Below are 55,610 nucleotides of genomic sequence, written 5' to 3' on the forward strand. Positions count from 1 at the left end.
GTCTTGAGCGGGGAGAGTGATGTCAGTGAGCATGGCTTCAACGCAAAAAAATTTCGATGGAATGTCTAATTTTTATAGCGTTACGTCAAGGTGTGCAAAAAAAATGTCGTGTCTTGAGGGTGTGAAATGTGTGTCAATCCCAGCTTTCACCAGCGGCTGCCTTTAGAAGCTCATAGACGCTGCCTCGTGTCCCCGGGTGCTGACTCCTAAACGGCTGGTGTCTGGCGTAGCCTTTGAGTCAGACCCGCACCCCCGTCTTCTTCAATATCCGACTACTCACCAACATCTCATCCCCCCGGCACGCCTCGCCCAGCAATTCCCGAATCTGCGCCCGGTACGCCTCGATCTCTTCCGCGCTACGCCCATGCACCATGGCGAACAGGTTGTAGCGCCAGCCTTCGCGGCGGGGGCGGCGGTAGCAGTGGCTGACGAAGGCTTGCGCGCCGAGCAGGGGGCCGAGGCGGGGGAGATGGGTGTCGTCCACGTCCCATACGGTCATGCCGTTGTGGCGGTAGCCGAGGCGGTAGTGGTTGGGCACGGCGGCGATGCGGCGGATGGCGCCGTCGGCCTGCAGCTGGCGCAGCAGGTCGAGCACGGCCTGTTCATCGAGGCCCAGCTGTTCGCCGATCCAGGCCCAGGGGTTGTCCACCAGCGGCAGGCCGGCCTGGGTGAGTTCCATCAGGCGGCGGACCAGCGCCCCATCAAACCGGGAAGTGCAGGCCGACATGGTAGGTCTCCTCCTTGGGCAGGTTGAGCACCGGCAGGCCGGTCAGCGCCTCGATGCGCGCGATGGTCTCGGCGATGCCTTCGGGGGTGGCGCAGCCGAGCACGAACCACATGTTCCACTGGTGTTCGCGGCGGTAGTTGTGGGCGACCTCGGGCAGGCCGTCGAGGATGGCCGCCACGGCGTCGAAGCGTTCTTCCGGCACGGACAGGGCGGCCAGGGTAAAGGCGCCGCCCAGGCGGTCGATGTCGAACATGGGGCCGAAGCGGGTGAGGGTGCCGTCGTCCAGCAAGGCCTGCACGCGGGCGCGCAGGGTGGCGGCGTCGCTGTGCAGTTCCTCGGCCAGCGCGTCCCAGGGGCGGGGCACCAGCGGCAGGCCCAATTGCAGGCGGTTGATCAGGCGGCGGTCGAGGTCATCCATGGGCGCGGTCCAGGACCGGCGCGAAGCGCCCGCCGCATTGCTTGTAGGCGCGGGTGCTGAACAGCAACTTGTGCGGCCGCTCGCTCAGGCCCAGTTCGGCCAGCAGCGCGGCGATGTGCGCGGTGACGCTGGCCCGCTCGCGGCCGTGCACCATGCAGAACAGGTTGTAGGGCCAGTGCGGCAGGCGGCGCGGGCGGCGGTAGCAGAGGTTGACGCCCGGCGCGGCGGACAGCCGTTCGCCCACCGCGTCCACCTCGGCGTCGGGAATGTCCAGCACCAGCATGGCGTTGGCGTGGATGCCCAGCGCGCGGTGCTTGAGCACCAGGCCGACGCGGCGGAACAGCCCATCGCGCTGCCACTGCTGTACCTGTTCCAGCACCTGTTCCTCACTGGTGCCGATGCGTTCGGCCAGCAGCCGATACGGACTGGCTTCCAGCGGCAGGCCTTCTTCCAGCAGGCGGCGCAGGCGCACGGCCTGCAGGTCGTCGAGCGGCGTCATGGCAGGTTCTCCAGGGAAAAACCCAGGTCGATGCGGTAGGAGTGCTCCATCGGCAGGTCCAGCGGGACCAGGCCAGTGTCCGTCTCGATCTCGGCGAGCAGGCGATCCAGGCTGGGGCGATCCGGCCCGGTGAGCACGAACCACAGGTTGTAGACGTGTTCGCGCCGGTAGTTGTGGTTGACCTCGGGGTACTGGCTGATGCGCGCGGCCACCTGCTCCAGGCGTTCGGCCGGCACCGCCAGGGCGACCAGGGTGCTGGCGCCGGCGCGGCTGTGCTCGAACACCGGGCCGATGCGCGACAGGGCATCGCGCGCCTGCAGGCGGCGCAGGCTGTCGAGCAGCGCCGGTTCGCTGCAGCCCAGTTCCTCGGCCATCGCCCGGTAGGGCTCGGCGCACAGCGGCATGCCGTGCTGGAAGCGTTCGATCAGCCGGCGGTCCAGCGGCTCCAGGCGGTCCATGTCACAGCCCCGTCTCGTGGGCGCGGCTGGTGAAGAAGATGCCGCTGGGGCTGTCGGCCGGCAGGCGCTGGATCAGCTCCAGGCGGTACGGGTCCCAGACCTGCACCTCGTTGTTGTCGCGCACCGACAGCCACAGCTGGTCGCCGCGCGCGGTGAATTCCATGTGCAGCACGGCCGGGCCGGGTTCCAGGGTCTTGATGACCTTGCGCGTTTCGGTGTCGATCACCTGGATCAGGTGGTTGTCCGGGTGGGCGAAGTTCACCCAGATCTGCCGGCCGTCCGGGCGGGCCATGACGAACACCGGCTGGCCGGCCACGTCGATGGCGCCGACCTGTTTCCAACTGTGGCTGTCGACCACCAGCACGCGGTGCTGGCCGATGGCGGGCACGAAGGTCTGCTCGCCGGCCACGGTCCAGCCTTCCAGGTGCGGCATCTTGTAGACCGGCAGTTTCTGCTGGCCGCGGCCGTAGCCGTCGAGGATGCGCTCGATGCCGCGCTCGGGGTGCCAGAGGTCGAGCTTGGCCATGCCGTCCTCGCCGAACAGGCCGGCCACGTAGTAGCGGCCGTCCGGGGTGAGCAGCGCGTCGTAGGGCTGCTTGCCGATGTTCTCGAAGCGGGTGACCTTCGGCGTGCGGCCGGCGCTGAAGTCCAGCAGCCAGGTTTCGCCGGTGTCGAACAGGCTGTAGATGAAGCCGTTGTTGGGCACGTCGGTGACGCCGACCACCCGGGAGTTGCGGCTGCCGTCGGGCAGCGGGGTGGCGGGGATGTCGGCCACCGGTTCCAGGGTCACGGCGTCGAACACCTTCACGCCGCCCGGCTCGTAGTTGCCCACGGCGATCAGCGTGCCGTCCTGGCTGATGGCGCCACCGATGCTGTTGCCGCCCTGTACCACGCGCTTGACCAGCCGCTGTTCGAGCAGGTCCACCTTGCTCAGCCCGCCGTCGCGGCCGAACACGTAGGCGAAGCGCTGGTCGCGGGAAAACACCACCGAGGCGTGGGACAGGTCGCCCAGGCCCTCGATGCGGGCCAGGCGGGTCTGGCCGCTGGTTTCGATCAGTTGCAGGGTGCCGGTGGCGCGTTCGACCACCACGCCAAGATCACCGGTGCCGCGCAAGGTGGGCTGCGCACAGGCGCAGAGAACCAGGCTGGCCATGGCCAGCAGCAGGGAAGGGCGCTTCATGTCAGGGATTTCCTTGCAGGAGTCGGTCGACCAGCCAGGTGATTTCCCGCTCGTCGAGCAGGGCGTTCCAGCCGGGCATGGCGGTGCCGGGACGGCCGTGGGTAACGGTGGCAATGAGGGAATCGCGGGGTTTGCCGGCGAGGGCCTCGGGCGTGATGGCCGGGCCGAGTCCGCCGGTGAGGCGCAGGCCGTGGCAGGAGCCACAGTCCTGAAGGAGCAGATGCTCCAGTTGGCGGCGGTCGATGGACTCATCGGCCGACACCGGGGGAATCGACAGCAGGGACGTCATGCTCAGGGCGGTGATGAAACTCAGCAATCGCGATCTGTTCATGACGTCCCCCTGCGGTTTACTTCTTCAGCGACAGGACCCAGTTGGCCAGGGTCTTGGCTTCGGCGTCGGAGACGGCGTTCGGCGGCATCGGGATCGGACCCCAGACGCCCTGGCTGCCATTCTTGATGTGCAGGGCCAGGGTGTCGGCGGCACCGGCGACACCGGCGTACTTGGCGGCGACGTCCTTGAGGGCCGGGCCGACCATCTTCATGTCGGTGTTGTGGCAGGCGGCGCAGGGCTTGCTCTTGAACAGCGCTTCGCCATCGGAGGCCAGGGCCGGCTGCAGGCTCATGGCAGCGCCCAGGGCGAGCATCGGGAGCAGGACTTTCTTCATATAAAGACTTCCTTAAGGCTAATGGGACGGGGATGAACCCGTCCCGCGGGAGGTACCTCAGTAAACGTCGTACTGAGTGTTGTGCACGTTGAATTTACCCGTCGGGGTAATCAACCTTTTGTCCCGGATCACTGTTTTGAGCTTGAGGGTCTTGTCGTCGACCACCACGATGGCCGACTCCTCGTCCTGTCCGCTCCAAACCGAGAACCAGACTTCGTCGCCGGCCTTATTGTACTCAGGCTGCACGACGCGCTTGGCACCTTCCTTGATTCCGGACCAATCGCCAATAGGCAGAACGGTGTAGCCGGCCGCCAGATTGTCAATGTTGAACACCGTCACCGACTGGCTGATCGCCGCATCGGGGTGGAAGGTGGTGTCCAGGTACAGGTTGCGGGATTTCGGGTGCGTCTTGATGAACAGCGAACCGCCGCCCTGGCCCTTGAGGGTTTCCACCACCTTCCAGGCGTGCTGCGGGTTCTTCTCGGGATCGGTGCCGATCAGCGAGATGGTCTCGTCGCCCAGGTGGCTGGTGGCCCACACCGGACCGTATTTCGGGTGGTTGAAGTTGGCGCCACGACCCGGGTGCGGGATCTTGCCGACGTCCACCAGGGCCGCCATCTTGCGGTCCTTGGAGTCGATCACCGCGACCTTGTTGGAGTTGTTCGCCGCCGTCATGAAGTAGCGGTGGCTGACGTCCCAGCCGCCGTCATGCAGGAACGGCGCGGTGCCGATGGTGGTGATGGACAGGTTGTCGATGTCCTCGTAGTTCACCAGCATGACCTTGCCGGTTTCCTTGACGTTGACGATGAACTCCGGGTGCTCGTGGGAGGCGATGATCGCCGCCACGCGCGGTTCCGGGTGGTATTCCTGGGTACCGACGGTCATGCCCCGGGTGGAGACGATCTGCAGCGGTTCCAGGGTTTCGCCGTCCATGATGGTGAACTGCGGCGGCCAGTAGTCGCCGGCGATCACGTACTTGTCCTCGTAGCCCTTGAACTTCGAGGTTTCCACCGAGCGGGCCTCGATGCCCACCTTGATCTCGGCGACCTTGATCGGCTCCTTGCCCCACAGGTCGATCATGTCGATCTTGGCGTCGCGGCCGATCACCAGCAGGTAGCGGCCGGAGGCGGACATGCGCGAGATGTGCACGGCGTAGCCGGTGTCGATGGTCTTGACGATCTTCTTGGTCTTGCCGTCGATCAGCGCGATCTTGCCGTCGTCACGCAGGGTGACGGAGAACAGGTTGGGCAGATCCAGCTTGTTCAGCTGCTTCTTCGGACGGTTCTCGGGCTTGACCAGCACCTTCCAGGAATTCTTCATCTCGGCCAGGCCCCACTCCGGCGGAGTCGGCGGGGTGTGCTGGATGTACTTGGCCATCAGCGTGATTTCGTCCTTGGTCAGCGCGTTGGACGTGCCCCAGTTGGGCATGCCGGCGGGCGAACCATAGGTGATCAGCGCCTCCAGGAAGGCCTGGCCGCGTTGCTGGGTGATGTCCGGAGTCAGCGGCTTGCCGGTGGCGCCCTTGCGCAGCACGCCGTGGCAGCCGGCGCAGCGCTGGAAGTAGATTTCCTTGGCCTTCTCGAACTCGTTGGCGGTCAGGTCCGGTGCGCCGGGGCTGCGTACCACCTGGGCACTGGCCGGATCGACGGCCGAGGCCTGGCTGGTGTAGGCGGCATCAGGGCTGTCGGGGGTAGTGGTCTTGGCTTGCGCGACGGCGACGCCGAGCAGCGAAAGAGCGGCAATGAACCCTGTCACTAGCGGTTTGCTTGCGGTGCTCATGCGAATCTCCTTAGGGCCGGCCTGGGTCGTATCGCGGCGGGCCATTACAGCGGGTACGGGGGTACTCGGTGAGTACATTTTTCTTAGGATCGGTACTCTCTGTCTGGGGTCTCTGGTTCGATCTGGCCCTGGGTCTGGGTGGAAACTCCGCTCCGGGTCGATGCCCCTCACATCGAAGCCGGGCGCCGTGATGCGCGGCTAGGATCGCCGCGGGGGTGAGGGGGCGTCCTTGACGTCAATCAACCGGCAAGGAAACACAAAGCGTGCGCCGTCACAGGGATGCGGCATTGAACTGCCACCATGCGGAACCGAGAGCGGCTATGAAGGCTGGGTTATTGCGGGAATGCCGACAGTAATTTCAATGGGCTGAAGTCGTGCGGCTTGAACGCATTCGAGTTTGTCTGGAAGGCACTATGAAACATATAAAACTGAAACTTGCATGGTTTGTTCTCGTATCGCAGCTCGCTCCTTCCCTGGCTCAGGCTGCTTTCGAGCTTGAATCGCTCGAGTATGAAGAGGCGCTGCACAGTTATCGGGAGGCGGATCGTTACGAGAACTACCGCTGTGTTCATTATCCTGCGAACAAGCAGTACCAGCCCCTGGCCGAATCCAGGCCCATAGCCATCGAGATCGATGACGTCCTGTACCTGAAGGTGAGTGGAGTCCTGCATGAACTGCGCAGCGTGGAGCACGACGATCCGCTTCAGCTGATGTACCGGGCTCCGGAAGCCCAGCTTGAAGCGGAGTACGAAATAACCGGCAGGTTCAATCCTTCGGAGTACGGAGAATCGGAAGACCGCCAGGGCGAGCTGAAGGTCAGACAGCGTGACGGGAGCCTGGCGATAAGAACCTTCGGTGATCGCTGCGGCATTTGAGAGGCGGGGCGCTTTTTACCCGAGGGTGGATAAAAAAACCCGCAGCCGAGGTCCCGGTTCTGCTGCGGGAAAGAGTACCCCCCGTCTCTGAAGGGACGGGGGAGTGTCTGGTGGGCGGTTACAGGCGCTTGGCGGTGATCCCCGCCTCGGCGTCGATGCCCAGCTGGTAGCCCAGCGAAACGTGGTGGTAGCGACCATTGGCGTGGTCGTCGTGGATCGCGAAGCCGAAGTTGTAGACCTTGCCCGGTTCGAGCTTCACGTCGCCCTGGCCGCCAGCGAAGGCGCGGGTGAACACCACCGACCAGGTGCCGCCGTTCTGGCTGCCGCTGGCGCCCTTGAGGGCGCTGCCGCCTTCCATCACGCGCGCTTCGGCGATGTGGCCGTCGTAGGTCTTGTTCTCGCCGCTGCGCCACTGGTTGAGGTCGTAGTACACGCCGTTGGCCAGCGAGCCGTTCTTCACGTACTTGGTCTTGCTGTCGGCGGCGCCGGGCATGCTGCGCGCATCGCCGTGGCAGCTGGCCCAGCAGCCGCCCTGTTCGGCCAGTTCCACCTGGGAGCCGGCTTCGAGCATGTAGGCGAGCTTCACCGGGTTCTTGGCGTCCATCTTCGCCGCCCCGGAAGCCGCCGGCTGTTGCCAGCTGAAGCGCAGGTAGAGGTTCTGGCCGTCATGGGCGGCCTGTACCTTGGCATTGATGAACGGGGCCTTGCCGGCGATGGGGCTGGGCTCCAGCTTCTGGCCGCTGGCCATCTTCTGGCCCATGTCGCCGGCTTCCTCGGAGTGACAGTCGGCGCAGGCTTCGCCCTTGCGCAGGGCACGGGCGCCGCCGTGCTCGGTGCCCTTGGTGATCCATTCCACCGGCGAGACGCCGGGGTAGAACAGTGTGATGTCGGTGGCCGGCAGCGCGCTCCAGTCGGCGGGCGGCGCGGCAAGTACGGCCTGGGCGCTCAGCAGCAGGCCGCCGGCGATGGCGGTGTGCAGCAGTGAACTTTTCATGGTGGGGTTCTCCGTCAAGGCTAATGTGGTCCGCTGGAGCGGTCCTTATCCTTCGTCTTCTTCGGTCATGCCCTGCGGTTTGCTGTGGGCGATGCCCTTGTGGCAATCGATGCAGGTCATGTTGTCTTCGCGGGCCATCTCGTGCTGCTTGCGGGCGCGTTGCTTCTGGCTGGCGGCGTTCATGCTGTCCAGGCTGTGGCAGTTGCGACACTCGCGCGAGTCGACGGCCTTCATGCGCGCCCATTCGCTGCGCGCCAGTTGCAGGCGCTTGGCCTCGAACTTCTCGGGTGTGTCGATGGTGCCCACCAGCTTGCCCCACAGCTCCCGCGAGGCCTGGATCTTGCGGACCATCTTGTAGGTCCACTCCTTGGGCACGTGGCAGTCCGGGCAGGTGGCGCGCACACCGGTGCGGTTGCTGTAGTGAATGGTCTTCTGGTACTCCGGGTACACGTTGTCGCGCATCTCGTGGCAGGAGAGGCAGAAGGCTTCGGTGTTGGTGGCCTCCAGGACGGTGTTGAAACCGCCCCAGAAGATCACCCCGGCCGCGAAACCGGCCACCAGCAGGGCGCCGAGCGAATAGCGCGCGCTGGGCCGTTTCAGGAAGGCAAGCAGGCGCTTGAACGCTGACGTGCGAACTTCAGGGTCTTTCATGGTGTGGTCCTCGGCACACCCCCGCGCCGGGCGCGGGGGTGGCGGCAGGCGATCAGTACACGTCGTGCATCGTGTTGAAGACGTTGAACTTGCCGGTGGGCGTGACGATCTCCGGATCGGTGATCACGCGCTTCATCTTCAAGGTCTTGTCGTCGTACACGACGATGGCGGACTGGTCGGTCTTGCCTCCCCACAGGGAGATCCACACCTCGTCGCCAGCCACGTTGTACTCCGGCTGTACGGCGCGGCGGATCGCCTTGCTCTCCGGCAGGCCGGAGTCCTTGGCGACGTTGAGCTGCTTGGGTGCCTTGCTCAGGTCGTTCATGTCGAAGACGTACACCGACTCGGCCACTTCACGCTCCGGGTTCATCGGCGCGTCAGCCCAGAAGTGCTTGGACTTCGGGTGGGTCTTGACGAACAGGTTGCCGGCGCCCGGCATCTTCAGCTCCTGCACCACCTTCCAGTTGTGCTGCTTGTACTGGGCGTACTTCTTCTCCTCGGACGGCGTGGAGATCAGCGAGACCACGTCGTCGCCCAAGTGGCCGGTGGACCATACCGGACCGAACTTCGGGTGCACGAAGTTGGCGCCGCGACCCGGGTGCGGGATCTTCGCGGTATCCACCAGCGCGGCCAGCTTGCCGGTCTTGGTATCCACCGCGGCGACCTTGTTGGAGGCGTTGGCGGCCACCATGAAGTAGCGCTTGGAGGCGTCCCAGCCGCCGTCATGCAGGAACTTGGCGGACTCGATGGTGGTGGTCTTGAGGTTCTTCAGGTCGGTGTAGTCCACCAGCAGGATCTGCCCGGTTTCCTTCACGTTGACCACCCACTCGGGCTTGACCATCGAGGCGACGATCGAGGCCACGCGCGGTTCCGGGTGGTATTCGCCATCCACGGTCTGGCCGCGGGTGGAGACGACCTTGATCGGTTCCAGGGTCTCGCCGTCCATGATCGAGTACTGCGGCGGCCAGTAGGTGCCACCGATCAGGTACTTGTCCTCGTAGCCCTTGAACTTGGACACGTCCACCGAGCGGGCGTCGGAGCCCAGGCGCACGGTGGCGACCGTGGTGGGTTCCTCGAACCACAGGTCGATAACCGTGGTCAGGCCGTCGCGGCCCACGGTGTACACATAGCGCCCGGAGTGCGAGAAGCGCGAGATGTGCACCGCGTAACCGGTGTCGAGGACTTTCCAGATCTTGTGGGTGTCGCCGTCGACCAGCGCCAGCTTGCCCGCGTCGCGCAGGGTGATGGCGAAGACGTTCTTCAGGTTCACCTTGTTCATCTGCTTCTTCGGCCGCTTGTCCACCGGCACGATCAGCTTCCAGCTGTCCTTCATGTCCTGCAGCGAGAACTCCGGCGGTACGTCCGGGGCGTTCTGGATGTAGCGGGCCATGAGGTTGATTTCATCCTTGGTCAGGATGTCGTCGTAGTTCACCATGCCGCCTTCGGTGCCGTAGGCGATGATGTTTTCCAGACGCTTGGTACCCAGCTTCAGGGTGCCGCCTTCCTGCTTCTTGCCGTCGGCCTGCACCTTCTCCCAGTGCGGCTCCAGGTTCTTGCCGGTGGCGCCCTTGCGCAGCACGCCGTGACAGCCGGCGCAGCGCTCGAAGTAAATTTTCTTGGCGGCTTCCTTCTCGGCCGCGGTCATGGCAGGTGCCGAAGCCTGGGCGATACCCAGACTCAGGAGTGAAATGCTGGCGATCAGACCAGCCAGTAAGGGTCTTGCTACGGTGCTCGACATCGACATGTTCTTCTCCTTGTTGGAGCGCGTTGGCGGCTCCATGTAGAACGACTGCGTTTGCCACCGGGACCTTCTTGTTGGCAGGGCCGATCCTAGAGAGACCCATCTGACGAGGCGCTTGACGACAATCAAGAGGGGCCGGCGAAAGCCTTGAGCGTGACGCCTTGTCGCGGGTAGCTTGCGGCCATGACTGATCGCAACGCTGAGGTATTGCCGTGAATGCACTCGAGAAGCCAGGCCTGGACGCCGCGCCCTTCTACCAGGCGCTGGGCAACGAAGTGGGGCTGTTCGAGCAGGCCTGGAAGCACGGCCTGCCGGTGCTGATCAAGGGGCCGACCGGCTGCGGCAAGACCCGTTTCGTGCAGCACATGGCGCATCGCCTGGGGCTGCCGCTGTACACCGTGGCCTGCCACGACGACCTGTCCGCCACCGACCTGGTGGGTCGCCACCTGATCGGCGCCGAGGGCACTTGGTGGCAGGACGGCCCGCTGACCCGCGCGGTACGCGAAGGCGGCATCTGCTACCTGGACGAGGTGGTCGAGGCGCGTCAGGACACCGCCGTGGTCCTCCACCCGCTGGCCGATGATCGCCGCGAGCTGTACCTGGAGCGCACCGGGGAAACCCTCAAGGCGCCGCCCGGCTTCATGCTCGTGGTGTCCTACAACCCCGGCTACCAGAATCTGCTCAAGGGCATGAAGCCTTCCACCCGCCAGCGCTTCGTGGCCATGCGTTTCGACTACCCGAGCGAGGCCGAGGAAATCCGCATCGTGGCCAGCGAGGCCGGGGTGGACGAGCTGCTGGCGGCGCGCATCGTCAAGCTCGGCCAGGCCCTGCGCCGGCTGGAGCAGCACGATCTGGAAGAGGTGGCCTCGACCCGCCTGCTGATCTTCACCGCCAGCATGATCAAGGCCGGCCTGACGCCGCGCGAAGCCTGCCTGGCGTGCCTGGCCGAACCGCTGTCGGACGACGCGCAGACGGTTGCTGCGCTGATGGATGTGGTCGATGTCCATTTCGAATGACCCGGCCGTCCTGTCGACTGGGGTGGCCCGTCGGCTGCCCGGCGACCTGGCGATGTGGATCTTCATCCTCGCCGAGCTGGCGGTGTTCGGCATCCTGATCCTCGCCTTCGCGGTGACCCAGATGCTGCAGATCGAGCTGTTCCGCGAAAGCCGCCTGGCGCTGGACAGCTCCACCGGCCTGGCGCTGACCCTGGGCCTGCTGACCTCGGGGCTGTTCGCCGCCCTGGCGGTGGAGCAGGTGCGCGCCAACCGCCAGGACCGCGCCGGCTGGCTGCTGTTCGCCGCGCTGCTCTCGGCCGGCGTGTATGTGGTGCTGAAACTGCAGGAATACGGACACCTGGCCGGACTGGGTTACGGGCTGGAATACAACACCTTCTTCACCCTGTACTGGTTGCTCACCGGCTTCCACTTCCTGCATGTGCTGCTGGGCATGCTGATCCTCGGCTACATGGCCAACCGCTGCCGCACCGGCGCTTACGCGCCCGGGACTTCGCGCAGCGGGCTGGAATCCGGGGTGCTGTATTGGCACATGGTGGACCTGGTGTGGGTGCTGCTGTTTCCGCTGGTCTACCTGCTGGGTTGAGGAGGAATGGTGACCGCGTCGAAGACATTGCTGATCTGCTGGTTGGGACTGGTGCTGCTGTCGGTGGGCACCGTGGCGCTGGGCAACCTGGGCGCCAGCCTGGTACTGGCCGGCGGCATGCTGGCGGTGGCGCTGGGCAAGGCCTGGCTGATCACCGACGGCTTCATGGAGTTGCGTCACGCCCCGCTGTTCTGGCGGGTCCTGCTGTTCGGCTGGCCGCTGGCCATGGCCGGTGGGGTGTGGCTCACGTTGTTGTAAAGGGGGTTTCTTTGTAGGGGTTGGGCCGGCGCAAGCCGGCCTTTTTTTGTGTGGTGAAAACGTAGGCGGCATGCGTGGCGGCCCCTGGCCCCTCTCCCGCGAGGGGAGAGGGGATGCACACGCTGCCGCTGTGCTCACCCCACGCCAGGGCCCCGCACGAGTTCTCCCTCTCCCCTCGCGGGAGAGGGTCGGGGAGAGGGGAGCCCTCACACCCGCAAACCGAATGCCTGACCGTTTCATTTGGGCTTCTTGATTGACATCAAGCAGGTTGCCAAGGGGCGGTTCCTATCATGGCCATGCCAAGCCAACAGGAGGCGTCACGATGTCAGAGACCTTCACAAAGGGCATGGCCAGGAACATCTACTTTGGAGGAAGTCTTTTCTTCATCCTGGTGTTCCTCGGCCTGACCTACCACACAGAAAAGGAAATACCAGAGCGCACCAACGAGTCGGAAATGACCGAAGCGGTAGTGCGCGGAAAACTGGTCTGGGAGCAGAACAACTGCATTGGCTGCCACACGCTGCTGGGTGAAGGTGCGTACTTCGCGCCCGAGCTGGGTAACGTGTTCGTCCGTCGCGGTGGTGAAGAAGCCTTCAACAGCTTCCTGCATGCCTGGATGAAGGCCCAGCCGCTGGGCGTTCCGGGTCGCCGTGCGATGCCGCAGTTCAACCTCACCGAGCAGGAAGTTAACGATATGGCGGAGTTCCTCAAGTGGACTTCCAATATCGATACCTTCAGCTGGCCGCCGAACAGGGAGGGTTGATACATGAGCCTCTTGAACCCGCATTTGAAATTCCAGTCGCAGAAGGTTGCGCTGCCGTACTTCGTGTTCGCCATGATGTTGTTCGTGGGACAGGTGCTCTTCGGCCTGATCATGGCCACCCAGTACGTCGTCGGTGACTTCCTGTTCCCGGCCATTCCGTTCAACGTGGCGCGGATGGTGCACACCAACCTGCTGATCGTCTGGATCCTGTTTGGCTTCATGGGCGCCGCCTACTACCTGATTCCGGAAGAGTCCGACCGCGAGCTGTACAGCCCGAAGTTGGCCATGATCCTGTTCTGGGTGTTCGCCGTAGCCGGTACGCTGACCATCCTCGGCTACCTGTTCGTCCCCTATGCCGGCCTCGCCAAGATGACCGGCAACGAGCTGCTGCCGACCATGGGACGGGAATTCCTCGAGCAACCGACGATCACCAAGATCGGTATCGTCATCGTCGCCCTGGGCTTCCTGTTCAACATCGGCATGACCATGCTCAAGGGCCGTAAGACTGCCATCAACGTGGTCATGATGACCGGTCTGATCGGTCTGGCCGTGATGTTCCTGTTCTCCTTCTACAACCCGGAAAACCTCACCCGTGACAAGTTCTACTGGTGGTGGGTCGTGCACCTGTGGGTGGAAGGCGTGTGGGAACTGATCATGGGCTCGATGCTGGCTTTCGTGCTGATCAAGATCACCGGCGTGGACCGCGAAGTCATCGAGAAGTGGCTGTACGTGATCATCGCCATGGCCCTGATCACCGGCATCCTCGGTACAGGTCACCACTACTTCTGGATCGGCGCACCGGGTGTGTGGCTGTGGCTGGGCTCGATCTTCTCGGCCCTGGAACCGCTGCCGTTCTTCGCCATGGTGCTGTTCGCGTTCAACATGGTGAACCGCCGTCGTCGCCAGCACCCGAACAAGGCTGCCTCCTACTGGGCCATCGGCACCACGGTGACGGCGTTCCTCGGCGCGGGCGTGTGGGGCTTCATGCACACCCTGGCCCCGGTGAACTACTACACCCACGGCACCCAGCTCACCGCCGCGCACGGCCACCTGGCCTTCTACGGCGCCTACGCGATGATCGTCATGACCCTGATGTCCTACGCCATGCCGCGTCTGCGTGGCCTGGGCGAAGCACCCAGCGCCCGTGCGCAGAGTGTCGAGCTGTGGGGCTTCTGGCTGATGACCAGCTCCATGCTGCTGATCACCCTGCTGCTGACCGCCGCCGGTGTGGTGCAGGTCTGGCTGCAGCGTATCCCGGCAGACGGCGCCGCCATGTCGTTCATGAACACCATGGACCAACTGGCCGTGTTCTTCTGGCTGCGTCTGGTTGCTGGCTTCATGTTCCTGGCCGGTCTGACCTGCTACCTGCTGAGCTTCCGCCAGCGGGCCGAGGCCACGGTACAGGCTCCGGCTACCGCCTGAGTGACGCGTTGAGGTAAGGCAGGGCGGCCCGGCTGGAACAGCGGGCCGCCCTGTGTCGTTTCAGGGCGAACCGTTCGCCCCGTAGAGAAAAGAAGCACACGAGGATTCTTTCATGGCCTTCAGCGTTGAAGTCGAAGAGTGGGTCGGCGGCATCTGGCACCGTTTCATCACGCGGCGCGCCAGCCCCGAGTTCCCCGAAGCCCGGGTCGAACTGGCCGACATGCAGCGCTCGCTGGCCGTGCTGTTCCGCGCCCTGGGCGGCGCCAGCAGCGTCGAGCTGGCAGCCGCCAGCGCCCGCGAACTGCTGCTGCGGCGCAGCCTGCTGCAACAGGTGGCTGGCACCTGCCAGCAGGCCCCGGTGGCCTGGTGCGACCCCGGCAACCTGCGCCTGCCGGCCAGCCTGGCGGTGTACCCGGATGTCGCGCTGAACCGCGAGCTGTACCGCTGGCTGGCGCTGCTGGCCGCCCACGCCGAGCCGATGCGCCACTGGGGGCGCGACAACCAGCGCTGGACCGTCGAGCTGCTGGAACGCTACCCGGCCATGCGCCCGCGCTACCGGCGCCTGGTGGAAGCCCTGCTGCCGCTGCGCCCGGACCCCGAGCAGATGCCCGCCGAGGAGGCGGCGCTGGAGCGCGCCCTGCGCCAGGCGCTGCGCGAGCCCGGCAGCGTGCGCGCCTTCCCGCGCAGCGAGCGCTCGCCCTGGCCGCTGCCGCTGTGGCTGTATCCGCCGCAGCGCCTGGACGATCCGCAGTCGGCCAGCCTGAATGACGGTGAGGAAGAAGAGGGCGTTGGCCTGAAACCGCCGAGCGAAGAAGGCAAGGCGCCGCGCAAGCGCGCCGAGCGGGTCGAGGAAAACACCGGCAAGGGCGGCCTGCTGCTGTTCCGCCTGGAGAACCTGTTCAGCTGGTCCGAGCACGTGGACCTGGACCGCTGCGGCGACGACACCGAAGACCTCGACGCCGCGCGCGTGGCCGACGACCTGGATCACCTGTCGGTGTCGCGCAAGCGCTCCAGCAAGGGCGGCGGCCTGAAGCTCGACCTCGACCTGCCGTCCGCCGAAAACGATGACGTGCCGTTCGGCGAAGGCATCCGCCTACCCGAGTGGGATTACCGCAAGCAGGCGCTGATCGAGGATTACGTGCTGCTGCAGCCGATGCTGCCGCGCGACGCCGAGCCGAAGGGCCTGCCGCTGCACCTGGCGCCGCTGGCGCGCCGCCTGCGCCGGCAGTTCGAGCACCTGCGCAACGACCGCCAGTGGCTGCGTCAGCAACCCCAGGGCAGCGAGCTGGACCTGCAGGCCTGGCTGGATTTCCATGTCGAGCGCGTGCACGGCCAGTGCGTCGAGCGCGGGCTGTTCATGGACATGCGCCAGAGTCGCCGCGACCTGGCCTGCCTGCTGCTGGCCGACCTGTCGATGTCCACCGATGCGCACCTGGACGACGAGCACCGGGTGATCGACCTGATCGTCGACAGCCTGCTGCTGTTCGGCGAGGCGCTCAGCGCGGTGGGCGACCCGTTCGCGCTGTACGGCTTCTCCTCGCTGCGCCGCAACCAGGTGCGTCTGCAGGAGCTGAAGACCTTCCGCCAGCGCTACGACGACACCACCCGCGGGCGCATCCAGGCGCTGCGGCCTGGCTACTACACGCGCATGGGCGCGGCGATCCGCCAGGCCAGCCGCACGCTCGCCGCAAGGCCGCAAAAGCGCAAGCTGCTGTTGCTGGTGACGGATGGCAAGCCGAACGATCTGGATCTGTACGAGGGGCGCTACGGCGTGGAGGACACCCGCCAGGCGGTGATCGAAGCGCGGCGCATGGGCCTGCTGCCGTTCTGCATCACCATCGACCGCGAGGCCGGCGACTACCTGCCGTATATGTTCGGGGTGAACGGCTTCACGCTGATCCACGACCCGAAGCAGCTGCCGTTCCGCCTTCCGCAGCTGTATCGGCAGTTGACCCAGTCGTAGGGGGGTAGCGGCTTTTGACTTTTGTAGGAGCGACTTCAGTCGCGAGCTTTTGGGGGCGGCCCGCACGAAACGCATCGCGGCTGAAGCCGCTCCTACGGGATACCCGGGTCGTAGGCAGGGCAGGGCGCCAACCTGTAGGGCCGGCTTTACGCCGGCCGGCGGAGGTGAACTCTCCGCCTCGGTTTCGCTCCGCCCCCCCGTCGGCCGGGATAAATCCGGCCGGGTAGGTCCGGCCTCACAAGGAGCCGGCATTGCCCGGTAGGGTGGTCAACGCAACGCGTTGCCCACCGTGGAGCTACCGCGTCGCAATCCAGATCAACAGCCCCGCCTGGAACAGCGCAAACGCCACCAGGCAGGTGACGGTGAAACGCAGGCCGCTGTCTTCGCGCTTGAGCCAGGTGATGCGTTCCTCATGCTTGCGGATCAGCGCTTCCTGATCACGCAGCTGGGTGTCGGCCTGTTCCAGCATCGCGGCGCAGTCGAGCTCGTCGAGCACCTGGACCTTTTCCGGATTCCACTCGGACTCCAGCTCGCTGACCCGCTTCGCGCCGTAAGTCGCGCGCAGTTGGCCCTCGTCCGGGTACAGCACCTCGAAACCCTGATTGCGCAACGCATGGTCGCGACGCAGGCGGGCATCTTCGCTGAGCATGTTGCGATACGGCAGGTCGCCGGATACCACCGCGTAGTGCGACCACTTCTGCTGCGCCCACTCGATAGCCTGGGCCAGCAGAAAGCGTCCCAGGCCGCGGTTCGGCGGGTCGATCTGCAGCGGCTCGAAGCGTATTTCCTTCTGCTGGTGATCCAGCCAGACGTCCAGGCGGTTCTGGTCCTTCTTCAGCGACTGGCCGGGCAGCTCGACGCTCAGGCGCAGCAGGCTTTCCTTCTGGCTGTGGCGCTCGATGCGCGAATACTGCGCAAAGCGCAGCGGCCGCGCGCCGGTAGCCCGGTCGAAGGGCTGCGGATACAGGCGCAGCAGGCGATAGGGCTCGGGCGCCAGCAGTTCCCAGGGATGGCCCTGGGGAACCTGCGCCTCCGGCTCGGCCGGGGCGGCCGCCTGCTGCTCGGGTTGTTCGGGAGTGTGTGTGTCGGTCATTGCGATGCCCACAGACTGTCTGCCTGAGCGTTATCGGCCGCAGGCCGGCAATCTGCAGCGGCTTTTTGCAAAATCTGACCGAGTTGGCAGCCGGTGCGGGGCAGCGCCACCGGCGGGCTCTCGGGTATACTGCCGGCCTTTTCCAGAGGCTGATCGCGGAGCATCAGGATGTCCGGCAATACCTTCGGCAAGCTGTTTACCGTTACCACCGCCGGCGAGAGCCACGGCCCGGCCCTGGTGGCTATTGTCGATGGCTGCCCGCCGGGGCTGGAGCTGTCGCTGGAGGACCTGCAGCGCGACCTGGATCGCCGCAAGCCGGGCACCAGCCGCCACACCACCCAGCGTCAGGAAGCCGATGAGGTCGAGATCCTCTCCGGCGTGTTCGAAGGCAAGACCACCGGCTGCCCGATCGGCCTGCTGATCCGCAACACCGACCAGAAGTCCAAGGACTACTCGGCCATCCAGGACCTGTTCCGCCCGGCCCACGCCGACTACACCTACCACCACAAGTACGGCATCCGCGACTACCGTGGCGGCGGCCGCAGCTCGGCGCGCGAGACCGCCATGCGCGTGGCGGCCGGCGCCATCGCCAAGAAGTACCTGGCCAAACTGGGCATTCAGGTGCGTGGCTACATGAGCCAGCTCGGCCCGATCGAAATCCCCTTCAAGAGCTGGGCGTCGGTGGAGCAGAACGCCTTCTTCTGCCCGGACCCGGACAAGGTGCCGGAGCTGGAGGCCTACATGGACCAGCTGCGCCGCGACCAGGATTCCGTCGGCGCGAAGATCACCGTGGTCGCCGACGGCGTGCCGCCGGGCTGGGGCGAGCCGATCTTCGACCGCCTGGACGCTGAACTGGCCCACGCGCTGATGAGCATCAACGCGGTGAAGGGCGTGGAAATCGGCGACGGCTTCGCCGCCGTCGCCCAGCGCGGCACCGAGCACCGCGACGAACTGACCCCGGGTGGCTTCCTGTCCAACCACGCCGGCGGCATCCTCGGCGGCATCTCCAGTGGCCAGCCGATCGTCGCCCATCTGGCACTCAAGCCCACCTCCAGCATCACTACGCCGGGTCGCTCCATCGATGTCCACGGCAATCCGGTCGAGGTGATCACCAAGGGTCGCCACGATCCGTGCGTGGGCATTCGCGCCACGCCGATCGCCGAAGCCATGATGGCGCTGGTGCTCATCGATCACCTGCTGCGCCAGCGTGCCCAGAACGCCGATGTGAGCGTCTCCACCCCAGTGTTAGGACAACTCTGAACCCGAGTCCGCGAGCCTGAAGCCGGGCAAGCGGCTCCGGCTCGCTCTTACGGCTGAAGGCTATGGATTCCGCTCTCCCTTACTGGCGTCTCTCTGGTTTCTACTTCGCGTACTTCGCCCTGCTCGGGGCGACGGCGCCATTTCTCTCGCTGTACTTCGCCCACCTCGGCTTTTCGCCGGCGCGCATCGGCGAACTGGCGGCCATTCCGCTGCTGATGCGCTGCCTGTCGCCCTTCGTGTGGGGCTGGCTGGGCGACGTCACCGGACGGCGGCTGGCGATCGTGCGCCTCGGCGCCGTCTGCACGCTGCTGGCCTTCGCGCTGATCCTGTTCGACAAAAGCTTCATGTGGCTGGCCATGGTCATGGCCCTGCATGCGTTCTTCTGGCACGCCATCCTGCCGCAGTTCGAGGCCATCACCCTGGCCCACCTGCGCGAGCGCCCCACCTTCTACAGCCGCGTGCGCCTGTGGGGCAGCATCGGCTTCATCGTCGCGGTGGTCGGCCTTGGCTGGCTGTTCGACTGGCTGAGCCTGGACAGCTTCCCGGCCGCCATGCTGGTGATCATGCTGGCCATTGTCGCCACCGCCTGGCGCGTGCCGGACGCCGCACCGTCCCCCAGCAGCGACACCACCGTGCAACTGGGTTTCTGGAAACTGCTGTGGAAGCCCGGCGTGCCGGCGTTCTTCCTGTGCGTGGTGCTGATGCAGGCCTCCCACGGTCCTTACTACACCTTCCTGACCATCCACCTGGAGGCGCTCGGCTACCCGCGCGGCACCATCGGCCTGATCTGGGCGCTGGGGGTGGTGGCGGAAATCGGCGTATTCATGGTGATGGCACGCATCCTCGACCGCTTCTCGCTGCGCCGCGTGCTGATGTTCAGCATGTTGCTCGCCGCCGTGCGCTGGCTGCTGATGGGCTACCTGGCCCAGGAGCTGTTCGTGCTGCTGATCGCGCAGCTGCTACACGCTGCCAGCTTCGGTTGCTTCCATTCCGCGGCCGTGCATTTCGTGCAGCGTGCCTTCGGCATCCGTCACCTGGGTCGCGGCCAGGCGTCCTATGCCACCGTGTCCGGTATGGGCGGCGCCCTGGGCGCCCTCTATGCGGGGTACAGCTGGAGCGCCCTGGGGGCCGGCCCCACCTTCCTGATCGCCAGCACCGGCGCGGCGCTGGCCGCCTTCATCATCGCCAAGCGCCTGAAGGAAACCCCGCACAGCGCCCCGCCGGTCTGATTAGCCAAGAGAGAATTTCGATGAGTGTTCTGAGCGTTTACAGCGTCGCCATCCCCGAAGTGCCGAGCAAGATGCTCATCCACGCCGACGACATCGCCGCCACCCTGGCCGACGTGGGCGTGCGCTACCAGCAGCGCGACATCGACGGCGACGCACGCCCCGGCGCCAGCGCGGCCGAGGTGCGCGCCGACTATGGTGCGCTGCTGCAAGACGTTGTCGGTGAACTGAACCTGCCGGTGCAGGACATCCTCAGTCTGGAGCGGGACAGCGAACAGACCGCCGAACTCAACGCCCGCTTCGCCAACGAACAGACCCTGGCCGCCGAACAGGCCTGGCTGTTCCTCGGCGGCCGCGCCCTGGTCAGCCTGCATATCGGCAACGAGGTGTTCGCCTTCCTCGGCGAGCGCGGCGATCTGCTGAGCGTGCCCAAGAGCGTGGCGCATTGGGTAAGTCTGGGGGATGAGCCGCATTGTCTGGCGGTACGGCTGGCGCCGGAAGGTAGTGCGCCGGAAGAAACCGGCGAGACGATCGCCGGGCGGTTTTTTGGGGTGGAGCATTATTGCTGATTAGTTGAGACATATTGCCGCAGGAGCGGCGTGGAAGTTCTGAAAGCCCGGCCGGGAGTGATCTTGGCCGGGCTTTTTGGTGGATGGACAATCTCCAAATAGAGCGGTAGCGTTAGGCCTGTATGGTTATGAAGCAAGTATTATGGTTGTTGCTAGAGGGAAAGAAGAAATTACTGGGCGGCGGTGTCAGGCTGACTGAATCAATTTGACCTTTTTTACGAAAGGTTATGCTCAGGAATCTCATGAGTTTGTTAAGGATAAGATTTCGCTTTAAATTCAATACGATCTGAAATCATAATTTAGGGGTTTTTATGAGAGCCTTGTTCTTTGCGTTGCTGATGACTTCCAGTCTTGCGGCGTCGGCGGGTCAGGTTTGGTGGATAATGGGGCCTGAGGGTTGTAAGATTGCTGAGTTTTCTCCTCAGCAGGCAATTGACCTTGGAGGTTATAAAGTTGATCAATATTATGAGGAAAAGGGTGTAATAATACTTTTAAAAGGTGATAACTCGCTTTATTACGCTTCGACCCAAGAAAGTTGTTTAATTATCGCTGAAGCTTTTGATAAGGCTAAAAGAAATAGGTAAGTGGCGAAGCTGAGTGTGCCCAGGCGCAGCGCATCGGGCAAGTCTTGGGGAAGAGCCGCATTCTGAAAGCCCGGCCGGAGATTTTTAGGGATTTGTTGTATGGAAAGTCTCTGAGCTGGGCGGTTGCGTTAGGCCGGCAAGTGTTGCACGGATTAGTTTGGTTTTTTCTGGCGGGGGAGCTTTCATGAAACTCAAAGGCATGGCTAGCATTTTATTTTTCTCAGCGGTTGCGTCCGGTGCGGCCGCTACTGTGCTGCCAAAGAATATTCTTTCGATTAAACAGCATTTCGATAATGTGGGGGCAACCACTTGCTCGGGGGCAATTTCCGAGACTCTAAGTTTTTTGGCGAAAGGCCGCGATTTCTCTAGCAATAAGGCATGGTCAACGGAGAATACGAATATCAAGCCGATAGTCGTAGACTTTTTGATTTCTGGAACAGAGAGTAATTACAGCTCTTCAGGTACTGTTGTTATTACTCCGGTGGAAAAGCAATGCGTTGGGGCATATGTTGTTACCTATGTCGCGCCAACCCCGAGCTGCATGGCGTACATTCAGAAGCATGGTTTCGATGGGGCAGGCTGGAGGCAGAAGCTGACTGATCCGAATGGTGATGGTGGAAAAACTTATTTTCTTTCGGTGGATGATAGTCCAGGTCTAAATTTCATTTTTAATGATGTTGCAGGAGGATGCTCTATTACTAAGCGTGAAACTTTGTCTTTGGATGCAAAAAAGTAATGACGGCCACGGCGATTCCCTACGGCATCAACAGGTTTTAAACCGGTGGGGTTTTCGGCTCGTCAAAGGTTTTTGGTTATATTGAAATGGCGCGGATGGGCGGATAAGCCAGATAGTGAGAGCCTGACAAAAAGAGTAGGCTTCAATCTTGGGTTAAACGTAGATTAATTAACTTGAGCAGATCTTGCAGCCGAGTATTAACAGACCCATGCGCCGCGCCTACCTCGACACCGAATTCACCGACCTCAATCCCTACACCTACAAGCTGATCAGCCTGGCCCTGGTCGTTCCGGGCGGCCCTGAGTTCTATGTGGAGCTTACCGATCACTGGGTCGAGGACGATTGCTCGGACTTCGTTCGCGAGATCGTCCTGCCGCAGCTGGAGCTGAAGGCTCACGGACGCACGACGGATCAGGCGCGAACCGAGCTGCTGGAGTTTCTTCGGAAGCTCGGGCCGGTCGAGATCGTCAGTGATGCGGTGATGTGGGACTGGCCGTTACTGCTGTGGCTGGCCGGCGCCGCTGGTTTGCCGGACGGGGTGACGGCCGGGCGGATCAGCAGCGATATCGAGTTCGAGGATCTGGGCTATGAGCCACCCCACCATGCGCTGCAGGATGCCCGGCTGCTGGCGGCGCTGGGGTGCTGAGCGTTCATCCACCGCCCGCATAACGCTCCCACAGATAAACCGCCGCGTACGCCCGCCACGGCCGCCAGGCCTCGGCGCGTAGCTTCAGTTCCCGTGCACTGATCCCGCCTGGCCCCCACACCGGTGACTTGAGCAGGCCCAGGTCGGCGGCGGGAAAGGCATCCACCGCACCGAAGCCGCGTAGCGCGATGTACTCGGCCGTCCAGGGGCCGATGCCGGGCAGGGCGCAAAGGCGCTCGACCAGCGCGTCGGCGCCATCTTCCAGGTGCAATGGAAAGCTGCCATCGGCCACCGCGGTGGCCAGGCGCTGCAACGCCAGCACCCGTTTGGCGGGCATGCCGATGGCGGACAGGTCGGCGCTGGCGAGCTGTTCAGGTGTGGGAAAGAGACGCTGCGGGCCATCCGTGGGCGCATCCGCCAGGGGCTCGCCGAGCCGCGCCACCAGGCGGTTGGTGATGGTCACCGCCGCCTTGACGGTGACCTGCTGGCCGACGATGGCGCGCACGGCCTGCTCGAACGGGTCGAATGCGGTGGGCAGGCGCAGGCCGGGCATGTTGGCCACCAGCGGTCCCAGCAGGGCGTCGCTGGAAAAGTGCGTGACGATGGCCTGCGGGTCGGCATCCAGATCGAACATGCGCCGCACCCGGCTGACCAACGCGGCGCTAACGGGCATGGCGGACGGGCTGATCCGCAACTCCAGGGTGTTCCTCGCCGCTTGCGGCCGCACCGCAAACCAGCCGGTCACTGAACCGATGCGCAGGCTGCGGCAATAGCCGTCGACGCTGAGGGTTTCCACGCCGGGCAACAGGCGCAGGGCGAAGTGACGCTGGAATTGTTGCCAATCCCAGGGCGGCAGGTAGGGAAGGTGGAGGGTTTCGGCGTCGGCGTTCATGGCGTGGAGCTTAGCAAGACGTCAAAAGATAACGTTGCTTTGCACCCTACAGTTTTCCGCCGTCCCATCGATAACCCTTCAAAATAACAGCCGTTACGGCTTCGGATGAGGTCCTGTTTGAAAGTGTCTTTGCCACTCCAAATCGTGTATGTGCTGACGAACCCTGCAATGCCCGGGCTCATAAAGATTGGTTCCACTACGCAGGGCGAGGTCGACGTTCGAATGAAACAGTTGTACAGCACGGGAGTTCCGGTGCCGTTTGACTGTGCTTATGCTTGTAGGGTCCCGGACGCCTATAAAGTTGAGAAGGCTCTTCATGATGCATTTGGAATGCACCGAGTTAACCCGAACCGTGAGTTTTTCAAGATCGAGCCGGAGCGGGTTGTCGCTATTCTCAAGTTGCTCCATGTAGAGGAAGCCACTCAGATGATCGAGGATGCCATCGAGTCTGGTGCTACCAAAGCCGATCTCCAAGCTGCTGAGCATGTGAAACAGGCGCGGCGCCCGCGCATGGATTTCCTTGAGTTGGGAATTCAGGTTGGCTCGGTGCTAATAGCGACACAAGCAGGGGAAGAAGCAGTTGTTGTAGGTCCGAAAACCGTTTCTTTTAAGGGGCAGGACTGCTCCCTTACGCACGCAACCCGAAAGGTCTTGGGGTTGCCGGACGATTATTCGATCCAGCCTTCCCCCTATTGGACATTTAATGGGAAAACGGTAAAGGAAATATACGAAGAATTTCATGCTGATGGCGATGAAGATTAGAGCGCGGTTTCGCCGAGTTGATGGTGCGCTTGAGTGGCAAGCTTAGGCGGATGTCTGAGGACTGAGCTGATTCAGGGTTTACGAAATTCCGCTTTCTCGGGGAGTATTTGGAGTAATGGTCATGCCCATCGAATACAAGATCAGCGCGCCCATCACCGTGGATCAGTTCATCGACCTGCTGTCGCGCTCGACCCTGGGTGAACGGCGCCCCATCCAGGATCGCGAGTGCATGGCGGGCATGCTTGAAAATGCCAACCTGGTGGTCAGCGCCTGGGAGGCGGACAGGCTGGTCGGCATTGCCCGCTCGATGACGGACTTTCACTACGCCTGTTACCTGTCGGATCTGGCTGTTTGCCAATCCCGGCAGAAGTGCGGCATCGGCAAGCAACTGCAGGACATCACGCAACGCCAGCTCGGCCCGCGCTGCAAGCTGATCCTTATTGCCGCCCCGGCGGCGAATACCTACTACGAGCATGTCGGATTCACAAACAATCCGCGCTGCTGGGTGCTGGAGCGTGATGCCCGTGTCGGCGGTAAATAGACGGATTTAGGGCTTTTTTACGGTCTTTTTGACGCCAGAAAATAACTCCCTTTGCGCCCCTTCAGTTTCCTCCCGTTCCATCGATAACCCTTCGAATAAAAAGGCCATTACGGCTTCGAATCTCAGGGAGTAGTTCGATGGGTTGGCAGGGTTTGGCGCTGCGCACGCGCCTGTTTGTGGTTTCCTCGCTGGTGCTGGTGCTGACAGTGGTGCTGGTGGTGGGCTTCCAGTCGTATCTGACCAGCCAGGATCAGCTGCGCCGGCTGCAGGAGCAGGAGCTGCCGGGGCGGATGCAGACCATCGCGGCAGGCATCCGCAGTCAGCTCACGCTGGCCATCAACGGTTCCGAGGCGCTGGCCAACAACGTGTTCATCCAGGACTGGGCGCGCGCCGGCGCGCCGCTGGATCGCCTGCCCGACATGCGCCGGGCCATGGACCATACCCTGAAGTCCCTGGGCGCCAACGCGGTGTTCATGGCGGTGCGCACTCCGGACGGCGGCGTGCGCTACCACCACCTGGAAGGCAGCAAGCTGCAATGGCGGCCGATGTCGGAAAGCAACGCCGATGACGGCTGGTATTTCGATTACCTCAAGCGCAACGCCGTCTACGAGCTGAACCTGGACACCAACTCGCTCGGTTCCCAGGGTTTGCAGATCTTCGTCAATTACCGCAGCGCGCAGACCGACGACCAGGGCCGTCCGCTGCTGGTGGCCGGTGGGGCGATGAACATGGAACAGCTGGCCAGCATGATCCGCAACTACCGCTTCGGCGACTCCGGCCAGGTGATGCTGGTGCAGCCCGGCGGGCTGGTGGACATCCACCCGGATGCCCGTCAGGCCGGCAACCTGAACCTCTCCGGCCAGGCGGCCTTCAAGGCGCTGATGGCCAACGACTGGGCGCCGGTGCGCGATCGCAAGCTGGTCATCGAGCAACTGGAGTTCGGCGGCCAGCCGACCTTCGCGGGCGCGCTGCACCTGCCGGATCTGCAGCGCTATCTGGTGGTCACCCAGCCGGTGCGCGAGACCGTCGCCGACATCACGGCCAACCGCCGCATCACCCTGGGGGTGGGCCTGGTGCTGCTGGTGCTGGGCCTGCTGGTGCTCTACCCGCTGGCCGGCCGCCTGACCCGGCCGCTGGGCGAGTTGCGCAACCAGCTCAAGCGCATCAGTGACAGCCTGCAACTGGACCAGCCGCTGCAGACCCGCGACCAGGCGGAGATCGGCGAGATGTGCGCCCAGCTCAACCAGTTTCTCGCGCGGCTGCGCGAGACCATCGGCGCGGTACGCCAGACCAGCGACGCGGTGCAGGGCATCACCAGCGAGCTGGAGGTGGGCGCGGTCCAGGCCACCCAGGCGTTCCACGATCAGCAGGCCACCCTGCGGGTGGTCAATCAGGATCTCGACCACCTGAGCCAAAACGTGCACAGCATCGCCGGCCTCGCGGGCGAGGCGGCGGTGTCGTCAGACCAGGGCAGCCGTCTGCTGGAGCAGGCCCATCGGCAGATCGACGCCAGCCACGCGGCGATCACCCGCCTGACCGGCGACATGCAGGCCAACATCGAGCAGCTGCAGGTGCTGCAGACCCATAGCGGCGAGATCACCCATGTGCTGGAGGTGATCCGCGGCATTTCCGAGCAGACCAACCTGCTGGCGCTCAACGCGGCCATCGAGGCGGCACGGGCCGGTGAACAGGGTCGTGGCTTCGCTGTGGTCGCCGACGAGGTGCGCGCCCTGGCGCAGCGCACGCAGAGCTCGACCACCGAGATCCAGCAGACCACCGACCTGCTGCGCCAGGCCTCCAACCAGATGGCCGAGCGTATCGCCGCAAGCGCGCAGAACACCGAGGAAGGCATGCAGCAGCTGGCCCAGGCGCGCAACGAGCTGGGGCAACTGCAGCAGGGCCTGCAGCGGGTGTTCCAGATGAACCGCTCGATCGCCGAGGCCACCGAGGAGCAGAACGCCTCCGTGGCCGACACCCATCGCAGCCTGCAATCGCTGGCCGACCAGGGGCAGCAGGCGGTGGTGATGGCCGAGCAGGCCACCGCCGCCACCAAGCGCCTGGCGGTGCTGATTCGCGAGCTGCATGCGCGCACGCAGCGGTTTCATTGCTGAAAGCACAGCGTAACTGAAGCCGCTCCACGGTCCGTGGGAGGGGCTTCAGCCGCGACGCTTTCGTGCGGGCCTGGGCCAGAAGATCGCGACTGAAGTCGCTCCTACAGGATCCGTGCAGCGGCTGCGCGCGGCCTGTAGGAGCGGCTTCAGCCGCGATCAGGGATGCACCGAAGCGACGCCCCGGCCGGCGCTCAGGCCAGGAAGTAGAACGCGCCGCAGATCACCACGCCCGAGTACAGCAGCATCATCAGGCAGTAGCCCATGATGTCGCGCGCGCCGAGGCCGACGATTCCGAGCAGCGGCAGTGCCCAGAACGGCTGGATCATGTTGGTCCAGGCGTCGCCCCAGGCGATGGCCATGGCGGTGACGGTGGGCGAGACGCCGAGGGCCTGCGCCGCCGGCAGCATGATCGGACCCTGCACCGCCCACTGGCCGCCGCCGGAGGGCACGAACACGTTGACCACGCCGGCGCTGAGGAAGGCCAGCAGCGGGAAGGTGTCCGCCGAGGACCAGGAGATGAACGCCTCGGTGATCTGCCGGCCGAGCGAGATGCCCTCGGCGTTGGCGCCCATCATCATGCCCATGATGCCGGCGTAGAACGGGAACAGCAGGACGATGCCGCCGATGCCGCGCACGCTCTCGTCCACCGCGCGCATGTAGCGCTCCGGGGTTCCGTGCAGCAGCAGGCCGCAGAACAGGAAGATGGCGATCACCACGTCCAGGCCGAGCACGAAGCCCTTGCTGCTGAAGTGGTTGAACAGGTAGACCGCCGCCAGGGCGACCAGCGCCAGGCCGAGGATGCGACTGTCGTCCAGGCGCTGTGCCGGGGTCTCCCGGGCCGGCTGTGCGGCGCGCGTTTCCACCAGCTTGGCCGGGTCGGCCACCTTGACGTCCCGACGCGGGTGCATGGCGCGGTTGAGCAGCGGCAGGCCGATCACCAGCAGGGCGACGATGGTCAGGTTCAGCGGGCTGAACAGGGTTTCGGTGATGCTCACCGGGCTGGTGAGCACGCCGGCGGTGATGCGCGCCAGATCCGGGCCGCCGCTGGCCATCGACAGCGGGATCGAGCCGGCGAGGCCGCCGTGCCAGACCAGGAAGCCGGAATAGGCCGAGGCCACCAGCAACGGATAGTCGACGCCCTGCACCTGGCGGGCCAGGGCGCGGGCGAACACCGCGCCGATCACCAGGCCGAAGCCCCAGTTGACCCAGCAGCCGACCAGCGCCACCAGGGTGACCATGATGATGGCCTGCCCGGGCGTGCGGGCCATGCCGGCCAGGCGGTCGAGCTGACGGTTGACGATGGGAGCGCTGGCCAGGGCATGGCCGGTGACGAAGATCAGCGCCATCTGCATGGCGAAGCCGAGCAGGGTCCAGAAGCCGCCGCTCCAGTGTTGCACCATGCGTGGCAGGGATTGGTCGGTGGAGAGCATGCCGGCGATCAGCACGGCAAGGGTGAGCAGTGCGGAGAATACGAAGGGTGAGGGCAGGTAGCGCTGCACCAGACCCACGCTCATGCGGGTGAGGGTGTTGAACATGAGTGACGCCTCTTTCTTATGTTTGTTGGGCTTTATCGGTCGGGCGCGGTAACGCCCAGGGGTGCGGCGCGGGTATGCCGCAGCCCGGCGGTCACGCCGGGCGCTTACAGGTCTCCTTTGGAAATCAGCGTTCGATGGCCAGCGCCACGCCCTGACCGCCGCCGATGCACAGCGTGGCCAGGCCCTTGCGGGCGTCGCGGCGCAGCATTTCGTGCAGCAGGCTGACCAGGATGCGGCAGCCGGAGGCGCCGATGGGATGGCCCAGGGCGATGGCGCCGCCGTTGACGTTGACCTTGTCGGCGTCCCAGCCGAGGGCCTGGCCGACGCACAGCGCCTGGGCGGCGAAGGCTTCGTTGGCTTCGATCAGGTCCAGGTCGGCCAGTTGCCAGCCGGCCTTCTCCAGGCAGCGGCGGGTGGCCGGCACCGGGGCGTAGCCCATGATCGCCGGGTCGACGCCGGCACTGGCATAGCCGGCGATGCGCGCCAGCACCGGCAGGTCGAGTTCGGCGGCCTTGGCGGCGCTCATCAGCAGCACGGCGGCGGCGCCGTCGTTGAGGCTGGAGGCGTTGCCAGCGGTGACGCTGCCGTCCTTCTTGAACGCCGGCTTGAGCCTGGCCAGCGACTCGGCGGTGGTGCCGGCACGCGGTTGCTCGTCGCGGGCGAACAGCAGCGGCTCGCCTTTCTTCTGCGGAATCGGCACCGGGGTGATCTCGGCGTCGAAGCGGCCGGCCTCGATGGCGGCGACCGCCTTCTGCTGCGAGGCGGCGGCGAAGGCGTCCTGGGCCTCGCGGCTCAGCTGGTACTTCGCCACCAGGTTCTCGGCGGTGATGCCCATGTGGTAGTCGTTGAAGGCGTCCCACAGGCCGTCGAGGATCATACTGTCCTGCAGCTGGGCATGGCCCATGCGCAGACCGGTGCGCGCCTTGGGCAGCACATAGGGCGCCTGGCTCATGTTTTCCATGCCGCCGGCGATCACCACCTCGGCGTCGCCGCAGCGGATCGCCTGGGCGGCCAGGTGCAGGGCCTTGAGGCCCGAGCCGCAGACCTTGTTGAGGGTCAGTGCCGGCACTTCGTGCGGCAGGCCGGCCTTGAGGGCGGCCTGGCGGGCGGGGTTCTGGCCGGCGCCGGCGGTGAGCACATGGCCGAGGATCACTTCGTCGACCTGGGCCGGGTCGAGGCGGGTCTGCTCCAGCAGACGGCGGATGACCAGGGCGCCGAGTTCCGGGGCGGGAATCTCGGCGAGGCTGCCCTGGAAGGTGCCGATGGCGGTACGGGTGGCGGCGACAATGACAACGTCTTGCATGGGAACTCCTGACATGCGTCGGGCCGCGCCGAAGATCGGCATGGCCCGGTTGATGGCTAGAACTGCATTTCCGGAACCTGCTCCGGCACGATCAGCTTGCCGGCGGTCTTGGCGACGATTTCCTCGACGCTCACCCCCGGCGCGCGCTCGCGCAGGATGAAGGCGCCGTTGTCGATCTCCAGCCAGGCCAGGTCGGTGAGCACGGTGCGGATGCAGCCGGCGCCGGTCAGCGGCAGGCTGCAGCGGTCCAGCAGCTTGGATTCGCCGTCCTTGGAGGCGTGGGTCATCACCACGATGATGTTCTCGGCGCCGGCTACCAGGTCCATGGCGCCACCCATGCCCTTGACCAGCTTGCCGGGGATCATCCAGGAGGCGATGTTGCCCTGCACATCCACCTCGAAGGCGCCGAGCACGGTCAGGTCGACGTGGCCGCCACGGATCATGGCGAAGGAGTCGGCGGAGTCGAAGATCGCCGCGCCGGGCAGGGCGGTGACCGTCTGCTTGCCGGCGTTGATCATGTCGGCGTCCAGCTCGGCTTCGGTGGGGAACGGGCCCATGCCGAGCAGGCCGTTCTCCGACTGCAGCAGCACCTGCATGCCCTCGGGCACGTAGTTGGCCACCAGGGTGGGGATGCCGATGCCGAGGTTCACGTAGTAGCCGTCGCGCAGTTCGCGCGCCACACGCTGGGCCATCTGTTCGCGGGTCAGTGCCATGGCGATTTCTCCTCTCAGCCGCGCAGCGTGCGTTTTTCGATGCGTTTTTCGAAGGTGCCCTGGATCAGGCGGTCCACGTAGATGCCGGGGGTGTGGATCTGCGTCGGGTCCAGCTCGCCGGGGGCGACGATTTCCTCCACTTCCACCACGGTGATACGCCCGGCCATGGCCGCCAGCGGGTTGAAGTTCTGCGCGGTGTGGCGGTAGATCACGTTGCCGTAGTGGTCGGCCTTCCAGCCCTTGACGATGGCGAAGTCGCCCTTGATGGCGCGTTCGAGGATGTAGTGACGGCCGTCGAACACGCGCACTTCCTTGCCGTCGGCGACCGGGGTGCCGTAGCCGGTGGCGGTGAAAAATGCGGGGATGCCGGCGCCGCCGGCGCGCAGCTTCTCGGCCAGGGTGCCTTGCGGGGTGAGTTCCACTTCCAGTTCGCCGCTGAGCAGTTGCTGCTCGAACAGCGCGTTCTCGCCGACGTAGGAGGCGATCATCTTGCGGATCTGCCGGTCTTCCAGCAGCACGCCGAGGCCGAAGCCGTCCACGCCGCAGTTGTTGGAGACCACGGTGAGGTCGCGCACGCCACGGCGGCGGATCTCGGCGATCAGATTCTCGGGGATGCCACACAGACCGAAGCCGCCGGCCAGTACGGTCATGCCGTCCTGCAGGCCGTCGAGGGCTTCCGCGTAGCTGCCTACGCGCTTGTCGAGTCCACTCATTCTTGGGTGCCTCTTGTTGTTGTTGGGAGGGCAGGGGCACTGCCAGGCGTGCGCCCAAGCTTCGGTGCTGGGGTGTTATTTGTTAAGTTTGTTTTTCCTCGCCATTGATCAGGAAAATAAAACAATGACCGTCAAGCAGCTGCGCGCCTTCCTCGCTGTGGCGCAGACCCTGAGCTTCGCCCAGGCCTGCGAACGGCTGCACCTGTCGCAACCGGCGCTGAGCCTGGCGATCAAGAACCTGGAGCAATCCCTGGGCGGCCAACTGCTGGTGCGCACCACGCGCAGTGTGGCACTCACGCCGGAGGGCGAGACGCTGCTGCCCATCGCCACGCGCCTGCTGGCCGACTGGGACAACGCCGAGGACCTGCTGCGCCAGCACTTCACCCTGCAGCTCGGCCGCGTGGCGCTGGCGGCCATGCCGTCGTTCGCCGGCAATCGGCTGCCGGCAGCCCTGAAGACTTTTCGTGACGCCCACCCGCGCGTGGGGGTGACGGTGCACGACGTGATCAACGAGCAGGTGCTGGAGATGGTGCGCGACCGCCGCGTGGAGCTGGGCATCGCCTTCGAACCGGCGACCCTCGATGGCCTGCAGTTCACACCCTTATATGACGACCGCTTTGTCGCCATGGTGCCGGCGCACAGTCCGCTGGCCGGGCTGAAGCGGCTGAGCTGGGCGCAGCTGCTCGGCGAGCCGTTCATTACCCTGCAGCGGCCCTCGGCGGTGCGCCTGCTGCTGGAGGACAGCATCGGCGCCCGCCACGGCAAGCTGCCGGTGGCCTTCGAGAGCCATCAGCTGGTGACGGTCGGGCGCATGGTCGCCGAAGGCCTCGGCGTGAGCGCGGTGCCCAGCCTGTGCCGGGGGCAGATGGAAGATCTGGGCGCGCGCTGTCTGCCGCTGGACGAACCGCAGGTCACTCGCCGCATCGGCCTGCTGCACCTGGCCGGGCACCAGCTTTCCAAGGCCGCGCTGGCGCTCAGCGACACCCTGATCCGCCAGGCCACAGGCCCGGCGTAGGGCTGGAGTTATGGGACCATCGAGCGGCTCGGAACCTGTGGGAGCGAATTCATTCGCGAGCTTTTATCGCACCCGCGCCGGCGCATCCCCGGCCACGTAATACGCGGCGCTGCTGCGCGGCAGCGGCGCGCGGCCACGGATGCGGTCGGCGATCTTCTCCGCCAGCATGATGGTGGTGGCGTTGAGGTTGCCGGTGATGATGCGCGGCATCAGCGAGGCATCCACCACGCGCAAACCCTGCAAACCGTGCACGCGCCCCTGGCCATCGACAACCGCGCCTTGGTCCTGGCCCATGCGGCAGGTGCCGCAGGGGTGGAAGGCGGTTTCCGCCCGGGCGCGCACGAAGGCGTCCAGTTCGGCATCGCTCTTGAGGTCCACGCCGGGGCTCAGTTCGCGGCCCCGGAAGGCATCCAGCGCGGGCTGGGCAATGATTTCCCGGGTCAGGCGGATGGCGTCGCGAAACTCCTGCCAGTCCTGTGCGTGGCTCATGTAGTTGAACAGCAGGCTCGGATGCTGGCGCGGGTCGCGGGACAGAGCGCGTACCCGGCCGCGGCTCGGCGAGCGCATGGAGCCGACGTGGGCCTGGAAGCCGTGTTCCTTCACCGCGTTGCTGCCGTTGTAGTTGATGGCCACCGGCAGGAAGTGGAACTGGATGTTCGGCCAGGCAAAGGATTCGTCGGTGCGGATGAAGCCGCCGGCCTCGAACTGGTTGCTGGCGCCGATGCCGCTGCCGGCGAACAGCCACTGGGCGCCGATGGCCGGCTGGTTCCACCATTGCAGCGCCGGGTACAGCGACACCGGCTGCTTGCAGGCGTATTGCAGGTACATCTCCAGGTGGTCCTGCAGGTTCTCGCCGACGCCGGGCAGATCGAGTACCACCGGCACGTCCAGCTCGCGCAGCAGCGGCGCCGGGCCGACGCCGGAACGCTGCAGGATCTGCGGCGAGGCAATCGCCCCGGCGCACAGCAGCACCTCGCGTCGCGCACGGGCCGTTTCCGGCTGGCTGGAATTGCCGCGCAGGTAGGCCACGCCGCTGGCGCGCCGGCCGTCGAACAGGATGCGCTCGGTGAGGGCGTGGGTGCGGATGGTCAGGTTCGGCCGCTGGCGGGCCTGGTCCAGGTAGCCGCGCGCGGTGCTGGCGCGCCGGCCGTTGGGCGTCACGGTGCGGTCCATCGGCCCGAAGCCTTCCTGGCGGTAGCCGTTGAGGTCGTCGGTGCGCGCGTAGCCGGCCTGCTCGCCGGCTTCCACCATGGCGTGGAACAGCGGGTTGTTGCCGGCCTTGGGCGTGCACACCGACACCGGGCCGCTGTCGCCGTGGTAGTCGTTGGCGCCGCTATCGCGGGTTTCCGCCTTGCGAAAGTAGGGCAGGCAGTCCAGGTAGCTCCAGTCCTCCAGGCCCGGTTCCCGGGCCCAGTGGTCGAAGTCCAGGGCGTTGCCGCGGATGTAGCACATGCCGTTGATCAGCGAGGAGCCGCCCAGGCCCTTGCCGCGCCCGCATTCCATTCGGCGGTGGTTCATGTGCGGCTCCGGGTCGGTCTCGTAGGCCCAGTTGTAGCGCCGGCCCTGCAGCGGGTAGGCGAGGGCGGCGGGCATCTGGGTGCGGAAGTCCAGGCGATGGTCCGGACCGCCGGCTTCCAGCAGCAGCACGCTGACCTCGGGGTCTTCGGTCAGGCGCGTGGCCAGCACGTTACCGGCCGAACCGGCGCCGATGATGATGTAGTCGAATTCCATGGGGACTGCCTTTCCTCGAGACGGTGGCCATGGCGTTGCCATGACCACCCTACGGTGAAGTGGTTGCGCGGGCCGCGGTCGGCGTTTTTCCGGCCGCCGGCGACGGCTTGCACGGGCCCGGTAGGAGCGGCTTCAGCCGCGAGCTTTGGGTGGTTGCATAAAAAGAGCATCGCGGCTGAAGCCGCTCCTACAAAGGCCCGCGGTGGCTCAGCAGAACGGCGAGACGAACTCGCCCAGCTCCACCTGCACCGACTTGATGCGTGTGTAATGGGCCAGCGCGGCCAGGCCGTTCTCGCGGCCGATGCCGGAGTGCTTGTAGCCGCCCACCGGCATCTGCGCCGGGGATTCGCCCCAGGTGTTGATCCAGCAGATGCCCGCCTCCAGGCGGTGGATCAGCCGATGCGCGCGGGCCAGGTCGGGGGTCACCACGCCGGCGGCCAGGCCGTAGTCGGTGGCGTTGGCGCGGCGGACGGCTTCGTCTTCGCTCTCATAGCCGAGCACGCACATCACCGGGCCGAAGATCTCCTCGCGCACGATGCGCATGTCGTCGCGGCAGGCACTGAAGATGGTTGGCGCCACGTAGGCGCCCTCGGCGAAGGCGCCTTCGCGCACCCGGCCGCCACCGACCAGCACGCGCGCACCTTCGTTCACGCCGCTGTTGATGTGCTCAAGCACGCGCTCCATGTGCGCGAAGCTGACCAGCGGGCCGAAGCGGGTGGCCGGGTCCAGAGGATCGCCGGGCTGGATGCGCAGGGTGCGCTCCAGCAGCTTTTCCTCGAACGCGCCCTGCAGGTCGCTCGGCACGAACACCCGGGTGCCGTTGGTGCACACCTGGCCGCTACTGAAGAAGTTGGCGGCGATGGCGATATCGGCGGCGCGGTCCAGGTCGGCGTCGGCGCAGACGATCAGCGGCGACTTGCCGCCCAGCTCCAGGGTCGTTTCCTTGAGCGTGGCGCCGGCGCTGGCCGCCACCTTGCGGCCGGTGACGGTGCCGCCGGTGAAGGACACCTTGGCTATGCCCGGGTGCTCCACCAGCCACTGGCCGACCTCGGCGCCGCTGCCGTTGAGCACGTTGAACACGCCGTCGGGCAGGCCGGCCTCGGTGTAGATCTCGGCCAGCTTCAGCGCGGAGAGCGGGGTGACTTCGCTGGGCTTGAAGATCATCGCGTTGCCGGCGGCCAGGGCCGGGGCGGACTTCCACAGGGCGATCTGGATCGGGTAGTTCCAGGCGCCGATGCCGGCCACCACGCCCAGCGGCTCGCGGCGGGTGTAGGCGAAGGCCGTCTCGCGTAGCGGGATCTGTTCGCCTTCGATGGCCGGGATCAGTCCGGCGTAGTACTCCAGCACGTCGGCGCCGGTGACGATGTCCACGCTCCGGGTTTCCGACAGCGGCTTGCCGGTGTCGAGGGTTTCCAGCAGCGCCAGTTCATCGTTGCGCTCGCGCAGGATGTCCACGGCGCGGCGCAGGATGCGGGCGCGCTCGAAGGGGCCCATGGCCGCCCAGGCCTGCTGGCCCTGGCGGGCGCTGGCCACGGCGTGCTCGACGTCGTCGCGGCCGGCGCTGTGCACCCGGGCCAGGACGTCGCCATTGGCCGGGTTGATGGAGTCGAAGAGGGTGCCGGAGGTCGCCGCGACCGGGCGGCCGGCGATGTAAAGCAGTTGTTCGCCGAAGCGGGGCATGGGGTGTCCTCGGTGTCGGTGTAGAGATGTGGGGCGTGTTCCCCCTCTCCCCGGCCCTCTCCCGCAAGGGGAGAGGGGGTAATTCGTGCGGAGCTGAAATAAGGTGCTCAGGCCAGCTCCGTTTTTCCTGCAAGGGAAGCGGGAAAAATCAGTGCCCGGCCGATGCGCAGAAGGCTGAGGTCTGCACAGACAGCTCCCTCTCCCCTTGCGGGAGAGGGGTTAGGGGAGAGGGGGGCGATCAGTCAGGCAATCACAACCACTGCGCCACGCGCTCCGGGTTCTGCTCCACCCAGGCGCGGGCGGCATCGGCGGGCTTGGCGCCGTCGCGGATGGCCAGCATCACCGCGCCGATTTCCTTGTCCTGCCAGGCGAACTTCTTCAGGAAGGCGGCCGCTTCGGGGGCCTTGGCGTGCAGGCCGGGATTGACCACGTTGTGCACCTGCTCGGCGTCGCCGAACACCTGCTTGGGGTCCTCCAGGAAGCGCAGTTCCCACTTGGCGGTCATCCAGTGCGGAATCCAGCCGGTGACCACGATCGGCTTGTTGGCCTGTACGGCGCGGGCCAGGGCCACGGTCATCGCCGGGCCGGAGCTGGCCATCAGGTTCAGGTCCAGGTCGTAGGCCTTGATGGCGTCTTCGGTGCGGCGCATCACGCCGGCGCCGGCGTCGATGCCGGTGATCTGGCCGCGCAGGTCCTTCTTCAGGCTGTTCAGGTCGGCGATGGACTTCGCTTCGACATAGGTGGGCACCAGCAGGCCGATGCGCGCGCCGCTGTAGTTGACGCCCAGCAGCTCCACCTTGTTCTTCAGGCGGGCGTAGTACTCGCCATGGGTGGCCGGCAGCCAGGCGGAAAGGGTGGCGTCCAGGTCGCCGCGCGCCACGCCCTGCCACATGATGGCGGCTTCCACCGCCTTGAGTTCCACCGGGTAGCCGAGCTTGCTGCGCAGCACTTCGGCCGCCACATGGCTGGTGGCGACGCTGTCGTCCCAGCCGTTCACGTAGCCGAGGTTCAGGGTGGGCTTGTCGGCGGCGTGTGCGCCGCTGGCCAGGCCGAGGGCCAGGGCGGCGGTGTAGAGGATTTTTTTGAACATGCGAAGTCTCCTTGTCGACGGTCTTACAGACCGATGTGCCGGCGCACGGCGCTGAGGCCGTCGTCGCCGCTGAAGGTGGTGACACCGTCGAGCCAGCGCTCGAGGACGGCCGGGTTGGCCTTCAGCCAGGTCCTGGCCACCACTTGCGGGTCCTGCTTGTCGAGCACCTTTTCCATCAGCTGGCTTTCGATCTCGACGCTGAACTGCAGGTTGTTGAGCAGGCGGCCCATGTTCGGGCAGCGCGTCTCGTAGTCGCTCGGTACGGCGGTGTAGACCTTGGCGGCGCCGAAGTCGGGACCGAACACCGCGTCACCGCCGTCCAGGTAGGTGATGTCGAACTGGGTGTTCATCGGATGCGGCGCCCAGCCGAGGAACACCACCGGCTTCTTCTGGCGGATGGCGCGCTGCACCTGCACCAGCATGCCGGCCTCGCTGGACTCCACCATGCGGAAGCCGCCCAGCTCGTACTGGTTGGCGTCGATCATCTGCTGGATCAGCAGGTTGCCGTCGTTGCCCGGCTCGATGCCGTAGATACGGCCGCCCAGCGCGTCCTTGAAGCGGGCGATGTCCTGGAAGCTCTTCAGCCCGGCCTCGGCGGCGTAGCTGGGCACCGCCAGGGTGTACTTGGCGCCATCCAGATTGGGCGTGGGCAGTACCTTGATGCCGTCGTTCTTCAGGAACGGCTCGACGATGCTGTCCATCGACGGCGCCCAGTAGCCAAGAAAGGCGTCGATCTGGCCATTCTTCACGCCGGTGAAGGCGATCGGCACCGAGGCCATCACCTTGCGGGGCTTGTAGCCCAGGCCCTCGCTGAGGGTCATGGCCACGCCGGTGGTGGCGGCGATGTCGGCCCAGCCGATTTCGGCGAAGCGTACCGGCTGGCAGCTGGCCGGCTCGGCGGCCAGGGCGGGCTGGGCAAGGGCGGCGCACAGCAGGGCGGCGCCGCTCAGGGTGAGGCGTGCGTTCATGACGGATCCTGTGTCGTGGAGCGGGAGGTGAACAAGCGGTCGAACCAGGCGCGCAACGCGCCGTGCGCCGGACGCGGGGTGCCGAAGCTTTCGGTGATGCGGTCGAGGATGATCGCCAGCAGCACCACGGCCATGCCGCTTTCGAAGCCCAGGCCGATGTCCAGGCGCTGGATGCTGGCCAGCACGTCGTTGCCCAGGCCGCCGGCGCCGACCATCGAGGCGATGATCACCATCGACAGCGCCATCATGATGGTCTGGTTGACCCCGGCCATGATCGACGGCAGCGCGTTGGGCAGCTGCACCTTGAACAGCAGCTGGCGGCGGTTGCAGCCGAAGGCCTGGCCGGCTTCCACCAGTTCGCGGTTGACCTGGCGGATGCCCAGGTTGGTCAGGCGCACCGCCGGCGGCATGGCGAAGATCACCGTGGCGAGGATGCCCGGCACGCGGCCCAGGCCGAACAGCATGGCGGCGGGAATCAGGTAGACGAACGCCGGCATGGTCTGCATGAAGTCGAGCACCGGCCGGATGATCGCGGCCACGCGGTCGCTGCGCGCCGCCCAGATGCCCAGCGGCACGCCGAGCAGCAGGCTGATCAGCGTCGCCGAGAAGGTCAGCCCGAGGGTGACCAGGGTCTGTTCCCAGAAGCCGGTCAGCAGGATCAGCGCGAAGGCCACGGCGGTGAACAGCGCGAAGCGCACGCCGATGCGCCACAGGCCCAGGCCTGCAATCAGGGCGATCAGCAGCCAGGCGGGCGGCAACATCAGCAGCGCCTCGATGCCTTCGGAGAAACCGGCGACCACCTGGCCGGCGCTGTCGAAGGCGCCGCCATGGTTGTCCAGCAGGTTCTGCACGCCGTCGTTGATCCAGCTGCCGAGGTCGAGGGTCTTGTCGCTCATGCCTGGCCCCCCTTGAGCTGGGTGAGCACGGCGGTCTTGCTGATGGCGCCGCAGTAGTTGCCGTCCTCATCGACCACCGGCACCGGGCCGGGGCTTTCCACCAGGCGTTCGATCACCTGCTCCAGCGAGGCGCCGGCGGCCATGGGCTCGACGCTTTCCAGCGATTCGCTGTGCACGCGCGCGCCCTGGTCTTCCTCGACCAGTTGGGCGGCCTGTTCGCGGCTGATCATGCCGCGCAGGTTGTTGTCCTCGTCGATGACGATGCCGAACGCCTTGTTCTGCTCCTCCAGCGTGCGGCACACGGTGGATGCCCGCGGCGCCTTGCCGTTGTGCACGAACATCGGCACGTCGTCGCTGGTCAGCTGGCCGGCGGTCAGGTAGCGGCTGGTGTCCACGGCATCGAAGAAGTTCCGCACATAGTCGTTGACCGGGTTGTCGATCAGTTCCTGCGGCGTGCCGACCTGGATCAGTCGGCCGCCTTCCATGATCCCGATGCGCGAGCCGATGCGCAGGGCTTCTTCGATATCGTGGGACACGAACAGGATGGTGCGCCGGTGCTGGCGCTGCAGTTCCAGCAGCACGTCCTGCATCTCGCGGCGCTTGAGCGGATCGAGGGCGGAGAAGGCCTCGTCCATGATGATCAGCGAAGGGTCCACGGCCAGCGCGCGGGCCAGGCCGACGCGCTGCTGCATGCCGCCGGACAGCTCGTGGGGGAACTTGTCGGCGAAGGGGGCCAGGCCGACCTGTTCGAGCACCGCCATGGCGCGGGCTTCCCGCTCGGCGCGGGCCACGCCGGCGACTTCCAGGCCGAAGGCGGCGTTGTCCAGCACGCTGCGCCCGGGCATCAGCGCGAAGGACTGGAACACCATGCTCATGTCGCGGCGGCGCAGTTCGATCAGTTGCGCCTCGGGCAGGGTGGCGATGTCCTGGCCGTCGATGAACACGGCACCGGCGCTGGGTTCGACCAGCCGGTTGACGAGGCGGATCAGGGTCGACTTGCCCGAGCCGGAGAGACCCATGAGCACGAAGATCTCGCCTTCCTGGACACTGAACGAGACGTCGCAGACGCCGATCACGTTGCCGGTGTCGGCCAGGATACGGTCCTTGTCATGGCCCTGTTCGAGGAGGCGGATGGCCTGTTGTGGGTCGGGGCCAAACACCTTGTAGAGGTGCTCGACGACGATTTTTCCATGCGACATGGAAAGGCTCCTTTGGCTATCTCCCCTCATCCACGGCCTGGCGCACGGCCATGGACGGTCGCCGGAACGCGGCATAGGCCGGCCCGCTGGCGGGGGCGTGATGAATGGGGCTGGCAGGGCGAGTACGCGACAAGACCCGGCCCATGCGGAACTTCCGGCCGCGTCGCACAACTGTGCCAGTCCCCTCGAAATGTGCGGTTTCAATGTTTCTTGCCATGTTCGAATGTTCTTCGATTCGGGCAGAACGAAATGAAAACGTCAGGCGTCATTAATTCTTGAATAACTTGACGCGCTATTCTCGCGATCAGGGTCCGCTCGCTTGGGGCTGAATACTTCACCCTGTGCAAACAGTGTGAATGGACCTCGATCCGATCGAGCTGCGAAACCTTAACAGAAGGGTTGGGGGTCGGGTCAACCCTTGGAAGCCGCGCCGGGCGTGGTTCTAGCTCGCATACTCCCCCTGGAGGCCAGGTATCACGGGGGCTTCGGGAAAGTCGAAAAAGTTCAGAAAAAATCGTGGGCGGGGCAACTTGCGCGCCGTTCTGGAGTGAATCTGGCGAGAGGGAGGGGCGGGTTCCGGTGGATTTTTTGTCTTCGGAGAGATCGTGCGGGGAAGTTGCGGTTTGGAGAGGATTTGGGAGTTTACAGCCTTATTCAAGGCGCAACTTACATGCGCTGGAAGACTATTCTGCGCGAGTAAATTAATTCAATTGCAGGTCGGTCGGTGCAGTTGCGGCTGCTGTGTGCACACCGCCTCGGCGGCCAGGAAAAACGCTGACCGCTCTACGATGGCGGGCACCCCTTGCATGACCCGCCATTGCGCACGGTGCCCTGGATTGCCCGCTTCAGGCCCGGCTCAGCCAGCCCATCACCAGGCGGTTCATCCAGGCCGGGGCCAGTTGGCCGCTCAGGTACAGCAGGCGGAACTGCCAGCCCACCGGGCGGTGCACGGTCGGGCCATGGGCCTGTTGCCAGGCGGCCTGGGCGATCTGTTCGGCATTCAGCTTCACGCTCAGGCGGCGCATCACCGGCGGGGTGACGCGCTGGCTGGCGACCATCGGCGTGGCCACGAACAGCGGCATCAGGTCGCCGACGCGAATGCCGTGCCCGCGCCATTCCAGCTCCAGCGCCTCGGTCAGGCCGCGCACCGCGAACTTGCTGGCCGAGTAGCTGGCCATGCTGGGCACGCCGTATTGCGCCGAGGCCGAGCTCATGTTGATCACCTGGGCGTTGGCGGTGCGCTTCAGATAGGGGAAGGCGGCATGGCACAGGTTCAGCAGCCCGAGCACGTTGATGTTCAGCGTGCGGGTGTGTTCTTCCAGGGCCAGCTCGGCGAACGGCCCGCAGCGCAGGATGCCGGCGCCGTTGAACAGCAGGCGCAACTGGCCGTCATGATCGGCGCAGAACGCCGCCAGGGCCTCGCGCACCGCATCGGCATCGGTGACATCCAGCACCCGGTGCCAGGCGCCGCCCAGTTCCTCGGCCAGCGCGGTGAGTGCGCCGCGGTCGATGTCCAGCAGGCCGACGCTCCAGCCCTGGCGATGAAACAGTCGCGCGGTGGCGGCGCCGATGCCCGACGCCGCGCCGGTGATCAGGATGTTGTGCATGTTGGCGGTCCTTTCTTGTTGTTATGGGCAAGGGCGTTCTGTAGGAGCGGCTTCAGCCGCGATGCTCTGTCGTAGCCCATCGCGGCTGAGCCGCTCCTACACCCCGGTGTGTTCCGCACCTACGGATTGGCCAGGAACTCCGCCACCCGCTGCACCGCCAGGTCGGCCACGTCGAGCACCCCGGCATGGGCCTGGAACACGTGCCAGCAGCCCGGATAGCGCTCCAGGCGCACTGCCACGCCGCCGGCCTGGGCGCGTTCGGCCAGGCGCAGGCTGTCGTTGAGCAGCACCTCGTCCTCGCCCACCTGCAGCAGCAGCGGCGGCAGGCCGGCGAGGTCGGCGAACACCGGCGACAGCGAAGGCTTGTGCGGGTCGGCGCCGGGTTGGGCGGTCAGCGCGCGAGCCTGCTCGATCCACGGCAGGCTGATCATCGGATCGCCGGCCGGCGGCCGATGCAGCTGCTCGAAGCTGAGGTCGGTGACCGGCGAGAAGCACACCAGCGCGCGGGGCAGCGGCTGGCCGCGCTCCTTCAGTTCCAGGGCAGTGGTCAGCGACAGATGGCCGCCGGCCGAATCGCCGCCGAGGATGATCTGTTCTGGTCGATAGCCTTGGTCCTGCAGCGCCTGGTAGGCGGCCAGGACGTCGATCAGTTGGGCGGGATAGCGGGACTCCGGGGCCAGGCGGTACTCGATGGCGCAGACACTCAGGCCGCACTGCCGGGCCAGGGCGCCGCACAGCGCGCGGTGGGTGGCCGGCGAGCCCAGCAGATAGCCGCCGCCATGCAGGTACAGCCAGACCTGGCCGTTATCGTGCGCCGGGCGATGCCATTCGCAGGGCATGCCACCCAGCTGGCCAGCGGTGCGGGTCACGCCGCGCGCCGGCAGGGTCAGGCTGGTCAGCGCGCGCAGCACCGCGCGTTGTCCGGCGATGGGCATTCCCGGACGAATCAGGCCACGGAACAGCAGGCGCAGGCTGGTGCGCAGGACGCCGGTCAACAGGCGCTGAGCGGTACCGGGCGGGTGGGGCAGGTCGACGTAGGCAGTCATGCGGTGGGCTCCGGGCAATGAAGGGGGACACGGTAGCGCGTGCGGCGGGCGCTTGCCGATGCGTCGTTCGCACTGGAGCCGTTATGCGCGAAGGCGCTCCGCCGCATGCCCCTACCTTCGACGGGTTCGTGACCGGTTTCACGACGACGGCCGCACCGGCGTTACGTGTACGTCAGGCGGGCGCGGCCGGGGACGCGTTCCCCCCTGTAACAGGCCAGTCCTTGGGTGGGGTGGGCGAAAGGGGTGATTCCGTATGCCAGAGCATTCGGCCGAAATGCGTGGGCGCTGGCACGGAAACTGCCATCTCTTCACAGCTGATGTGTACAGCCCCGTCACGGGGAGGCCATTGCACGCTGCGCCTCACATCAACTGCCGCGAGATTGCCATGAAGAAGACCACCACCCTGCTGGCCCTGGGCCTGGGGGCCTGTCTGACCACAGGCGCCGCCCACGCTTCATTGCTCGACAGACTGTTCGGAACCTCCGACTACACCAAGACCCGCTACCCCATCGTGCTGTCCCACGGCATGCTCGGCTGGGACAGCATGCTCGGCATCGACTACTGGTATGGCATTCCCGGCGCACTGCGCAAGGGAGGCGCCAGCGTGTACACCACCGAGGTGAGCCAGCTCAATACCTCGGAAATCCGGGGCGAAGAGCTGATCGAGCAGGTCGAGGAGATCGTCGCCCTCAGCGGCAAGCCGAAGGTCAACCTGATCGGCCACAGCCACGGCGGCCCCACCGTGCGCTACGTGGCGGCCATGCGTCCGGACCTGATCGCCTCCGCCACCAGCGTCGGCGCGCCACACACCGGTTCTGACCTGGCGGATTTTCTCAAGCTGTTTCCGGATGGCTCGCTGACCCAGACCATCGTCGCCGAACTGGTCAACCAGATCGGCAAGATGATCCATTTCCTCTCCGGCAGCCCCAGCACCAACCCGCAGGATGCCCTGGGTTCGCTGGAATCGCTGCACAGTGAAGGCGCCGCGCGCTTCAACGCCAAGTACCCGCAGGGCATGCCGATCAAGGCCTGCGGCGAGGGCGCCTACAAGGTCAACGGTGTGAGCTACTACTCGTGGAGCGGCACCAGCCCGCTGACCAACCCGCTCGATCCCAGTGACGGCATGATGGGCGTCGCGTCGCTGACCTTCCTCGGTGGCGAGGAGAACGACGGCATGGTCGGACGCTGCAGTTCGCACCTGGGCAAGGTGATCCGCGACAACTACCGGATGAACCACCTGGACGAGGTCAACCAGTTCTTCGGTCTCACCAGCCTGTTCGAGACCGATCCGGTCACCGTCTACCGCCAGCATGCCAACCGCTTGAAGAACGACGGCCTTTGAGGTCCGGGGGCCATGATGGCCCCCGTTTTTTGCTTCGTACACGGGACGGGTGTTGCCCAGGTGCTTGGGCATCGGGCAGCACCGGTAACGAACAAGGAAGGTTTCTCATGAAGCGTGTCCTGGTAGTCGTGCCGCTGGCCCTTCTGGTCAGTTACGCCGGTTTCCATCATCTCGGTCGCTCAACCGGCACGCCGGCGTCGCCGCCGCGTCTGGAAGGGGGCGAGCCAGCCACTGCCACGGTATCGCCGGCGCCCGAGGCGGCACGGCCTGCGGCGTCGGTCGAGGCGGTGCTGGCCAGCCTGCCGCCGTCCTTTCGCGGCACCGAGGTGGATGGCCGCTTCGAGCTGGATGCGGCGGGCAATCTGATCGTCAGCGAGGACGTCCGCCAGCTGTTCGATTATTTCCTGGCCGCCATCGGCGAGGAACCGCTGGAGCGCACGATCGAGCGCCTGCGCGACTACATCGACGCCAGCCTGGCGGCGCCGGCCCGGGACCAGGCGCAGGCGCTGCTCGACCAGTACCTGGACTACAAGCGGCAGCTGGCGCAGCTGGAGCAGGAGCTGCCACAGCTGGCCACGCTGGACGGTCTGCGCAGCCGCGAAGCGGCGGTGCAGGCCCTGCGCGCCCGGGTGTTCAGCCCGCAGGCGCACCAGGCCTTTTTCGCCCGCGAAGAGGGCTTCAACCGCTTCAGCCTGGAGCGGCTGGCCATTCGCCAGAACGCCGCCCTGGACGATGCGGGCAAGGCGGCGGCCATCGACCGGCTGCACGCGGCATTGCCCGAGGAACTTCACGAACAGGTGCTGCCGCAGTTGCAACAGGAGTTGCGCATGCAGACCGAGCAGCTCGGGGCGAACGCCACGCCCGGGCAGATCCGCCAGCTGCGCCAGCAGCTGGTGGGCGCCGAAGCCACCGCCCGCCTGGAGGCGCTGGATGCGCAGCGCCAGCAATGGCGCCAGCGCCTGAACGACTACCTGACCGAAAAACAGCGACTCGAGGCGCATCGGGGGCTGAGCGGCACCGAGCGGGATGCGGCGCTGCAACGGCTCATCGAGGAGCGTTTCGACGAGCGCGAGCGTCTGCGCCTGGACGCCGCCGAGCGGCTGCTGCGGGCCCGGGAAAAGATGGAAGGCCGCGCGCAGGCCGGCCTGGAGGGCTAGGCTCAATGGGCGGCTTCGGTCTGCTTCCCCAAAGCCGTTGGCACAGAGCCCGCCGGCGCCTGCCCGGTACAGCCGGGCGAGGTGCGAGCCTGTCACGCGTGGGCCTCTGCGGTTCGATACGCAATCGATCGAGAGGAGCGTTCAGTCATGGGCAAGACCTTGCACGAAGATGTCAGCAATACGGTTCTGCGTCGCATGAAGGAAAGCGGGTTCGACTTCGCGCGCGTCCATCCCATCGAGTTCTACGCCATCTTTCCCGACGAGGACGGGGCACGCAGTGCGGCACGCAACTTTCGGGGCGAGTCCCTCAATGCCCAGGTCAGTGCGCGCAGCGATGGTTCCTGGAACCTGCAGGTCAGCAAGGTGATGTACGCCACCCGCGCTGGTATCGGCGATTTCGAGCAGGGGCTGGAAGACCTGGTCGAGCCGCTCGGCGGCGTGCTGGATGGCTGGGGGGTGACCCAGGAGCTGGTCGCCGCCAAGTCGGAGTGAACGACCGCGCCGCCGCGGCTTCGGCCCGCGGCGGCGCGCGTCCCTCGGGGTGTTTGCATGGAACGCCATGACTGGGCCGCAGGAAGCGCGCCATCGATTTTCCGCGAGCGTCTCGTGCTGCTGCTGGAGCAGGGCAGGCGGGTGCCGCTCACCCTGCTGCTGGGCCCGCCGGGCTCCGGCAAGTCCACGGTGCTGCGCCAGTGGCTGGCCCAGCAGGGCGGCCCGCGCAAGGTCTACTGCCCGGTGCCCCGCCGCGAGGATGAACCGCGACGTTTCTTCCGGGCTCTGCTCGACGCGCTGCAGCGCCAGGTCCCCGGTTTCAGCGCCGGTGGCGCCGCGACCGGACGGCTGTTGCGCCTGCCGCCGGCGGCGCTGGGCGAATGGCTGGCGGGGCGGCTGGCGCAGGTCGACGAACCCCTGTGTCTGATCCTCGACGATTTTCAGCGCATCGGCGATGCGGACGTGCTGGCCGGGCTGGCGGCCCTGCTCGAGCGTCTGCCGGCTCAGGTGCGCCTGCTGATCGCCAGCCAGACGCGCCCGGACCTGCCGCTGGGCCGCCTGCAGGTGGCCAATCGTGTACTGCTCATCGACGCCGCCGACCTGGGTTTTTCCGCCGAGGAGGTCCAGGACCTGCAGGAGCGACTGGGCGGCGAGCGGCTCGACGAGGAGGTGCTGGCCAGCCTGCTGGCGAGCACCGAAGGCTGGGCCACCGGCGTCCTGCTGGCGCTGCGCCTGCGTGCGTTGCAGGGCGAGAATCCGCCAGCGCGCCTGGAAGGCAGCCAGGCGGGCGTCGCCGAGTTCTTCGACCAGGAGGTGCTGCGCGATCTGCCGGAGCATTGCCGGCAACTGCTGATCACCTCGGCGGTGTTCGAGCAGTTCGATGGCCCGGCCTGCGATGCGGTGCTGGGTTGCAGCGGCGCGGCCCGCCAGCTGGAGCGGCTGGCGCGGCGACAGCTGTTTCTGCTGCCGTTGCCGGAACCGGGCTGGTACCGCCACCACACGCTGCTACGCGATTTTCTCGCCAGCCGCCTGGCCATCGAGCAGCCCGAACGGGTCGGTGACCTGCATGGCCGCGCGGCCGCCCATTTCCTGCGGCGTGGCGAGTACCAGCGGGCCGTGCGCCACGCCGCGCAAAGTGGCGATGACGCGCTGTTCCAGGCGGTGCTCGGCAGCAGTTGCGAGGCCTGGCTCGCCAATGGCGAATTCGCCGCCATCATCCACTGGCTGGGGCGTCTGCCTGAACAGCAGTTGCGCGACAACCTCCGGCTGCTGCTGTGCCTGGTCGAGGCGCTGACGCTGTCGCGGCGCTTCCACCAGGCCAGCCATCACCTGGCCCAGGCCGCCGCGCTGTCCGCCGATCCGGCCAGCCTGCGCTGCCTGGCCTTCTACCTGCAGCTGTTCCAGCACGACCGCCATTTCGCGCCCGAACCGGGCTGGGAAGACCTGACCGATGCCGCGCAGCCGCTGGCCCTGCGCGCCCGCGCGCTGGTCATCGGCGCCTACCATCATCTGCTGGGCGGCCGCCTGGCGCGTGCCCTGCGTTGCGCCACGCAGGGCAAGGAACTGCTGGCCCAGGCCGGGCTGGCGTTCCTGGAAAGCTACGCCGATCTGGTCATTGCCCTGTGCCACCGCCAAGCCGGGCGGGTGGCCCAGGTGCGCCGTGAGGTCAGTGCGGATTTCCAGTGCACCGACCCGCGCCAGCCGGCCTGGGTCAACCGGGCCACGGCCATGGTGGTGGCGCTCTACGAACAGAATCGCCTGGAGGCCGCCGAGCCGCTGTGCGAGCAGTTGCTGGCGCGGGTCAGTGCGTCATCGGCGACCGAGGCGATCGCCACGGTTTACCTCACCCTGTCGCGGCTGCTGTTCCGTCGCCAGGCTCTCGAACGGGCAAGCCGCCTGCTGGACCAACTGGCCGGCATGCTGCAGCTGGGGCAGTACACGCGCTTCTCCAGTCAGCTGATCCAGGAGCAGGCGCGCCAGGCCTGGTTGTCCGGACGCACGACGCTGCTGGAGAGCCTGGTGCGTCGCTACCGGCTGGATGCGGCGCTGGCCGACGGCACCTGGGAACGGGTACGCGAGCATGACGAGTGCTGGGAACGCCGGGGGCTCGCCGTGGCCTACTGGCTGCAGGCGCGTGGCCAGTTCGCGCGTGCCGAGCGGGTGCTGCGGGTGCTGCGCGAAGCGCTGCGGCGGGGCGAATTGCGGGCGCGCCAGCTGATCGTCGAGGCCAACCTGCTGACCCTGCTGGCGCGTCAGCAGGCCGACGCCGAACAGTTGAGCGCCCTGGTCCGTCTGGTCGAGGAGCACGGCCTGGTGACCATCAACCGCTCGGTGTTCGACGAGGCGCCCGGCTTCGAGGGCGTGTTCGGCCTGCTCGACACCACGGGGCTGGATGTGCCCGACCGCTATCGCCAACTGTTCGGGGAGTTCCTGGCGCCGCGTCCCGCCGCGCCGCGCCCCCGGCTGGCCGGCCTGCTGACCGGCAAGGAAGTGGAGATTCTCGACTGCCTGCTGCAGGGGCTGTCCAACACCCAGATCAGCGCCCGCACCGGCATCGCCCTGTCCACCACCAAGTGGCACCTGAAGAACATCTACGCGAAGCTCAACGTCGCCAACCGCACCGAGGCGATCCTCTGCGCCCGGCCGCGCTCGGTTTCCTGACGAGCTGCAGGCCCATGCGCCCTTTCCCCTCCCTGGGGAGGGGGGCAGCCCCGGCCTCCCTTCCTAAGCTGGTGCCGCCGAACCTCTCGGCACCACACAATAAAAACAAGGGAGATACTGCATGTCCGTCTGGGTAACATGGCCAGCCCTCACCAAGCTGGGAACGCTAGGCATATTCGCAGGCCTGATCACGCTCGCGATGGAGCGCGAGGCGCTGTTTGAAAACAACCTCATCGACGTAGAAAACTACGAACGTCACAACGCCGATATCACCTGCGACCCGCGAAGCGAGATCGCGCGTACCGAGGACGGCACCTGTAACATCCTGTCCAACCCATCCGAAGGTTCCGTATACATGCGCTTCAGCCGTAACGTCGGCCTAAGCGCGGCACACGCCGAAACCGACACGCTGCTGACACCCAACCCGCGAGAGGTCAGTAACGTCCTGATGGCGCGCGACGAGTTCAAGCCCGCGCCCAGCCTCAACTTCATTGCCGCTGCATGGATCCAGTTCATGATCCACGACTGGTTCGACCACGGCCCGAACGCTGAAGCCGATCCGATTCAAGTTCCGCTGCCGGCCGGCGACCCGCTCGGCTCCGGCGCCATGTCGGTACGCCGTACCCAGGCCGACCCGACCCGCACACCGGATGAAGCCGCCCTGCCGCAGACCTTCCGCAACCACAACACCCACTGGTGGGATGGTTCGCAACTGTATGGCAGCAGCAAGGAAGCCAACGACAAGATCCGTTCCTTCGTGGACGGCAAGCTGAAGGTCGATGCCAACAACCGTCTGCCGCGCGAGTTTGTCAGCGGCAAGCCGGTCACCGGCTTCAACGAGAACTGGTGGCTGGGCCTGAGCATGCTGCACCACCTGTTCACCCTGGAACACAACACCATTGCCGACCGCCTCAAGAGCCGCTACCCGGACAAGGATGATCAGTGGCTGTATGACAAGGCCCGCCTGATCAACTCCGCGTTGATGGCCAAGATCCACACCGTGGAATGGACGCCGGCGGTGATCGCCAACCCGGTGACCGAGCGCGCCATGTACTCCAACTGGTGGGGTCTGCTGGGTCAGGGCGGCCCGCGCAGCGACTTCCAGGAGGAAGTCCGCAAGCTGCGTGAGGACCTGGCCAAGTCCGATTCCTTCATCAAACGCATCCTGGGCTTTGACCCGAACGTCTCCGACGGTGTAGGCAATAGCTCCATCGACCATGCACTGACCGGCATCGTTGGCTCGGCCGCCACCAACAACTACGGCGTGCCGTTCAGCCTGTCGGAGGAATTCGTCGCGGTTTACCGCATGCACCCGCTGATGCGCGACAACATCGAGGTGTATGACATCGGTTCGAATCTGGCTTCGCGCACCATTCCGTTGCAGAACGCCATCGACCGCGAGGCTGAGAACCTGCTGGCCGCCGAGCGTCCGGAGCGTCTCTGGTACTCCTTCGGCATCACCAACCCCGGTTCGCTGACCCTCAACAACTACCCAGGCTTCCTGCGCGACTTGTCTCTGCCGCTGGTTGGCAACGTCGACATGGCGACCATCGATGTGCTGCGTGACCGCGAGCGTGGCGTGCCGCGCTACAACGAGTTCCGTCGCCAGATCGGTCTGAACCCGATCACCAAGTTTGAGGATCTGACCAAGGATCCGGAAACCCTGGCCAACCTGAAGCGCCTGTACAACAACGATATCGAGCAGATCGATGCGCTGGTCGGCCAGTTGGCCGAAACGGTGCGCCCGGATGGCTTCGCCTTCGGTGAAACCGCGTTCCAGATCTTCATCTCCGCAGCCTCGCGCCGCCTGATGGCTGACCGCTTCTACACCCAGGACTACCGGCCCGAGGTCTACACCCAGGAAGGTATCGACTGGGTCGAGCACACCACCATGGTGGACGTGCTGAAGCGTCACAATCCCCAGCTGAACGGCAGCCTGGTGGGCGTCGACAACGCGTTCAAGCCCTGGGGCCTGAACATTCCGGCGGACTACGAAAGCTGGCCGGCGGCCAACAAGATGGAGAATCTCTGGGTCAACGGCGCTCTGCGTACCCAGTACAAGGACGGCGAGCTGCCCCCGCTGGTGCCGGTGGATGTCGGCGGCCTGATCGGCACCATCCTGTGGGACAAGGTGAAGAAGCGCACCGACGTGGCGCCGGTGGGTTACTCCAAGCCGATCCACCCCCACGGCGTGATGGCCAAGGTGCGTTTCGTGCCGACCGCCAACAACGGCTACACCGGCCTGTTCCAGGGTTCCGACCACAGCCTGCTGCGTCTGTCGGTCACTGGCGATCCGGCCGACCGTGGCTTCGCGCCGGGCCTGGCCTGGAAGGCCTTCGTGGACGGCAAGCCGTCGGAGAACGTCTCGGCGCTGTACACGCTGTCCGGCCAGGGCGGCAACCACGACTTCTTCGCCAATGAGCTGTCGCAGTTCGTGCAGACCGAAGCCAACGAAACCCTGGGCACCACGATCCTGTTCTCGGCGGTCACCCTGAAGCCGACCCTGCTGCGGGTCGACGACATGGCCAAGGTGAAGCAGGACGGCACCGCCGTCGCCACGCCCAAGGCGCCCACGCAGATCTACTTCGTGCCGCGCGCCGAGGTGAAGTCGCGCTTCGCGCAAACCCCGCACGATTTCCGTGAGGATCTGGCCAGCATCGCGGAAGGCACCAAGGTGTACGACGTCTACGCCACCTCGATGGACATCAAGACCTCCATCTTCCCGTCGCTGAACACCCGCTACGCCAACGAGCGTCGCAGCAGTGCGCGCAAGATCGGCGAGATCGAACTGGCCTCGCCCTTCATTGCCTCGGCGTTCGGCGACAACGGTGTGTTCTTCAAGCACCAGCGTAACGAAGACAAGTAAGGCGTCACGCAGTACCCCAAAGCCCCGGCAATGCCGGGGCTTTCTTATGGGCGGTGATTGTTATCGGCCGGGCTGGTGTCCCTGTGGGGCCGGCTTTACGCCGGCCGGCGGAGTTCCGGCCAGCAGCCAGGGTAGGGTTCTCAACCCCGTCGGCCGGGATAAACCTAGCCCCACAAGGTTCGGTGGGGCGGCAGACTGTGGGGCCGGCTTTACGCCGGCCAGGGGGGCCAGCTTCAGCGCCGCAGTTCCGCACTCAACCCCGCCGGCCGGGGTAAACCCGGCCCCACAGGCGTTCGGCGTGGACGGGAAGCGCCGTGGCGCCGGGGGGCGGTAACTATTGCTGCCGCAGATCCACCGGCCGCTCACCCAGGCCATCGAACAGCAGGTGCTCGCTGGGCGGCAGCACGGCGTTGCGGTCGCCGTTGCCGAGCACGCGGATGTCGCCGTATTTGCGACCGGACAGCGCCGCCAGGCCGGCGGCATCGCGGACCACGCTGGGGCGCAGGAACACCATCAGGTTGCGCTTGACATGCGTGTCCTTGGTGGAGCGGAACAGGCGGCCGAGCAGCGGGATGTCGCCGAGCAGTGGCACCTTGGATTCGCTGCGCGTCACGTCGTCCTGGATCAGTCCGCCGAGCACCACCACCTGGCCGTCCTCGGCAAGGATGGTGCTCTTGATGGCGCGCTTGTTGGTGATCAGGTCGACCGCCCGCGCGGTCAGGCTGGCGCTCGGGGCGATGGAGGAGATTTCCTGTTCGATCTCCAGGCGCAGGGTGGCGCCCTCGTTGATGTGCGGGGTGACCTTGAGGGTAACGCCGATATCCTGCCGCTCGATGGTGGTGAATGGATTGCCGGCGCCGGAGGCATCGGTGGTGTAGGAACCGGTCTGGAAGGGCACGTTCTGGCCGACGAGGATTTCCGCGCGCTGGTTGTCCAGGGTCAGCAGGCTCGGCGTGGACAGCAGGTTGCTCTTGCTGTTCGACGACAGCGCGGTGATCAGCGCGCCGAAGCTGTCGGTGCCCAGGCCGATGATGGCGCCGTCCGGCAGGTTTTCCGGCACGCTTTCGTCCTGCAGGCTCTGCAGCAGGGAGCCGACCGACAGGCCGGTGTTGGCGAAGTTCACCCCGCCGAGCCCGCCGGTGCTGCCACGCGCATCGATGGCCCACTGCACGCCCAGGGCGTCGGCGATGTCGCCGGACACCTCGACAATCGCCGCCTCCACCAGTACCTGGGCGCGCGGCACATCGAGCTGGCGCACGACGTCCTCCAGCGTGTTCACCGTTTCCGGCTCGGCCAGCAGGATCAGCGCGTTGAGGCTTTCATCGGCGCGGATCAGCATGTTGTTCGGGCGGCTGGCCGCCGCTGCGCCGCCGCCTTCCGGGCTGGCCAGGCCCGCCGCCAGTTCGCCGAGGGTGGCGGCCAGGGTCTTGGCATCGTTGTGGCGCAGGCGAATCACCCGGGTGTTGGCCGAACGCACGCTGGGTGTGTCCAGCGCCCTGGCCATGGTGGCCAGCTTGACGCGTGCCGCCGGCGGGCCGAGCAGGATCAGGCGGTTGGTGCGCCCATCGGCGATCACCTGGGTGCCGCTGGCACCACCGGCCTGGCCACGGGCGATGGCGGCGTTGAGGGTTTCCGCCGCGTCCATTACCCAGGCGTGCCGCAGGTCGAGCACGCTGTAGTCCTTCTCGTTCTTCTGGTCCAGCTGGCGGATCAGCTCCTCCAGGCGGGCGATGTTGGCCCGGCGGTCGCTGATGATCAGCGCGTTGCTGCTGGGCACGGCCGCCAGGTGGCCGTACTGCGGCACCAGCGGACGGATCAGCGGCAGCAGCTCGCTGGCGGCGTTGTGCTGCACCTGGATCAGGCGGGTCTCCAGCTGGTCGGCCAGTGCCGCCGGCGCGCCGGCTTCGGCCTTGGCGTCGGCGTTGGGCACGATGCGCGCCTGGTCACCCTGCTGGATAACGGTGAAGCCATGGGTGGACATCACCGAGAGAAACAGCTGGTAGGCCTCGCGGCTCGACAGGCGCGCCTGGGAGACCACACTCACCTGGCCCTTGACGCGTGGGTCGACGATGAAGGTTTCTCCGGTGATTTCCGCCACCTGGTCGATGAATTCGCGGATGTCGGCATCCTTGAGGTTGATGGTCCAGTAGTCGGCGGGCTGGCCATCCGCGACGGGGGCTGTCTGGGCCACGGCGGACAGGGAAAGGAACGAAGCCAGCAGCAGGCCGGCCAGGCGTAGGGCGAGGGGAGAGCGCGGCATCGGTCAGTCGCTTTGCGTGGGGGAGTCGGTAGGAGGCGCAAGCACTGCAGCCTCGGCGGTGTTGCCCTGGATGCGCTGGCGCAGGGTGGCCATGCGTTCGCGCAGTTGTCTGAAACGTTCTTCCTGCAGCACGGCCAGCTGTTCGCTGCTGGCGGCCGGGGCCTCGGCCGCTGCCGAGGCGGGGACGGCGGAGACGCCGCTGCCGGCAAGCGCCTGGCGGCGGCGGGGGAAGGGCAGGGTTTCCAGTTGGCCGTTGCGGTCGATTTCCACCCGATCCGGGTAGACCGCATGCAGACGCACGCCGGGGTCCAGCTGGCTGTTCACCGTCTGGCGCCGGGCCGGACCGCCATCGCGCTGGATGATGGCGCTGGAGCGCGTCGGGTCCGGATGCACGAAGCTGCCATGCAGGGTCAGGCGCAGGGTGGTGGCGGGTGGCGCCACCGGTGCGGCGCGGGGCGGCAGGCCGAACAGATTGGCCAGCTGTTGCGGCGCGAGACTGGCGACCGGCGCCTGCGGGCGGGGTGTGGCGACCACCGGCTCGCTGCGCAGCAGGTTCAGCCAGACGGTACCGCGCCAGGCCAGGTGAATGGCGGTGCCCAGCAGCAGGACGATGGCGAGCAGAAGCGGGGCCTGCGGCGACCACCAGTGCGCATTGCCGAATCGGGACAAGAAAGGCTCCCTGCACGTGTTCTTGTTATGGGTCCGTGGGTGGCGAATCGAGCATAGACGGCCGTCGTAGAGCGACAAGCCGAACTTTGGGCGAGTCGCACGGCGGTGCGCGAACGGGCGGCGAAAAATCGTCTAGACCCTATAGGCCATGCCTGTCGAGGGACCGACCGATGACCCAGCCCGCACCTTCGCCGCCGCGCCGGCTGCCGTTCAGTTATGCCCGCCGGCATGGGGTGCTGCTGCTGGAGGATCCGCAGCCCGCTTGCCTGGGGTTCCGTCCCGGTGTCGAGCCGCTCGCCCTGGCCGAGGCCCGGCGCTTCGCCGGTCGCCGCTTGCCGTTGCGCCCGCTGTCTGCCGAGGAATTCGAACGTCTGTTGGCCGGCACCTACCAGCAGGATGCCAACTCCATGCAGCTGGCCGAGGACCTGGGGGACAGCCTGGACCTGGCCGCCCTGGCCGAGCAGGTGCCGGAAACCGAGGACCTGCTGGAGCAGGAGGACGACGCGCCGATCATTCGCCTGATCAACGCCATTCTCGGCCAGGCAATCCGCGAGAACGCCTCGGACATCCACCTGGAAACCTTCGAGAAGCGCCTGGTGGTGCGCTTCCGTGTCGACGGCCTGCTGCGCGAGGTGCTGGAACCGAGACGCGAGCTGGCGGCGCTGCTGGTGTCGCGCATCAAGGTCATGGCGCGCCTGGACATCGCCGAGAAGCGCATCCCCCAGGACGGGCGCATCTCGCTACGCATCGCCGGGCGCGAGGTGGACATCCGCGTGTCCACCCTGCCGTCGGCCAACGGCGAGCGGGTGGTGCTGCGTCTGCTCGACAAGCAGGCCGGGCGCCTGAGCCTGGCGCACCTGGGCATGAGCGAGCGCGACCGCCTGCGCATGGAGGAGACGGTGCGCAAGCCGCACGGCATCCTGCTGGTCACCGGCCCTACCGGCTCGGGCAAGACCACCACCCTGTACGCCAGCCTGGTCACCCTCAACGACCGCACGCGCAACATCCTCACCGTCGAGGACCCCATCGAATACCACCTGGAAGGCATCGGCCAGACCCAGGTGAATCCCAAGGTGGACATGACCTTCGCGCGCGGCCTGCGCGCCATCCTGCGCCAGGACCCGGATGTGGTGATGGTCGGCGAGATCCGCGACCGGGAAACCGCCGAGATCGCCGTACAGGCCTCGCTCACCGGCCACCTGGTGCTGTCCACGTTGCACACCAACAGCGCCGTGGGGGCGGTCAGCCGCCTGGTGGACATGGGCGTCGAGCCATTCCTGCTGGCCTCGTCGCTGCTCGGCGTGCTGGCCCAGCGCCTGGTGCGCGTGCTCTGCCCGGAATGCAAGGAAGCCATCACTGCCGACGAGTCGGCCAGCGCGCTGCTCGGCCTGGAGGCGCAGCAGGCACCGGTCATCTACCGCGCCTCCGGTTGCGCCGCCTGCAACCAGCAGGGCTATCGCGGGCGTACCGGCATCTACGAGCTGGTGGTGTTCGACGATGTCATGCGCACCCTGGTGCACAACGGCGCCGCCGAGCAGGAGCTGATTCGCCATGCCCGCCGGCTCGGGCCGGGTATTCGCGAGGACGGCCGGCGCAAGGTGCTCGAAGGCGTGACCACGCTGGAAGAGGTCCTGCGGGTGACCCGCGAGGAATAACCGATGGCCGCTTTCGAATACCTGGCCCTCGATACGCGGGGCCGTCAGCGCAAGGGCATCCTGGAAGCCGACAGCAGTCGCCAGGTGAGGCAGATGCTGCGCGAACGGGAACTGGCGCCACTGGAGGTCAAGGCTGCGCGGGCCCGCGAGGCCAGCGGCAGCGGCTGGCAGCTGGTGCGTGGCCTGTCGGCGCGCGACCTGGCGCTGCTGACCCGCCAGTTGGCCACCCTGGTTCAGGCCGCGTTGCCGATCGAGGAAGCGCTCGGCGCGGCCGCCGCCCAGGCCGGCTCGGCGCGCATCCAGGCCATGCTGCTGGCGGTGCGTGCGCGGGTGCTGGAGGGCCATAGCCTGGCGGAAGGTCTGAAAGCCTTTCCGGCCGCCTTCCCCGAGCTGTATCGCGCCACGGTGGCCGCCGGCGAGCACGCCGGCCATCTCGGGCCGGTGCTCGAGCGTCTGGCCGACTACACCGAGCAGCGTCAGCAGTCGCGACAGAAGATCCAGTTGGCGCTGCTGTATCCGCTGATCCTGCTGATCGCCTCGCTGGCCATCGTGGGTTTCCTGCTGGGTTACGTGGTGCCGGACGTTGTGCGCGTGTTCATC

At 66.1% G+C, this 55,610-nt stretch carries 50 protein-coding genes and 2 pseudogenes (1 of these 52 running past the window's edge); 25 read left to right on the top strand and 27 right to left on the bottom strand.

Annotation, left to right across the window (positions count from 1 at the left end):
- Window positions 1-238: 238 nt before the first annotated feature.
- Genes ahbB (VL129_RS06855) through VL129_RS06890 form a run of 8 tightly spaced genes read right to left on the bottom strand, consistent with a single transcriptional unit; the run spans window position 239 to window position 5,726 of the window.
- A complete protein-coding gene (ahbB, locus tag VL129_RS06855; protein ID WP_325411415.1) occupies window positions 239-727 on the bottom strand; it encodes a siroheme decarboxylase subunit beta in 489 nt (162 codons plus the stop codon).
- Window positions 702-1,145, bottom strand: coding sequence for an Lrp/AsnC family transcriptional regulator (locus VL129_RS06860; protein ID WP_325411417.1), 444 nt, complete (start codon window positions 1,143-1,145; stop codon window positions 702-704). The genes ahbB (VL129_RS06855) and VL129_RS06860 overlap by 26 nt, the downstream gene beginning before the upstream one ends.
- Window positions 1,138-1,644: a siroheme decarboxylase subunit beta gene (gene ahbB, locus VL129_RS06865; RefSeq protein ID WP_325411419.1), complete on the bottom strand. Its 507-nt coding sequence runs from the start codon at window positions 1,642-1,644 to the stop codon at window positions 1,138-1,140. The genes VL129_RS06860 and ahbB (VL129_RS06865) overlap by 8 nt, the downstream gene beginning before the upstream one ends.
- Window positions 1,641-2,102 (bottom strand): Lrp/AsnC family transcriptional regulator, encoded by a 462-nt coding sequence (locus VL129_RS06870; protein WP_325411422.1) that lies wholly within the window; start codon window positions 2,100-2,102, stop codon window positions 1,641-1,643. The genes ahbB (VL129_RS06865) and VL129_RS06870 overlap by 4 nt, the downstream gene beginning before the upstream one ends.
- 1 nt (window position 2,103) lies before the next feature.
- Entirely contained in the window at window positions 2,104-3,282 is a 1,179-nt protein-coding gene (locus VL129_RS06875; protein ID WP_325411424.1) for a cytochrome D1 domain-containing protein, read from the bottom strand.
- Window position 3,283: 1 nt separating this feature from the next.
- Window positions 3,284-3,571, bottom strand: coding sequence for a c-type cytochrome (locus tag VL129_RS06880; RefSeq protein WP_325411552.1), 288 nt, complete (start codon window positions 3,569-3,571; stop codon window positions 3,284-3,286).
- A gap of 58 nt (window positions 3,572-3,629) precedes the next feature.
- Window positions 3,630-3,947, bottom strand: coding sequence for a c-type cytochrome (locus VL129_RS06885; RefSeq protein WP_325411426.1), 318 nt, complete (start codon window positions 3,945-3,947; stop codon window positions 3,630-3,632).
- Window positions 3,948-4,004: 57 nt separating this feature from the next.
- Entirely contained in the window at window positions 4,005-5,726 is a 1,722-nt protein-coding gene (locus tag VL129_RS06890) for a cytochrome D1 domain-containing protein (protein ID WP_325411428.1), read from the bottom strand.
- Between the two features lie 413 nt (window positions 5,727-6,139).
- Here VL129_RS06890 and VL129_RS06895 point away from each other — a divergent pair, with 413 nt between their 5' ends.
- Complete coding sequence (locus VL129_RS06895; protein ID WP_325411430.1) at window positions 6,140-6,601, top strand: hypothetical protein; 462 nt, start codon at window positions 6,140-6,142, stop codon at window positions 6,599-6,601.
- 118 nt (window positions 6,602-6,719) lie between these two features.
- Here VL129_RS06895 and VL129_RS06900 read toward each other — a convergent pair whose 3' ends face one another.
- From VL129_RS06900 to VL129_RS06910, 3 genes are read right to left on the bottom strand one after another with little or no spacing between them, the layout of a single operon-like run.
- Window positions 6,720-7,595, bottom strand: a complete 876-nt coding sequence (locus VL129_RS06900; protein WP_325411432.1) for an ethylbenzene dehydrogenase-related protein — start codon at window positions 7,593-7,595, stop codon at window positions 6,720-6,722.
- Window positions 7,596-7,640: 45 nt separating this feature from the next.
- A complete protein-coding gene (locus tag VL129_RS06905; protein ID WP_325411434.1) occupies window positions 7,641-8,246 on the bottom strand; it encodes a NapC/NirT family cytochrome c in 606 nt (201 codons plus the stop codon).
- 52 nt (window positions 8,247-8,298) lie between these two features.
- On the bottom strand, window positions 8,299-9,984 hold the full coding sequence (locus tag VL129_RS06910; RefSeq protein WP_475491200.1) for a cytochrome D1 domain-containing protein: 1,686 nt from the start codon (window positions 9,982-9,984) through the stop codon (window positions 8,299-8,301).
- Between the two features lie 239 nt (window positions 9,985-10,223).
- Here VL129_RS06910 and VL129_RS06915 point away from each other — a divergent pair, with 239 nt between their 5' ends.
- From VL129_RS06915 to VL129_RS06940, 6 genes are all read left to right on the top strand, one after another.
- The gene (locus tag VL129_RS06915) at window positions 10,224-11,003 is read left to right on the top strand and encodes a CbbQ/NirQ/NorQ/GpvN family protein (protein WP_325411554.1); all 780 of its coding nucleotides are present in this window, start codon (window positions 10,224-10,226) and stop codon (window positions 11,001-11,003) included.
- A 52-nt stretch (window positions 11,004-11,055) separates the two neighbouring features.
- Window positions 11,056-11,586, top strand: a complete 531-nt coding sequence (locus tag VL129_RS06920) for a cytochrome c oxidase subunit 3 (protein ID WP_414705155.1) — start codon at window positions 11,056-11,058, stop codon at window positions 11,584-11,586.
- A 9-nt stretch (window positions 11,587-11,595) separates the two neighbouring features.
- Complete coding sequence (locus VL129_RS06925; protein WP_325411440.1) at window positions 11,596-11,844, top strand: cytochrome C oxidase subunit IV family protein; 249 nt, start codon at window positions 11,596-11,598, stop codon at window positions 11,842-11,844.
- 322 nt (window positions 11,845-12,166) lie between these two features.
- The gene (locus VL129_RS06930; RefSeq protein WP_325411442.1) at window positions 12,167-12,607 is read left to right on the top strand and encodes a c-type cytochrome; all 441 of its coding nucleotides are present in this window, start codon (window positions 12,167-12,169) and stop codon (window positions 12,605-12,607) included.
- 3 nt (window positions 12,608-12,610) lie between these two features.
- Window positions 12,611-14,029: a cbb3-type cytochrome c oxidase subunit I gene (locus tag VL129_RS06935; RefSeq protein WP_325411444.1), complete on the top strand. Its 1,419-nt coding sequence runs from the start codon at window positions 12,611-12,613 to the stop codon at window positions 14,027-14,029.
- A 112-nt stretch (window positions 14,030-14,141) separates the two neighbouring features.
- The gene (locus VL129_RS06940; protein ID WP_325411446.1) at window positions 14,142-15,992 is read left to right on the top strand and encodes a nitric oxide reductase activation protein NorD; all 1,851 of its coding nucleotides are present in this window, start codon (window positions 14,142-14,144) and stop codon (window positions 15,990-15,992) included.
- A 295-nt stretch (window positions 15,993-16,287) separates the two neighbouring features.
- On the opposite strand, the gene VL129_RS06945 is transcribed toward VL129_RS06940, so the two are convergent.
- On the bottom strand, window positions 16,288-17,085 hold the full coding sequence (locus tag VL129_RS06945) for a hypothetical protein (RefSeq protein ID WP_325411448.1): 798 nt from the start codon (window positions 17,083-17,085) through the stop codon (window positions 16,288-16,290).
- A gap of 168 nt (window positions 17,086-17,253) precedes the next feature.
- On the opposite strand from VL129_RS06945, the gene aroC reads away from it, so the two are divergent.
- From aroC to VL129_RS06975, 6 genes are all read left to right on the top strand, one after another.
- Window positions 17,254-18,345 carry a chorismate synthase gene (gene aroC / locus VL129_RS06950; protein ID WP_325411450.1) on the top strand — a complete coding sequence of 364 codons (1,092 nt, stop codon included), beginning with the start codon at window positions 17,254-17,256 and terminating at the stop codon, window positions 18,343-18,345.
- 62 nt (window positions 18,346-18,407) lie between these two features.
- Window positions 18,408-19,574, top strand: a complete 1,167-nt coding sequence (locus tag VL129_RS06955) for an MFS transporter (protein WP_325411452.1) — start codon at window positions 18,408-18,410, stop codon at window positions 19,572-19,574.
- Window positions 19,575-19,594: 20 nt separating this feature from the next.
- Complete coding sequence (locus tag VL129_RS06960) at window positions 19,595-20,140, top strand: acireductone dioxygenase (RefSeq protein WP_325411454.1); 546 nt, start codon at window positions 19,595-19,597, stop codon at window positions 20,138-20,140.
- 311 nt (window positions 20,141-20,451) lie between these two features.
- Entirely contained in the window at window positions 20,452-20,724 is a 273-nt protein-coding gene (locus VL129_RS06965; protein WP_325411456.1) for a hypothetical protein, read from the top strand.
- Between the two features lie 184 nt (window positions 20,725-20,908).
- Window positions 20,909-21,460: a hypothetical protein gene (locus VL129_RS06970; protein ID WP_325411458.1), complete on the top strand. Its 552-nt coding sequence runs from the start codon at window positions 20,909-20,911 to the stop codon at window positions 21,458-21,460.
- Window positions 21,461-21,668: 208 nt separating this feature from the next.
- Complete coding sequence (locus tag VL129_RS06975) at window positions 21,669-22,106, top strand: 3'-5' exonuclease family protein (protein WP_325411460.1); 438 nt, start codon at window positions 21,669-21,671, stop codon at window positions 22,104-22,106.
- Between the two features lie 4 nt (window positions 22,107-22,110).
- On the opposite strand, the gene VL129_RS06980 is transcribed toward VL129_RS06975, so the two are convergent.
- Window positions 22,111-22,998 carry a DNA-3-methyladenine glycosylase family protein gene (locus tag VL129_RS06980; RefSeq protein ID WP_325411462.1) on the bottom strand — a complete coding sequence of 296 codons (888 nt, stop codon included), beginning with the start codon at window positions 22,996-22,998 and terminating at the stop codon, window positions 22,111-22,113.
- Between the two features lie 105 nt (window positions 22,999-23,103).
- On the opposite strand from VL129_RS06980, the gene VL129_RS06985 reads away from it, so the two are divergent.
- From VL129_RS06985 to VL129_RS17155, 4 genes and pseudogenes are all read left to right on the top strand, one after another.
- Window positions 23,104-23,760 carry a GIY-YIG nuclease family protein gene (locus VL129_RS06985; protein ID WP_325411464.1) on the top strand — a complete coding sequence of 219 codons (657 nt, stop codon included), beginning with the start codon at window positions 23,104-23,106 and terminating at the stop codon, window positions 23,758-23,760.
- A 121-nt stretch (window positions 23,761-23,881) separates the two neighbouring features.
- Complete coding sequence (locus tag VL129_RS06990; protein WP_325411466.1) at window positions 23,882-24,301, top strand: GNAT family N-acetyltransferase; 420 nt, start codon at window positions 23,882-23,884, stop codon at window positions 24,299-24,301.
- 881 nt (window positions 24,302-25,182) lie between these two features.
- Window positions 25,183-25,557, top strand: a pseudogene (locus VL129_RS17150) (HAMP domain-containing protein); the annotation flags it as partial.
- A gap of 345 nt (window positions 25,558-25,902) precedes the next feature.
- Window positions 25,903-26,412, top strand: a pseudogene (locus tag VL129_RS17155) (methyl-accepting chemotaxis protein); the annotation flags it as partial.
- Between the two features lie 191 nt (window positions 26,413-26,603).
- On the opposite strand, the gene VL129_RS07000 reads toward VL129_RS17155, so the two are convergent.
- From VL129_RS07000 to VL129_RS07015, 4 genes are all read right to left on the bottom strand, one after another.
- Window positions 26,604-27,947, bottom strand: coding sequence for a short-chain fatty acid transporter (locus tag VL129_RS07000; RefSeq protein ID WP_325411470.1), 1,344 nt, complete (start codon window positions 27,945-27,947; stop codon window positions 26,604-26,606).
- A 124-nt stretch (window positions 27,948-28,071) separates the two neighbouring features.
- On the bottom strand, window positions 28,072-29,250 hold the full coding sequence (locus VL129_RS07005; RefSeq protein ID WP_325411472.1) for an acetyl-CoA C-acetyltransferase: 1,179 nt from the start codon (window positions 29,248-29,250) through the stop codon (window positions 28,072-28,074).
- Between the two features lie 56 nt (window positions 29,251-29,306).
- Complete coding sequence (locus VL129_RS07010) at window positions 29,307-29,963, bottom strand: CoA transferase subunit B (protein WP_325411474.1); 657 nt, start codon at window positions 29,961-29,963, stop codon at window positions 29,307-29,309.
- A 14-nt stretch (window positions 29,964-29,977) separates the two neighbouring features.
- Window positions 29,978-30,676, bottom strand: coding sequence for a CoA transferase subunit A (locus tag VL129_RS07015; protein ID WP_325411476.1), 699 nt, complete (start codon window positions 30,674-30,676; stop codon window positions 29,978-29,980).
- A 124-nt stretch (window positions 30,677-30,800) separates the two neighbouring features.
- Here VL129_RS07015 and VL129_RS07020 point away from each other — a divergent pair, with 124 nt between their 5' ends.
- On the top strand, window positions 30,801-31,691 hold the full coding sequence (locus tag VL129_RS07020; RefSeq protein WP_325411478.1) for a LysR family transcriptional regulator: 891 nt from the start codon (window positions 30,801-30,803) through the stop codon (window positions 31,689-31,691).
- 63 nt (window positions 31,692-31,754) lie between these two features.
- Here the strand turns inward: VL129_RS07020 and betA are convergent, their stop codons facing one another.
- The 8 genes from betA to VL129_RS07060 form a co-directional block, all read right to left on the bottom strand.
- A complete protein-coding gene (betA, locus tag VL129_RS07025; protein ID WP_414705154.1) occupies window positions 31,755-33,422 on the bottom strand; it encodes a choline dehydrogenase in 1,668 nt (555 codons plus the stop codon).
- Between the two features lie 207 nt (window positions 33,423-33,629).
- Entirely contained in the window at window positions 33,630-35,102 is a 1,473-nt protein-coding gene (gene betB, locus VL129_RS07030; RefSeq protein WP_325411482.1) for a betaine-aldehyde dehydrogenase, read from the bottom strand.
- A gap of 250 nt (window positions 35,103-35,352) precedes the next feature.
- Window positions 35,353-36,192 carry a glycine betaine ABC transporter substrate-binding protein gene (locus tag VL129_RS07035; protein ID WP_325411484.1) on the bottom strand — a complete coding sequence of 280 codons (840 nt, stop codon included), beginning with the start codon at window positions 36,190-36,192 and terminating at the stop codon, window positions 35,353-35,355.
- A gap of 23 nt (window positions 36,193-36,215) precedes the next feature.
- A complete protein-coding gene (locus VL129_RS07040; RefSeq protein ID WP_325411486.1) occupies window positions 36,216-37,160 on the bottom strand; it encodes a choline ABC transporter substrate-binding protein in 945 nt (314 codons plus the stop codon).
- Window positions 37,157-38,056, bottom strand: coding sequence for an ABC transporter permease (locus VL129_RS07045; RefSeq protein WP_325411488.1), 900 nt, complete (start codon window positions 38,054-38,056; stop codon window positions 37,157-37,159). The genes VL129_RS07040 and VL129_RS07045 overlap by 4 nt, the downstream gene beginning before the upstream one ends.
- Entirely contained in the window at window positions 38,053-39,255 is a 1,203-nt protein-coding gene (locus VL129_RS07050; RefSeq protein WP_325411490.1) for a quaternary amine ABC transporter ATP-binding protein, read from the bottom strand. Before VL129_RS07050 ends, VL129_RS07045 begins: the two co-directional genes overlap by 4 nt.
- A gap of 845 nt (window positions 39,256-40,100) precedes the next feature.
- Window positions 40,101-40,862 carry an SDR family oxidoreductase gene (locus tag VL129_RS07055; RefSeq protein ID WP_325411492.1) on the bottom strand — a complete coding sequence of 254 codons (762 nt, stop codon included), beginning with the start codon at window positions 40,860-40,862 and terminating at the stop codon, window positions 40,101-40,103.
- 119 nt (window positions 40,863-40,981) lie between these two features.
- Window positions 40,982-41,908: an alpha/beta hydrolase gene (locus VL129_RS07060; protein WP_325411494.1), complete on the bottom strand. Its 927-nt coding sequence runs from the start codon at window positions 41,906-41,908 to the stop codon at window positions 40,982-40,984.
- A 385-nt stretch (window positions 41,909-42,293) separates the two neighbouring features.
- Here VL129_RS07060 and VL129_RS07065 point away from each other — a divergent pair, with 385 nt between their 5' ends.
- The 5 genes from VL129_RS07065 to VL129_RS07085 all read left to right on the top strand — a co-directional run bounded on the left by VL129_RS07065 (window position 42,294) and on the right by VL129_RS07085 (window position 50,426).
- Window positions 42,294-43,250 carry a lipase family alpha/beta hydrolase gene (locus VL129_RS07065; RefSeq protein ID WP_325411496.1) on the top strand — a complete coding sequence of 319 codons (957 nt, stop codon included), beginning with the start codon at window positions 42,294-42,296 and terminating at the stop codon, window positions 43,248-43,250.
- 107 nt (window positions 43,251-43,357) lie between these two features.
- Window positions 43,358-44,407 carry a lipase secretion chaperone gene (locus tag VL129_RS07070; protein WP_325411498.1) on the top strand — a complete coding sequence of 350 codons (1,050 nt, stop codon included), beginning with the start codon at window positions 43,358-43,360 and terminating at the stop codon, window positions 44,405-44,407.
- A gap of 147 nt (window positions 44,408-44,554) precedes the next feature.
- Window positions 44,555-44,899 (top strand): ribonuclease E inhibitor RraB, encoded by a 345-nt coding sequence (locus tag VL129_RS07075; protein WP_325411500.1) that lies wholly within the window; start codon window positions 44,555-44,557, stop codon window positions 44,897-44,899.
- Window positions 44,900-44,956: 57 nt separating this feature from the next.
- Window positions 44,957-47,560, top strand: coding sequence for a winged helix-turn-helix domain-containing protein (locus VL129_RS07080; protein WP_325411502.1), 2,604 nt, complete (start codon window positions 44,957-44,959; stop codon window positions 47,558-47,560).
- Between the two features lie 121 nt (window positions 47,561-47,681).
- On the top strand, window positions 47,682-50,426 hold the full coding sequence (locus tag VL129_RS07085; protein WP_325411504.1) for a peroxidase family protein: 2,745 nt from the start codon (window positions 47,682-47,684) through the stop codon (window positions 50,424-50,426).
- A gap of 334 nt (window positions 50,427-50,760) precedes the next feature.
- Here VL129_RS07085 and gspD read toward each other — a convergent pair whose 3' ends face one another.
- Window positions 50,761-52,686, bottom strand: a complete 1,926-nt coding sequence (gene gspD / locus VL129_RS07090) for a type II secretion system secretin GspD (protein ID WP_325411506.1) — start codon at window positions 52,684-52,686, stop codon at window positions 50,761-50,763.
- Between the two features lie 3 nt (window positions 52,687-52,689).
- Window positions 52,690-53,355, bottom strand: a complete 666-nt coding sequence (locus VL129_RS07095; protein ID WP_325411508.1) for a type II secretion system protein N — start codon at window positions 53,353-53,355, stop codon at window positions 52,690-52,692.
- 170 nt (window positions 53,356-53,525) lie between these two features.
- On the opposite strand from VL129_RS07095, the gene gspE reads away from it, so the two are divergent.
- Together gspE and xcpS are read left to right on the top strand one after the other, a co-directional pair.
- The gene (gene gspE / locus VL129_RS07100; protein ID WP_325411510.1) at window positions 53,526-55,010 is read left to right on the top strand and encodes a type II secretion system ATPase GspE; all 1,485 of its coding nucleotides are present in this window, start codon (window positions 53,526-53,528) and stop codon (window positions 55,008-55,010) included.
- 3 nt (window positions 55,011-55,013) lie between these two features.
- Window positions 55,014-55,610, top strand: the 5' portion of a protein-coding gene (gene xcpS / locus VL129_RS07105; RefSeq protein ID WP_039562700.1) for a GspF family T2SS innner membrane protein variant XcpS. Its footprint extends 615 nt past the window's final position; the window shows 597 of its 1,212 coding nt (coding positions 1-597); the start codon lies at window positions 55,014-55,016; the stop codon falls past the right edge of the window.

The organism is Pseudomonas sp. (genome assembly GCF_035497915.1).
Taxonomy (GTDB): domain Bacteria; phylum Pseudomonadota; class Gammaproteobacteria; order Pseudomonadales; family Pseudomonadaceae; genus Serpens.

What these genes read in the sequence shown, in the direction of transcription:
- betA (WP_414705154.1), bottom strand. Translation starts at nt 33,422, where the DNA reads ATGGAATTCGACTACATCATCATCGGCGCCGGTTCGGCCGGTAACGTG.
- VL129_RS06910 (WP_475491200.1), bottom strand. Translation starts at nt 9,984, where the DNA reads ATGTCGAGCACCGTAGCAAGACCCTTACTGGCTGGTCTGATCGCCAGC.
- VL129_RS06970 (WP_325411458.1), top strand. Translation starts at nt 20,909, where the DNA reads ATGAAACTCAAAGGCATGGCTAGCATTTTATTTTTCTCAGCGGTTGCG.
- VL129_RS06990 (WP_325411466.1), top strand. Translation starts at nt 23,882, where the DNA reads ATGCCCATCGAATACAAGATCAGCGCGCCCATCACCGTGGATCAGTTC.
- VL129_RS06895 (WP_325411430.1), top strand. Translation starts at nt 6,140, where the DNA reads ATGAAACATATAAAACTGAAACTTGCATGGTTTGTTCTCGTATCGCAG.
- VL129_RS06960 (WP_325411454.1), top strand. Translation starts at nt 19,595, where the DNA reads ATGAGTGTTCTGAGCGTTTACAGCGTCGCCATCCCCGAAGTGCCGAGC.
- VL129_RS06920 (WP_414705155.1), top strand. Translation starts at nt 11,056, where the DNA reads ATGTGGATCTTCATCCTCGCCGAGCTGGCGGTGTTCGGCATCCTGATC.
- VL129_RS07010 (WP_325411474.1), bottom strand. Translation starts at nt 29,963, where the DNA reads ATGGCACTGACCCGCGAACAGATGGCCCAGCGTGTGGCGCGCGAACTG.
- VL129_RS06945 (WP_325411448.1), bottom strand. Translation starts at nt 17,085, where the DNA reads ATGACCGACACACACACTCCCGAACAACCCGAGCAGCAGGCGGCCGCC.
- VL129_RS06955 (WP_325411452.1), top strand. Translation starts at nt 18,408, where the DNA reads ATGGATTCCGCTCTCCCTTACTGGCGTCTCTCTGGTTTCTACTTCGCG.
- VL129_RS07000 (WP_325411470.1), bottom strand. Translation starts at nt 27,947, where the DNA reads ATGTTCAACACCCTCACCCGCATGAGCGTGGGTCTGGTGCAGCGCTAC.
- ahbB (WP_325411419.1), bottom strand. Translation starts at nt 1,644, where the DNA reads ATGACGCCGCTCGACGACCTGCAGGCCGTGCGCCTGCGCCGCCTGCTG.
- VL129_RS07075 (WP_325411500.1), top strand. Translation starts at nt 44,555, where the DNA reads ATGGGCAAGACCTTGCACGAAGATGTCAGCAATACGGTTCTGCGTCGC.
- VL129_RS06930 (WP_325411442.1), top strand. Translation starts at nt 12,167, where the DNA reads ATGTCAGAGACCTTCACAAAGGGCATGGCCAGGAACATCTACTTTGGA.
- VL129_RS06975 (WP_325411460.1), top strand. Translation starts at nt 21,669, where the DNA reads ATGCGCCGCGCCTACCTCGACACCGAATTCACCGACCTCAATCCCTAC.
- VL129_RS06870 (WP_325411422.1), bottom strand. Translation starts at nt 2,102, where the DNA reads ATGGACCGCCTGGAGCCGCTGGACCGCCGGCTGATCGAACGCTTCCAG.
- VL129_RS07060 (WP_325411494.1), bottom strand. Translation starts at nt 41,908, where the DNA reads ATGACTGCCTACGTCGACCTGCCCCACCCGCCCGGTACCGCTCAGCGC.
- VL129_RS06880 (WP_325411552.1), bottom strand. Translation starts at nt 3,571, where the DNA reads ATGACGTCCCTGCTGTCGATTCCCCCGGTGTCGGCCGATGAGTCCATC.
- VL129_RS07070 (WP_325411498.1), top strand. Translation starts at nt 43,358, where the DNA reads ATGAAGCGTGTCCTGGTAGTCGTGCCGCTGGCCCTTCTGGTCAGTTAC.
- betB (WP_325411482.1), bottom strand. Translation starts at nt 35,102, where the DNA reads ATGCCCCGCTTCGGCGAACAACTGCTTTACATCGCCGGCCGCCCGGTC.
- VL129_RS07050 (WP_325411490.1), bottom strand. Translation starts at nt 39,255, where the DNA reads ATGTCGCATGGAAAAATCGTCGTCGAGCACCTCTACAAGGTGTTTGGC.
- VL129_RS06890 (WP_325411428.1), bottom strand. Translation starts at nt 5,726, where the DNA reads ATGAGCACCGCAAGCAAACCGCTAGTGACAGGGTTCATTGCCGCTCTT.
- VL129_RS07005 (WP_325411472.1), bottom strand. Translation starts at nt 29,250, where the DNA reads ATGCAAGACGTTGTCATTGTCGCCGCCACCCGTACCGCCATCGGCACC.
- gspE (WP_325411510.1), top strand. Translation starts at nt 53,526, where the DNA reads ATGACCCAGCCCGCACCTTCGCCGCCGCGCCGGCTGCCGTTCAGTTAT.
- VL129_RS06935 (WP_325411444.1), top strand. Translation starts at nt 12,611, where the DNA reads ATGAGCCTCTTGAACCCGCATTTGAAATTCCAGTCGCAGAAGGTTGCG.
- gspD (WP_325411506.1), bottom strand. Translation starts at nt 52,686, where the DNA reads ATGCCGCGCTCTCCCCTCGCCCTACGCCTGGCCGGCCTGCTGCTGGCT.
- VL129_RS07040 (WP_325411486.1), bottom strand. Translation starts at nt 37,160, where the DNA reads ATGAACGCACGCCTCACCCTGAGCGGCGCCGCCCTGCTGTGCGCCGCC.
- VL129_RS07015 (WP_325411476.1), bottom strand. Translation starts at nt 30,676, where the DNA reads ATGAGTGGACTCGACAAGCGCGTAGGCAGCTACGCGGAAGCCCTCGAC.
- VL129_RS06885 (WP_325411426.1), bottom strand. Translation starts at nt 3,947, where the DNA reads ATGAAGAAAGTCCTGCTCCCGATGCTCGCCCTGGGCGCTGCCATGAGC.
- VL129_RS07035 (WP_325411484.1), bottom strand. Translation starts at nt 36,192, where the DNA reads ATGTTCAAAAAAATCCTCTACACCGCCGCCCTGGCCCTCGGCCTGGCC.
- aroC (WP_325411450.1), top strand. Translation starts at nt 17,254, where the DNA reads ATGTCCGGCAATACCTTCGGCAAGCTGTTTACCGTTACCACCGCCGGC.
- VL129_RS06860 (WP_325411417.1), bottom strand. Translation starts at nt 1,145, where the DNA reads ATGGATGACCTCGACCGCCGCCTGATCAACCGCCTGCAATTGGGCCTG.
- VL129_RS07085 (WP_325411504.1), top strand. Translation starts at nt 47,682, where the DNA reads ATGTCCGTCTGGGTAACATGGCCAGCCCTCACCAAGCTGGGAACGCTA.
- VL129_RS06965 (WP_325411456.1), top strand. Translation starts at nt 20,452, where the DNA reads ATGAGAGCCTTGTTCTTTGCGTTGCTGATGACTTCCAGTCTTGCGGCG.
- VL129_RS07080 (WP_325411502.1), top strand. Translation starts at nt 44,957, where the DNA reads ATGGAACGCCATGACTGGGCCGCAGGAAGCGCGCCATCGATTTTCCGC.
- VL129_RS06900 (WP_325411432.1), bottom strand. Translation starts at nt 7,595, where the DNA reads ATGAAAAGTTCACTGCTGCACACCGCCATCGCCGGCGGCCTGCTGCTG.
- ahbB (WP_325411415.1), bottom strand. Translation starts at nt 727, where the DNA reads ATGTCGGCCTGCACTTCCCGGTTTGATGGGGCGCTGGTCCGCCGCCTG.
- VL129_RS06980 (WP_325411462.1), bottom strand. Translation starts at nt 22,998, where the DNA reads ATGAACGCCGACGCCGAAACCCTCCACCTTCCCTACCTGCCGCCCTGG.
- VL129_RS06875 (WP_325411424.1), bottom strand. Translation starts at nt 3,282, where the DNA reads ATGAAGCGCCCTTCCCTGCTGCTGGCCATGGCCAGCCTGGTTCTCTGC.
- VL129_RS06905 (WP_325411434.1), bottom strand. Translation starts at nt 8,246, where the DNA reads ATGAAAGACCCTGAAGTTCGCACGTCAGCGTTCAAGCGCCTGCTTGCC.
- VL129_RS07045 (WP_325411488.1), bottom strand. Translation starts at nt 38,056, where the DNA reads ATGAGCGACAAGACCCTCGACCTCGGCAGCTGGATCAACGACGGCGTG.
- VL129_RS06985 (WP_325411464.1), top strand. Translation starts at nt 23,104, where the DNA reads ATGAGGTCCTGTTTGAAAGTGTCTTTGCCACTCCAAATCGTGTATGTG.
- VL129_RS07065 (WP_325411496.1), top strand. Translation starts at nt 42,294, where the DNA reads ATGAAGAAGACCACCACCCTGCTGGCCCTGGGCCTGGGGGCCTGTCTG.
- VL129_RS07055 (WP_325411492.1), bottom strand. Translation starts at nt 40,862, where the DNA reads ATGCACAACATCCTGATCACCGGCGCGGCGTCGGGCATCGGCGCCGCC.
- VL129_RS07020 (WP_325411478.1), top strand. Translation starts at nt 30,801, where the DNA reads ATGACCGTCAAGCAGCTGCGCGCCTTCCTCGCTGTGGCGCAGACCCTG.
- VL129_RS06940 (WP_325411446.1), top strand. Translation starts at nt 14,142, where the DNA reads ATGGCCTTCAGCGTTGAAGTCGAAGAGTGGGTCGGCGGCATCTGGCAC.